The sequence below is a fragment of the Nocardiopsis sp. MT53 genome, assembly GCF_019598965.1.
GTDB lineage: Bacteria > Actinomycetota > Actinomycetes > Streptosporangiales > Streptosporangiaceae > Nocardiopsis > Nocardiopsis changdeensis.
Window position 1 is genome coordinate 2,623,750 of the sequence record NZ_CP080599.1, and the last position, 55,427, is coordinate 2,679,176.

Genomic DNA, 55,427 nt, shown 5'->3' on the forward strand with positions numbered 1-55,427 from the left:
CGTCGGGGTAGCCGTTGTCGGTATCGGGCGCTGCCGCGCGGGCCTCTTGCGCCTCTTCGGTCCCCTGCGCCCCTTCGGCCTCCTCGGGGTAACCGTCGTCAGCGTCGGGCGTCGCCGCGCGGGGCTCCTGCACCTCCTGCGCCTCTTCGGCCTCCTGTGCCCCTTCGCTTTCCGGGACAGCGGCCCCTCCGGCCCCCTCCGGGTGGCCTTCGCCGTCCGCGGACTCCGGCGCCTCCCCGCCTAGCGGGGCCTGGCGCGCGGCCAGCGCGGCCGCGAACTCCTCGGCGGTCGCCGTCCGCAGCGCGGGGTCCGGGTCCAGCGCCCGGCGCAGGACCGCCCGCAGCCACTCCGGGACGTCCTCCCGCCGTATGTCCCCGACGGCGGCGGCGGACAGGATCCGGTCCCGGTACTCCGACAGGGGCTCCTCCCCGTCCGCGTCAGGGTCGAACGGGGGCCGCCCGTCCAGGAGCGTCCACAGGGTCGAGGCCAGCCGGAACACGTCGGACGCCGGCGAGGGCGCCTCCCCGCGCAGCTCCTCGGGCGGCGTGTGGTGCAGGTCCCGGCGCGTGTAGTACACCGGCGGGAACGGGTGGTCCAGGGGCAGCGCCGAGCCGAAGTCCACGAGGGCGGGACCCGGTTCGCCGTGCAGGATGTGGTCCGGGCGCACCGCGTGGTGCAGGAACCCGGCGGCGTGCATCGCGGCCAGCGCCCCCGCCACGGCCTCGCCCGCGGCCACGACCTCGTCCACGGAGAGCTGCTCGCCGCGCGCCAGCGCCTGGCCGTAGTCGCCCTCCGGGCGCAGCTCCGTCACCGCGTAGGGGCGGCCCTCGTCGGTGACGCCGGAGAACAGCAGCGGCTGCACGCCTTCGGTGGCGGAGAACTCCTCCCACAGGCCCACCTCGTCCGGCCGCCCGGTGTCGGGCGACGGGCGCAGCAGCTTCACCGCGAAGGGCGGCTCGCCCGACTCGGGCTCGGCCTGCCAGAGCAGCGAGGCGTCGCCGAGGCGGATGGTGGTCAGGGAGCGCATCCCGGGAACCGGGGGTGGCGGCACACGGCGGCGGCCCTGACCGAGCATGGGGTCCCTCCTGGACGGCGGCGGTCCCCTCCGACCGGCGGCGCGCGGAGGGGGATGCGGGTCGGGACCCGGGCGGCCCGGGGCGACGCCTGCGCGGGCCGACCGCTGCGCGGGCGGGGAGGGGAGGTGGTTCCGGGGCGGGGCACGGTGCCCGGCAACGCTGCGGTGAGCCTAGTACACACCCGCTGAGCGGGGAAGCGCGGACCGGTCACCGGCCCCGCACCGGTCAGGCGCTCTTGCCCTTCCGGTTGAACAGCCGGCCTTCCCGCTGGCTCCTCTGCGCCGCGCGGGCGGACGAGAGCAGGCTGGTCGACTGGGTGCTCTTGCTCGCCTGACTCACCGCCTCACCCAGACTGGTCGGCTTCTGCGAGTCCTGGTTCCTCTTGAGTTCCTGCTTGATCGCTTTCCACTTTCCGGCCATGCTTCGCTCACCTTCGTTCTTGTGGGCGCCCGGAACGTCCTCCGGGCGGTTCCGGCCCAACGGGTGCAGGGTGGCCGAGCGTTTCGACGCCACCGGCGTGCTGCGGGGCACGGTGGCATGTGCGAAGCTCGGATGCTAGCACCGGGGAAGGGTGCGGAAAAGGCCGGAAAAGCCTGTGGATTCAGACATCCGGATCTGGTTTCCGTGCGCTGGGCCCGTTCCCTTCCCCCTGGAGCGCACGGTGCCCGCCTGACGTCCGGGCCACGGCACGGAGGACCATCAGGAAGGAAGTGCGGGATGGCACAAGGTAAGAGCAGCGGCGGGAACGCCGGCGGTGGGGCGGGCGACCTGGGGGACAACCCCACGACCGCCTTCGAGCCGAGGACCGGCAAGAAGCTCTCCATAGCGGAGGCGGTCGAGCAGAGGGCCAAGGGGCATGAGGCGTCCACCCGCTTCGGGCTGGACCCGGCCGCGCGGGCGGTGGCGAGGAGATCGGACGGCGGCGCGAAGAAGGGCCGTGGGGCTTCCTGAAGGCGGTCTCCGCCCCTTGACCGGTGGTGCCCCCGGACCCGGCCGCGCGGACGGCGACGAGGGGACCGGGCGGCGGCGCGGAGAAGGGCCGCAAGCCCTCCTGCAAGAGGCCTCCGCCCCCTGACCGGCGCGCCCCTGCCCCTGACCGGCGTCCCCCGGGCCCCGACCCGGATCCCGCCTCGGTGACCGATTTCGGTCACCGAGGCGGGATCCGTTCGTTCCGTCCGCACTCGTCACGGTCCGGGTCGGACCCGGTGGTTAAGATGCGGTGGTCACATGTCCCCCCGGTACCCCTGAGCCTCCTGGTGCCCGTGTGGGACGTGTCCCCACTCTCCCTTCACCCGTGGATCCCATGCGCTCTGCACAGAACGTCGCCTCGCTCCCCGCGACCGCGACCGACCTGACCCCCGCCGACCCCGAGCGGATCGGCCCCTACCGGCCCCTCAAGAGGCTGGGCGCCGGCGGCATGGGGGTGGTCTACGCGGCCCACGACGCCTCGGGCGGCCTGGTCGCGGTCAAGCTCATCCATCCCGAGTACTCCGCCGACCCCGACTTCCGCGCCAGGTTCGCCCGCGAGGTCGAGCTGCTGCACCGGGTCGGCGGCGCCTGCGCGGTGCCGCTGCTGGCCGCCGACACCGCGGCCGAACGCCCCTGGCTGGTCACCCCCCTGGTGCGGGGCCTGACCCTCGGCGACTACGTGCGCGAACACGGCCCCCTGCCGGAGCGGCTGCTGCTGGGCTTGGCGGCGGGTGTCGCCGAGGCCCTGGTGCGCATCCACGCGGTGGGCATCGCCCACCGCGACCTCAAGCCCGCCAATGTCGTGCTCTCCCCGGAGGGCCCGCGCGTGCTGGACTTCGGGGTGGCCCGTGCCGTGGACCAGACGGCGCTCACCCGGACCGGGTCCATCGTGGGCTCGCCGGGGTGGATCAGCCCGGACCACTACCGGGGCAGGCCCGCCAGCACCGCCGACGACGTCTTCGCCTGGGGTGCGCTGATGGCCTTCGCCGCCACCGGGCGGCAACCGTTCGGGACCGGCGACCCCGCGGTGGTGGCCCACCGGGTGATCAGCGGCGAGCCCGACATGGACGGGTTCACCGGGCCGCTGGCCGACCTCGCCCGCTGGGCCCTGGCCAAGGAGGCGGGGCGGCGGCCCGACGCGATGCGCCTGGTGGAGGCGGTGTTCGCCCTCAGCGGTCCGGGCCGGGGCCGGCCCCCGGCGGGGACGCCCGAGGCGGTGGACGGCGCGATGGCCACCGTCGTCGACGAGAACTGGCAGGGGGTGCCGGCCGCCCCGGAGCAGGTGTTCGCCATCGCCCCGAGGCCGGGCGGCGGGCGCGCCAAGCGCGGGCTCGCGGTCGCCGGTGCGGTGGTGGGCGCCCTGCTGCTGCTCGCCGGCGCGACCTTCGGCGGGGTGGTGCTGGCCCGGAGTTGGGACACGCAGGTCGTCGCCGACGACGTCCCGGCCGAGGAGGCGGGCACGGGCGGCGACCGCCGTCCGGGGGCCGGGAACGAGCCGAAGCCCTCCGAGTCCCCGTCCGGGGAGCCGTCCGAGTCCCCGTCCGAGGAGGCCGGAGCAGGGGACGGCGGCGGGGAAGAGGAGGAGGGTGGCGGCACCTCCGCCACGTCCACCGGGCTGGTCGGCGCCGGGGTGGCGGCCGCGGGCGCGCGCCCCTCCGGGGAGCACGTCGTCGCGTTCCAGCCGGACGGCGGGGCGGCCGTGTACGCCCGGCTCGACGGCGCCGACGTGGTGTGCGCCTGGAGCTTCTGCCAGAGCCAGGGTGGGAGCGTCGGCAACGGCAGCGCGGGGTCGGTGCCCTCCAGCCCGTCCGCGCTCACCGGCTACGCCAACCAGGGCGGCCGGACCGTCAGGGCCGAGGTCACCTACACGACGGCGGCCGACGGCACCGTCACCATCACACGCCTGGTCGAGCAGCACCGGACCAGCGGCACCGGGACCCCACCGTGGTGACCCGGGCGAACGAGCGAGGAACGATGAAGAAGATCACCGGCCGCGTCGCGGCCGTGCTGGGGCTGGCCCTGGTCGTCACCGTCGCCGGTCCGGCCCCGGTCGGCGCGGTCGCCTACGGCGGCCAGTGCGGCAGCGGGTACGGCAAGGTCAACGAGGCGGCGATCCCGGGCGGGACGGTGTTCCTCACCTACAACGGGTCCAACGGCAAGAACTGCGTGGTGGTGGTCCGCTCCTCCCCGGGCTCCCGGGTCGCCATGGACGCGGCGCTCAAGCAGAGCGGCGGCACCTCCTGGCAGACCGACCCGGGCGACTTCACCGAGTACGCGGGCCCGGTGTACCTCTCGGCCGCGGGCCAGTGCGTGGACTGGGGCGGCCGGATCGGCGACGACTGGATCGTCCGCAACGGCACCAACTGCGGCTGACCGCCGGGACGGGCGTGGGCTCACCGGGCTCCGATCCGGGCCCGGGCCCGGAGTCGGGCTGGGTGCCCTTGGGGCCGGGGGCTCCCCGGCGCCGGGCGCGGGCGGCAGCGGCGGCACCGTATGCGAACGCCGGCCGGACCGGCCTCGCGGTGACACGAAGTCCTTCCCGTGGCCCTGCCCTGGCTTCCGCGCGCGGGCCACGGAACGGAAGGCACGGAACGGAAGCCCCGAAAGACCCGGAAGAGCAGCCCCGTGTTCGGGAGAGGGAACGTGAAGCGATGGAGATGACCCACGTCCGCAACGCCACGGCCGTACTCCGGGTGGGCGGGAAGACCGTCCTGGTCGACCCGATGCTGGGCGCCCGGGGGTCCAGGGACGGGGTGCCCAACAGCAAGGGCGGCACCGAGCGCAACCCGCTCGTGGACCTGGTCGTGCCCCTGGCCGACCTGCTGTCCCCGGACGTCGTGGTGGTCACCCACACCCATTCCGACCATTGGGACGCCGCGGCCGCCGCACTGCTGCCGCGCGGCGTCCCCGTCCTGGTCCAGCACGCCGCGGACGCAGGGGCCGTCGCGAAGGAGGGCTTCACCGACGTGCGGGTCCTCGACGAGCCGGTCACGGTCGACGGCACCGTCTTCACCCGCACCGGCGGCAGGCACGGTTCGGAGGAGGCCATGGAGGCCATCGGGGAGGAACTCGGCCAGGTCATGGGCGTCGTGGTGAGCCACCCGGGGGAGCCGGTGGTGTACTTCGCGGGGGACACGGTCCTCACCGACGACGTTCCCGCGGCCCTGGAGCGGCACGACCCCGACATCGTGGTGCTCAACACCGGGGAGGGGTGGATCGGCTCCGTCGGCCCGCTCATCATGGGCGCCCGGGACGTGGTGGAGGTCCACCGGCTGGCCCCGCGGGCGCGGATCGTGGCCGTGCACCTGGAGGCGCTGAACCACTGCCCGGTCACCCGGGCCGAGGTGCGGTCCCTGGTGGCCGCACACGGGATCGCCGACAGGGTCCTGGTGCCCGAGGACGGGGAGGTCCTGGCCTTCTGACCGCGTTCGCGCGGTGCCACGGGTTTCGGCCCGGAGTGCGGGGGCACGGCGGAGGTCATGCCTCCCGAACCCCTCGAACCCCCCGGACGAGAGTTCCGCACGCGCGACCGGCTGCTCGCGATCGTGCCCGTGCTGGTGGCGGCCGCCTTGGCGGTCGCCCTGGCGGTGTGGGTGAACACACCGGACACGGGCGCCCATCCCGACTACTCCGGCCGGGCGGAGGCGGAGGTGGTGCGGGTCCGGACGGAGGCCGGGTCCGGGCAGCCGGGGATGGGCGGACCGAAGGTCACCGTGGAGGTCGTCTACACGGTCGACGGTGCGCGGTACACCTCCGCGGTGGCCGGCGTGCTCCAGCCGGAGCCCGAGGCGGGGGAGCGGGTCACGGTCGCCTACGACCCCGCCGAGCCGGGGCGGGCGGTGTCCCCGGACCTGGCCGGGGACCCGGAGGGCGGGAGGCTGCGGCTGGCCCTCACCGGGTACTTCGGGCTCATGGTGTTCATGGGTCTGGCCTTCCTGGGGCGCTTCGCCTGGCGGAACCCGGACCTGTGGAGGCCGGGGTCTGCGGAGGGCGGGAAGAGCGGGCCGGGCGGGAAAGGCGGGAAGGGCGGGCCGGGCCGGAAGGGCCGGTGAGCACCGCCGGTCGGGGCGGCCCGGCGGCACCGGGCTCCCCGGCGTGCGGGGAGCCCGAGCGTGGGGTCACCGTGCGAGGGTGAAGGTGGCCCAGGTGTGGGTGCCGAGGTCGCCGAACGGGCAGACCGGCGAGTATCCCCAGGCTGTGGACAACTCCTCGACCATGAGGAGGCCGCGCTGGCCCTCGGCCCGGTCCCACTCGTCGGACGTGCGCGCCCGGGGGATGACGGGGACGCCGCCGCCGAGCCCGTCGTCGGTGAAGCCCAGGGTCAGCGAGCGGTCGTCCGCGGACCACAGGGTCCGGATCACTCCGCCGTCCCGGCCGGAGGCGGTGTACTTGACGCAGTTGGCGAAGAGCTCGCTGCCGCACAGGACGAGCGTGTCGGCCGTGTCGGGGTCGAACCCGGACAGGTCGGCCCGCAGGTCGCGGCGGACCTGGGAGAGCCGGGCGAGGTCGCCGGGGTAGAGGCGGTGGGTCCACAGCCGTGCCGGGGTCATGCGCCCACCCCCGCGGTGCTCCTGCGGTCCTGCCGGGGCGGAAGGGTTTGATGAGCCTGACGGGCCTGCTGGGTCTGCCGGGCCTGCCAGCGCCGTACCGCGTCGGCGAGGTCGTCGAACGTGACCGGGGGCGGGGTGGGGGCGAGCAGGTCGCCCTCCCCGATCCTGGGGGCGGGGATGCGGGGTGCGGTCCACCGCTCCAGCCGGGCGGTTGCTTCGGCCTGGGCGCGGGAGTGGGCGCGGGAGCGGGCACGGGCCTGTTCGTGGGCGGTGTAGTAGGGCCTGACGAGGGGGAGGTCGTCGGCGGGGAAGGTCTCGCGCGGCTCGGCCAGGCGCGGTGCGGCGGACGACCGGGGGCGGACGGCGGGGCCGGGGTTCGCGGCGTAGCGGCGGACCCGGGAGGAGCGGCGCCGGTGGTGGCGGCCGTAGGGAGAGGTGAACAGCGCTCGCAGGAGCCCGAGGGCAGCCCGGAAGAGCGCGGCACTAAACTGGCTCACGCTGGCAATCCTTGGTGTTGAGGAAGTGAATTGCTGGCCACGACCCCGGGCGCTGGACAAGCGTCGCGGGGTCACGAGTTTTTCGGTTGTGGGGCCAGAATAGGGCAACCTGAGGGCTGCGTGCACATTTTTCGGACGGATTGCCGAAGAAGTTGTGCGCTTTGGTGTTGGTGCAGGTCAGGGGGTTGTGGGTGGAGCGGGAAGGGCTTTTTTGGGGATAGGCGAAATAAGTCCGGTTTGATCTTTATGTGCGTGGTCGTGGTGAAGTCCCGGGTGGTTTCGCGAAGGCGTGCGCATGGCAAAGGCCCCGGACGGCCGTCCGGGGCCTTGTGCGGGGTGGCTACTTCTGGGCAGCCAGGGCTGCGACCCACTCGGAGGGTCCGAAGGTGAGGTCTCCGGCGTCCCGGTGCTTGGTGTCGCGCATCCCGGCTGCGCCGCCCCCGTAGCGGCATTCGACGCAGTCGGAACCGTTGGGGCTGTACGCCGACTTCTTCCAGGTCTCGTTCATCGGTGTACCTCTCGGGAGGCTTCGGGCTTTCCACGAGTGCGGCGTGGAAAGGCGGGGCGACCATCTGCCCGGCGCGCGGAGGTGGTCACCTCTCAGCGGCGAGGGCCGCGAGCCATTCGGATGGGCCGAAGGAGAGCTGCCCGGCTTCGCGGTTCCGGGTGTCGCGGACGTCGGCGCCCGCTGCATGTTCCCGTGTCTCCACGCAGTTCGAAGACGAGCCGCTGTAACTCGACTTGTGCCACTCGGGCGAAGACTTCATCGCCACTCCAAGGAGAGGGGGCGGGGGCCACCTGAAGTATTCCCTTGGAGGCAGCCATCCACGCTTGGCAAAGGCCCCGGACGCTGGTCACCCGGGGCCTTGCATGAGCGCGGTTACTTCTCAGCGGCGAGGGTCGCGACCCATTCGGAGGAGGGGAAGGTGAGGTGTCCGGCGTCCCGGTTCCGGGTGTCGCGGATGTCAGCACCCGCTACATGTTCCCTTGTCTCCACACATTCGTTGTTACCGCTGCTGTACGAGGACTTGTGCCACTCGGCCGAGAAGGTCATTGCCGCTCCAGAGGGTGGGAAATGCGGGCTGTCCGGGGCATCCCCTCCTGGGCGGCCATCCACGGATGACGAAGGCCCCGTGTCGGTGCCCGGGGGGCTTGTGCGGGGGTGGTCACCTCTCGGCTGCCAGGGCTGAGAGCCACTCCGAGGAAGGGAAGGTGAGGTGGCCTGCTTCGCGGTTCCGGGTGTCGCGGACATCGATGCGTTCGGAGGACTCGCGGATCTCCACGCAGTTCGCGGAGGCTCCGCTGTAACTCGACTTGTGCCACTCAGGCGAAGACTTCATCGCCGCTCCAAGGGGGGTGTGGGGCCACCTGGAGTATTCCCTTGCAGGCGGCCATTCACGCTTGGCAAAGGCCCCGGGCGGTCGCCCGGGGCCTTGTATGAGCGTGGTTACTTCTCAGCGGCGAGGGCCGCGAGCCACTCGGAGGGGCCGAAGGAGAGCTGTCCGGCTTCGCGGTTCTTGGTGTCGCGTGCCTCAACTGCCTCCGCGGTCCACCTGCACTCGACGCAGTTCCCACTGTTCGGGCTGTACGGCGACTTCTTCCAGATCTCGTTCATCGGTGTACCTCTCAAGAGGCCTCGGACTTTCGACGAGTACGGCAGGGAAAGGTGTGGCGACCGTCTACCTGACACGCTGTGGTGCTTCGGTGAGGGCGGTTTCTGGTGTGCGGGGGTGGTTACTTCTCAGCGGCGAGGGCCGCGAGCCACTCCGAGGAGGGGAAGGTGAGGTGTCCGGCGGCTCGGTTCTGGGTGTCGCGGACATCCGCACCGCAGGTGTGCTCCCGGGCCTCCACGCAGTTCGATCCCGTAGAGCTGTAGCTGCTCTTGTGCCAGTTGGTCGAGGACTTCATCGACGCTCCAGAGGGAGGGGGTATGCGGGTCGCCTGGAGTATCCCCCCACAAGTGGCCGTCCACGCATGGCGAAGGCCCCGAGTGGTTGCCCGGGGCCTTGCGTGGGGGTGGTTACTTTTCAGCGGCGAGGGCCGCGAGCCACTCCGAGGAGGGGAAGGTGAGGTGTCCGGCTTCGCGATTCTTCGTGTCCCGTAGAGCCACCATGTCCGACTGCATCCGGCACTCCGCGCAGTTGGGGGAGTCACCCGAATAAGTCGATTTGAACCAAGAGTCGTTCACAGTAGTTCCTTCAATGCTGCGGTGGTCTCCCGGGAGGGGAGAGCGGCGGCGAGTGCCGAGGAGACCATGCCGAGCAGCGCCGAATGATCACTCCGCTCAGCGATCACCGTACCGCGTGACCAGTCCCCGACGACCGCCACGTCATCACCGGCCAGATGGAAGACCGTTGTGGCGCTACCTGGTACGAGCAGGATGGAGCCGCGGGGCACCAGGTGCACGATCACTCGACCCGTCTCGATCCAGTCAAGCAGGGCTTTTGCTTGTTCGACTTGAATCTCTTGGGGGAGTGCGTCCAACACAAAGAGAGGAAAGACGGCCGTCACCCGAAGCTTCGGCAGTTGGTGCAGTCGTTCGCATCGAAGTGCAGTAAGTCTCGTTACCTCCTCTTCGGTCATCCAGGGGCGTGCGGCGCGGAACAGTAACGACGCTAGCGAGGGGCACTGGAGGTAGCCGGGAACCATGCCTGGGGAGATGACCGTGGCAGCGCGTGCCTCCGGCTCGATGCGAGACAACGACCTCGCCCAAACCGGGATGCTGAAGCCGTCCTTCGCCTCCTGGTGCCTGGCCAGCAGGGTGCCATCGCATCCCAGGATGCGGTCGAGTGCCTCGGCGTTCTCCCGCTTGGGCAGCGAGCCCGAGTTTTCCCACCTATTCAGGGAGGAAAGCGACAAATTAGCTGATCTCGCGAGCTGGGTCTGTGTCAATCCCGCCGCTTCCCGAGCAGCGGTCAAAGCCTCTGCGAATATGCCGGGGGTCATGCAGGAAAGATACCGGCAGGGATGCCGGGAGCATCTGGGATTCTTGGAATTCGCTGTGAGACCAGGTTGGGAGACCCGACGCTGGATTCATGATCGGAACCCACAGGCCCGTCGTAGGGCACTTGGACTCGGACAACGAAGTGGCAGTGCTGGCGCTGCGTTCGGCGCTGCGCCGCCGGGGGATCGCCTCGACGGACGGCGGCCTCCCCCTCTCCGTTCGCGCGGACTACGACGGCAGGCGGGTCACCGTCCGCCTGACAGATCAGCAGTGGTGGCGGCCGATGCCCGGTGAACCGGGCATCACCATCCCCCTCGCCCGCCAGGGCGCCGAGGAAGACCTTGCCCACCAGCTCGCCCGCGAACTCCTGGGGCGGCTGTGAACGCCGACGAACCCCTTACCTGGGCCGAGTTCATCCGCCTCACCCGCCCCCGCACACCGCCGATTCCGCGCCCGCGCCCGGCGGAACAGCCCCCGCTGCCCCGGCGCCGACGCTCCTCTGCACCCGAAGACCCCGGAAGGAAGCCCGTCATGCCCGCCCACACCGACACCCGCCCCGCCCGGTGCGGCCGGCCCGCCACTCGCCTCCAGCGGGAACGGGCCGACGAACTCTTCGACCTGCTCTCCTCGCTCCTCCGCGACGCCGCCGACCCCGATGCCGACACCGCCGCGCTGCTCCGCGCGGCCGACCGGGCCTTCGAGGCCCTGCACCGCCACCTCAGCCGCGGCGGCGCCCTCCCCCAGCCCTGGCGCGACGCCCGCCACTGAACCGAACCTGTCCCCGACGTGCAGGAGAAGAAGAAATAGAGCTATTCCTTTACATCAAGAACTTCTGGGAATAATCTCGAAGGGCCGCACTCCCTTCCTCCCCCTAGGAGATCCGTTGGAGTTCACCAAGATCAGCGGTGGTTGCGAGGACGACCAGTGCCCCGCTGTGTACACGACCGACCGGAAGAGCTACATCGTGCAGGGATACACGATCAGTGACCCGGACGTCCTGGAAAAGCTGGGTCTCCCACCGGGAGAAAGCGCCGTCGAGATCCCCCACGCTCTCCTGGAGGGTATTCGTGGCGAAGCTCGATGACGGCCGGTTCGACGCCCTGTTCACGACTTCCGTCAAGAGCGTGTTCCGGCTGGAGACACTGCCCGTCTACAACCCGGTGTCGGAGGGGGAGAAGTTCCGTGCCTACATGGCGGGCGACCCCTGTCCCCGAGTGGGGGTGGTCACCCCTTACATGCAGAGGGTCATGGACCACGTCGCACAGGGGATCCGCCGCTACCGCGTGCATGTGGTCCGCAGTCCGCTGACGGACTACCTGAGGTACGAGATGGAGTGGGGGTACTCGTTCAACGCCCAGGCCGGCGAGGAGATCTTCATCCTCGACACAGCCGAGCACGGTCGTCCCGAGGGCCTTCTGGACGAGGATTTCTGGTTCTTCGACGAGACGCGCACGGTGCGGATGATCTACCGGGAGGACGGTGAGTACCAGGGAAGCGAGCTCGTGGAGAACCCCGGGCCGACTCACTACCGCACCCAACGGGACCTCGCGTTGGCGGAGGCCGTACCCTTCGACCAGTATTGGAGTGCCCATCCGCAGTACCACCGGGATTGATGGCCGTACCTGAGTCGTTCCACCAGGACCGCGCCGAGCTGGCCGATCGCCTTCGCCGACTTCGCGCGGTCTCCGGCATGTCCGGGACGCGGGTCGCCGAACTTCTGGACTGGAGCCAGTCCAAGGTCTCCAAGATCGAGACCGGCCGGGTCACTCCTTCCGGCGACGATGTGCGGTCGCTGCTGGACCTCTACCGTCCGCAGAAAGACGAACGTGTCGAAACGGAGGAACTGGCGCGGGCCTTGAACGACCGTTACAGGTCCCTGCGGATGCTGCGCAAACGCGGCCTGCATCGAACCCAGGAGGACATCGGCCGGAGAACCCGGCAGGCCCAGACCGTCCGTTCGTTCCAGCCCACGATGGTCCCCGGTCTGCTTCAGACCCCTGAGTACGCGCGCGCCGTCTTCAGCCAGCCCCTTTCGAGCGGCGGGACCGACGTGGCGGAGGCGGTGCGTGCCCGCATGGAGCGTCAGACCATCCTGTTCGATCCACGGCACTCGTTCCATTTCGTGATCACCGAGGCCGCCCTGCGCTGGCGTCTGGGCAGCGCAGCGACCATGCGGGCGCAGATGGACCGACTGGCCAACCTCTCCACGGCGGAGAACCTCCGCATCGGTTTCCTGCCCTGGAACGTTCCCGTCGCCCAAGTGCCGAAGAACGGGTTCGTCATCCTCGATGAGGAGGAAGTCTCGGTGGAGAGCTTCACGACCCACCGGAACATCACCGAGCCCCGCGACGTCCGCTTCCACCTGGACGTCTTCCGGCTGTTCGCCGACGCCGCCGTTTACGACGACGAGGCCCGGACCTTCTTGGCGGAGCTGGCGCGCGAGCACTCCTGAACGGTCTTCCACCGAGTGACCTCACCGAACCGCCACACTAGTATTCCTTGAAGCTTCCGCTTTCCAAGAATAGTCTTCTTCTGTGCGGGGCGAGATCTTCGCCCCGCCCCTCGCCCCCACGGAAGGACGACCCAGTGGAACAGAAGACCGTCTACGAGCCCCCGACCGTCACCGATCTCGGTGACGCCCGCGAACTCATCCTCGGCACCGGCGCACACGACACCGCCGACATGAACACCGCCCGGTACAACTGACCGGCACGATGACGACGGCGTCGAGCGTGGAGCACGCGCTGACCGCCCCCGCCGCCCGGCACCCCGCGGTGCCGGTTCGGCGCGTCGGTGACGAACACCGTGGGGCGGTCCTGTTCGGTGAGTGTCTCGCCGACCCCGCAGAGGTGGAGAGGGCGTTCTCCGCCACCGGAGCCGTTTCGCCCGCCCGGGCCCTGGAAGTGCTGCGAGCGTTCCCCGGTCGCTACGGGGTCGTCTGCCATGACATGGAGGAGACGGCGGTGACCGGTGACCTCGCAGGGGTTCTCCGGATCTGGTTCGGCGCGGGCGCCCCGGCCCGCTTCGCCCTGACCCCGACGGCCCTCTTCGGCCCGGGCCTTCCCCGGGTCGATCCGGGCGGCCTCGCCGCACGGCTGTTCATCCCCGATGCCGTGGGTACCCTGCCGGGTGGCGATCCGTTCCAGGGGATCACCGAACTCCCCCAGGACCACATGCTGGTCGTGCGGGACGGTACGGCGCGGATGGAGCGACTCCGGTCCCCCTTCCGGCCAGAGGCGGGTGGCGATCCCGTGGAGGCCTCCCGAACCCTGGCCGACGCGCTGACCCGCGCCGTGACCGCCCGGCTTCCCCGCTCCGGGCGGATCAGTGCCGACCTCAGCGGGGGTATGGACTCCTCCTTCACAGCCCTCCTCGCGGCCCGGCACCACCGTGAGGGTGTGCAGGCGATCACCTATACGGACCGGTTCGCCGACAACGCCGATGATCTCGCCCACGCCTCCCGGCTGGCGGGCACCGATCCGAGCCTGCGCCACCGGGTCGTCCACGGCGGCCCGGACACCCTGCCGTTCTCACTGTTGGATCGTGCCCCGTTCACGGACCTGCCCGGCACGGACGTCGTTCTGCACGCGCGTACCGCGCGCCGTTTGTCCCCTGCCCTCGGAACGGAGGTCCATTTCGCCGGGGACGGCGGGGACGCGGTCATCGGCGCCCCATTGACCTATCTGGCCGCGCTCGCGCACACGCGGGAATTCCTTCGAGAGTGCCGGGGCTGGGCGGCACTTCGTCAGCGCCCGGCCCATCGGGTCCTCCGGGCGGCGTGGGCGGTCTCCCGTCAGTCCTACGCGGATGCCCTCCTGAACGCCGCAGAGCGTTTGTCACGCCCTGCCGCAGCGGACCGGCCCGATGCGCCACCGCTCTGGGAGGCGGCGCTCACCTGGACGGCGGTGAGCCCCCTGGCGGCTTGGGGTACGCCCTGGGCCCGCCGTGAAGCAGCGGAGCGTCTGCGCCAGGCGGCCGCATCGGTACAGGAGGAGGACGACGGCACCGACGCCCACGCACTGCGCGCTGTGCGCTGGCATGCGGCCATCAGCCGGCCGTTCCTCCAGGTGGCCCATGCGCACGGGGTCCGGGTGGCGCTGCCCTTCTTCGACCACCAGGTGCTCGCCGCATGCCTGTCCGTCCCTGCCCGGCACCGAGTCTCAACGGCGCAGGTCAAACCCCTGCTGGCCCAAGCGTGGAGGACGACGTTCCCCACCGTGCGGTTCGAGAGGAGCACCAAGGGCGACTACGGAGCGTGCGAGTACCACGGGGTGCGCCGCAACGCCGACCGGCTGCGGTCGCTGTTCAGGGAATCCCGGTTGGGAGACCTGGGGGTGATCCGTCCCGACCTCGTGCTGGCGGTGCTGGACGCGGCGGTCGAGGGGCGGCGGGTGGCGATGGGCGCGCTGGCCGACGCGGTGGCTGCCGAGGTGTGGCTGCGTGGTCTCGACCGCTGCACGGTACCGGCCGAGCGGGAGGAACAGGCATGACGACTCGGTGGAGTGTCGCACCCGGCGTCCACTTCACGGGGACGGAGGACGGGGCGGTGCTGCTGGACTTGGCCTCGGGGAGGTTCCTGGCGCTGAATCCGACGGCCGCAGCCATGTGGAGAGGGCTCGCGACGGGTTCCTCCGCTGAAGAGGTGGCGGCGGAATTGGCGGCGACGCTGGGTGTGGATGAGGAGTGGCTGCTCGGCGATGTGCTGCGCCTGGTGGTCGATCTGCAGGAAAGGGGAGTGCTCGTGGATGTGGAGACGACCGGATGAGCATGCATATGGCACTGCCGCAGCCGCCCCCGGTCCGCTGCGGCCCCTTGAGGTCGGTGGCCGGCTTCATCGGTTTCACCATCGCGGTCACTCTTTCGGCCCTGCCGATCGGGCATACGGTGCGGGTCGTCGGATGGCTGCACCGCCTCGTACGCCGCCCCGCACGTTCGGAGGAGGCACTGGTCGCGGTCGTGGCCGCACGCCGCGCCGGAGCGTGGTTTCCGGGTCGGGCGGCCTGCCTGGAGAACTCGTTGGCGGCGGTGTTCACCGCGGCTCTCCTGGGATGCCGGGTCGACTGGTGCGTTGGGGCGCGGATGATGCCCTACGCCGCCCACGCCTGGATCGAGGCGGCCGGGCGGCCGGTGGGAGAGCCCGCGGCGCCGGATCGGCCCCATCTGTTGATCATGCGCGTGTGACCGCACGGGCAGAACACACAAGGAGAAGAACATGGAGTACGGATCAGCCGTGCGGTCGGCGTCGGCGGCCGTGGACGAGGACCTGTACACCCGCGGGCCGGACGGCGGACTGGTCACCCAGTCCACGGCGGCCTCCGCGATCGCGGAGGCGCTGGAGCGGTCGGACGTGCGTCCGGGGATGCGGGTGCTGGAGATCGGCACCGGGTCGGGGTTCTCCGGGGCGCTGCTGTCCGAGCTGGTGGGGGCGGCGGGCGAGGTCGTGTCGGTGGAGGTGATGGCGGACCTCGGCGCGCGGGCCGCGGACCTGCACCGGGCCCAGGGCCGGAACAACGTCGTGACGGTCGTGGGCGACGGGCTGCTCGGGGCTCCCGGGCACGGCCGGTTCGACCGGGTCGTGGCGTGGGCACGGCCGGAGCTGCTCCCCGAGGCGTGGGTGGCGCAGGCCGTGCCGGGCGCGGTGCTGGTGCTGCCGGTGGACGTGACGGAGCGGGCCAAGACCGGGATGATGCTCCGGGCCCGGGTGGACGGGGACGGGACTCCACAGGGGGAGGCGTTCTTCGAAGGCGGCTACGTGGAGCTGCACGCCGAGGTGCTCGACCAGTGGTGGGTGCCGCCCCGGGGCGTGGACGCACTGGTGCGGCACGAGGGGGCGGCGTGGTGGCTGTCCGCCGGATGGGCGTCCGGTGACCGGGAGGCGGCCGAGCGGGTGCTGCGGAAGCTGGCGGCGGAGGGCGCACGGACACCCCTGTTGGCGGAGGACGAGGGACCGCGCGGCATCGCGCCGTACCTGTACGCGACCCGGGCGGAGGAACTGTGCACGGTGGGCGCGGAGGGCCTGGGCTGGGGGATCGGGTACGCCGACCGGCAGGGGGCCGCGGTGTTCACCCCGGGCGCGGGCGAGGTGCTGCACACCGGTGACGGGTCGGCGCTGCTCCGGCTCCGGCAGTGGGTCGCGGACTGGCGCGAGGCCGGCCGGCCGGGTCACCCGGACCTGGTCCCGGTGCTCAGCCGGGTCGAGGGCGGCCGGCGGGTGCGGGCGAGGCTGTAGGCCGCCGTACGGCGGGGACGCCCCTCGGCGGCCGGTCCGGCCGCCGGGCCTCGTTCACCCCTCCGTGGACGGCCGGGGCCCGGCGGCGCGGCGCAGCCGGTTGGCGATCGCGAACCCCAGCCCCTCCTCGGGCGGCAGGGAGGCCACGATGACGTCGCACCCGCTTCCGTCGAGTTCGCGCAGGAACCCGTAGAGGCCGCGCGCGTACTCGTCCATGGAACCGGGGACGGCGACGACGGCGTGCGCCCCGGCGGGGGCCTCCCCGGCCCCGGGGGGCAGCAGGATCCCGACCCCGTTCCCCTGCTCCCTCAGCCGCTCGGCCTCCCCCGCCACCTCGTCCGGCGCGACCAGGACGACCCGCGCGCGCGGCGCGTAGTGCGAGGGGTGCTGGCCCGGCACCCGCACCGGGCTCGCCGAGGGCGCCGCGACCGGGCGCCCCAGCGCCTCTTCGAGGGCCTCCCTGGTGACACCCCCCGGCCGCAGGATGCTCGGCGTCCCGCCCGTGACGTCGACGATGGTCGACTCGACGCCCACCTGGCAGGGGCCCCCGTCCAGCACGAAGCCGACGTCGGATCCCAGCTCCTCGCGGACGTGCCCTGCCGTCGTGGGGCTGACCGAGCCGAAGCGGTTCGCGGACGGAGCCGTGACACCCCCGCCGAAGGCGTCGAGCAGCGCGAGCGCGGCGGGGTGGTCGGGCACGCGGACGGCCACCGTCTCCAGCCCGCCGGTCACCTCCAGGGGCACGCGCGGGCCCCGCCTCAGGATCAGCGTGAGCGGTCCCGGCCAGAAGCGCTCGGCCAGCACACGGGCCGTGTCCGGGACCTCCCGGACCCAGTCGCCGAGCCGCGCGGCGGAACCGATGTGGAGGATGAGCGGGTGCGACGGAGGGCGCCCCTTCACCTTGAAGGTGCTCGTGACGGCGTCCGGGTCCTCGGCGTTCGCGCCGAGACCGTAGACGGTCTCGGTGGGCAGCGCCACCAGTCCGCCGGCGCGCAGCACGCGAGCCGCCTCCTCGATGTCGGCGGTGCTCCACGTGGTCACCGTTGTACCTCCCCTTGTTCCGTGGCGGCCCCGGCTCTTCCGCGGACGGCCGCGCGGCGTGCGCCTGCGGGCTCGGGTCCGGGGGACGGGGCGGGGCGGCGGTGCCGGGACCGACGCTCCGCTTCAGGGTACAAGCAGGTGGAACCCGTTCCCGGCCGTTCCGGAGGCCGGCCGGTCCGGAGGGGAGCCGGCCGGGGCGATGGTGCCCGGCGGCGCCCGCAGGCACCTCGTTTCCCCTTCCCCGGCCGGAATGCGGAAGAGTACGGGGTGCCACCCCCCGGCTCCGAGGAGAGAACCATGACCCCCACCCAGATCGTCCGCACCGTGGCCGCCGCCCTGATCGCCGGCGGAGCGGCCCTCGGGCTGATCCCCGGCGGCCGGTGCGGGGCGGGCTGGTGGTCGCCCCTGTACGGCGACGGGACCTCCTACGGGTGGTTCGGCTACTCGTCCCTGGACGGCTCGGGCATGCCCGCCGTCCTGCCGCACGAGATGTGCGAGGCGGCCACGGCCCCGGTCGCCTCGTGGGCGATCGCGCTGGTCGTGATGGGGGCGGCCCTGCTGGCCGGGGTGTGGTTCACCACCTCGTACACGCCCAGGCAGCGCCCCCGGCAGTGACCCCGGGGCGGCTCACGCCTTCCCCCACTCCCGCCACCGGCGGGCCCACCAGTACAGGCTCCAGGCGGCCGCCCCCGCCCCCGCGCCCGGCACGGCCCCCAGGAGGACGACCCGCACGAGGTCGTAGCCACTGGCGAGCGCGTCGCCCGCCGCCAGGCGGGACACCGCGCCGCCCACCAGGGCGCAGGCGGCGATCGCCGCGAGCGGGACCCACCGGGCCCGGACGGCCGGCCGGTCCCGGAGGACCCACCACGCGACCGCCGCCAGCCCCAGCACCGAGCTGGCGTACATCAGCACGTTGTAGAGCTTGTGCGGCTCCACCACGGGCGTCTGGAGCACCGGGAGGAGCTGGACCCCCGCGCCGCCCGGGTGCGTGAACGCGTCCCACACCATGTGCGTGAGCGCGCCCACCGCGATCGCCGCCGCGCCCCGGGCCGCGCCCCGAGCGCTCGGGGCGGGCGGCGGCCCCGCCTCGCGCCCGACCAGCGCGGCCAGGGGCGCCCGCAGCGCGTACGTCCAGCAGGCCCACACCGCCCCGCCCAGGAGCACGACCAGCGGCAGCCCCAGCGGGAAGTGGGTCGTGGACGCCCCCACCGGCACCGGCAGGTAGTACGGGAGGTCGGGCACCATGGCGCCGACGACCAGCGCGGCGGTCGGCAGCCGGGTGCGGGCGAAGGGCAGGACGGCCGCCACGTGGGCCGGGGTGAAGGGCATCAGCGGCCCCCGGCCGACGCCCGCGGACGGGTTCTGTTCCAGGCCATCGCCGCACGCTCCTCCGACTCCTCCGGTCCCGGGCCGGGCACCGTTCGTTCCAGCGGTATAACGCCGGGCCCGCCCCGCCGGTTCACACGGGGCGGCGCCGCCCTCCGGTCATCGAATGCCCGGGCAACGGTCACGTCTGCGTCCGCACGTGCCCTGGGCCACACCCCGGCGCCCCGTCACCGAATCCCGTTCTCTACCATCCGGAGTATGGACGTCCAAGAGAGCGGCGCCGCCGGATCCGGCGCCCCCGACCTCGCCGAGGGTTTCCCGGTCGCCACCCCTGACCGGTGGCGGGAGCTGGTCGCCGGAGTACTGCGCAAGAGCGGCGTGCCCGAGGAGCGCCTCGCCGACCGCCCCGAGGCCGTGCTGGCCACCCGCACCTACGACGGCTTCGACATCGAGCCCCTGGCCACCTCCGAGCCGCCCGCCGCCGACCCCGGCCACCCCGGGCTGGCCCCCTTCACCCGCGGCTACCGGCCGGCGGCCGCCGGCGGCTGGGACGTGCGCGCCCGCTACCTGGAGTCCGACCCCGAGGTGCTGCGCCGCCGCGCCCACACCGACCTGATGAACGGCGTCTCCTCCCTGTGGATCGCCGTCGGCGACGGCCACCTGCCCGCCGACCGCCTGGGCGGCGCCCTGGCCGACGTCTACCTCGACCTCGCCCCCGTGGTCCTGGAGCCCGGCGCCGCCTACCGGGAGGCCGCCGACGCCCTGCTGCGCGTCCACGCCGACGCCGAGGTCCCCGACGCCCGGATCATCTCCCACCTGGGCATCGACCCCCTCACCGCGGCCGCCCGCGCCGGGGCCCGCCCCGACGTCATGGACGCCGCCCGGTTCGCGGCCGACCGCGCCCGGGACCGCCCGGGCCTGGGCCTGGTGACCGCCGACGCCACCCTCGTGCACAACGCGGGCGGCTCCGACGGCCAGAGCCTGGGCTGGGCCGTCGCCTCCGGGACCGCGCTGCTGCGCGCCCTGGCCGCCGCCGGGATGGACGTCGCCGACGCCGCCGGGCGCATCGAGTTCCGGATCGCGGTCAACGCCGACCAGTTCGCGGGCATCGCCGGGCTCCGCGCCCTCCGCGCCATGTGGAACCGGGTGCTGGAGGTCGGCGGCGTCCCCGCCCACCGCCGCGCCATGCGCGTCCACGCGGTCACCTCCGAGGCGATGCTGACCCGCCGCGACCCGCACGTGAACATGCTGCGCACCACCGTGGCCTGCTTCGCCGCCGGGGTCGGCGGGGCCGACGCCGTCACCGTCCTGCCCTACGACGCCGCGGTGGGCCTGTCCGACGACTTCGCCCGCCGGGTCGCCCGCAACACCCAGGCCCTCCTCATCGAGGAGTCGAACCTGGCCCGGGTGGCCGACCCCGCCGGCGGCTCCTTCCACGTGGAGGCGCTCACCCGCGACCTCTACCTGGCCGGATGGGCGTTCCTCCAGGAGATCGAGGCCTGCGGCGGCGCCGCCGAGGTCGTCGAGGACGGCTGGCTGCGCGAACGCGTCGACGGTGTCTGGGAGCGCCGCCGCGCCGACCTGGCGCACCGCCGCGCCCCGCTGACCGGGGTGAGCGAGTTCCCGAACCTCGCCGAGGAGCCGCTGGAGCGCGAACCCCTCCCCGAACACGAATCCTGGTTCCCGCTGCGCCGCTACGCGGGCGACTTCGAGGAGCTGCGCGACCGCGCGGACGCCGCCCCCGACCGGCCCACCGCCTTCCTGGCCACCCTGGGCCCGGTCGCCGCGCACACCGCCCGGGCCTCCTTCGCCGCCAACCTGCTGGCCGCGGGCGGGATCGCCGCCCACCAGCCCGGCCCCCTGGAGTCCGCCGACGACGCCGCGCGCGCCTTCGCGGAGTCCGGCCTGCGGGTGGCCGTGCTGTGCTCCTCCGAGAAGCTCTACGCCGAGCACGCCCCGTCCGTGGTCGCGGCACTGCGGGACGCGGGCGCCGAACGCGTCCTGCTGGCGGGCGCCCCGCGCGAACTCGGGGTGGACGCCTTCCTGCACCAGGGGGGCGACGCCGTCGCCCTCCTCACCGAACTCGTCGACCTGACGGCCCCGAAGGGGGAGGAAGCATGATCCCCGACCTGTCCACCGTGGCCCCCGGCGAGCCGGAGCCCTCCGGCGACGGCGCCGCCTGGGCCGCCGCCGTCGAGGCCGCCACCGGCAAGGCCCCCGACGCCCTGGAGTGGGAGACCCCCGAGGGCATCGCCGTCAAGCCGCTCTACACCCCGGCGGACCGCGCGGGCCTGGACTTCGTCGACGGCCTCCCCGGCATCCCGCCGTACCTGCGCGGCCCCTACCCGACCATGTACGTCAACCAGCCGTGGACCATCCGCCAGTACGCTGGCTTCTCCACGGCGGAGGAGTCCAACGCCTTCTACCGCCGCAACCTCGCGGCCGGGCAGAAGGGCCTGTCGGTCGCCTTCGACCTGGCCACCCACCGCGGCTACGACTCCGACCATCCGCGCGTGGCGGGCGACGTGGGCATGGCGGGCGTGGCCATCGACTCCATCTACGACATGCGCCAGCTGTTCGACGGCATCCCGCTGGACCGGATGAGCGTGTCCATGACCATGAACGGCGCGGTCCTGCCGGTCCTGGCGCTGTACATCGTCGCCGCCGAGGAGCAGGGCGTCCCGCCGGAGAAGCTGTCCGGGACCATCCAGAACGACATCCTCAAGGAGTTCATGGTCCGGAACACCTACATCTACCCGCCGCAGCCGTCGATGCGGATCATCTCCGACATCTTCGCCTACACCTCGCAGCGGATGCCGCGGTTCAACTCCATCTCCATCTCCGGCTACCACATGCAGGAGGCGGGGGCCACCGCCGACCTGGAGCTGGCGTACACGCTGGCCGACGGCGTGGAGTACATCCGCGCCGGGCAGCGCTCCGGCCTGGACGTGGACGTGTTCGCGCCGCGGCTGTCGTTCTTCTGGGCGATCGGCATGAACTTCTTCATGGAGGTCGCCAAGCTGCGCGCCGCCCGCCTGCTGTGGGCGCGGCTGGTCAGGGACCTGGGCGCGGTCCGGGACAAGTCGCTGAGCCTGCGCACCCACTCCCAGACCTCGGGCTGGTCGCTGACCGCCCAGGACGTGTTCAACAACGTGGCCCGCACCTGCGTGGAGGCGATGGCCGCCACCCAGGGCCACACCCAGTCGCTGCACACCAACGCCCTGGACGAGGCGCTGGCGCTGCCCACCGACTTCTCGGCGCGTATCGCCCGCAACACCCAGCTCCTCCTCCAGCAGGAGTCCGGCACCACCCGGTCGGTCGACCCGTGGGGCGGCAGCTACTACGTGGAGCGGCTCACGCAGGAGCTGGCGGCCAAGGCCTGGGGCCACATCACGGAGGTCGAGAAGGCGGGCGGCATGGCCGCGGCCATCGACGCGGGGCTGCCCAAGATGCGCATCGAGGAGGCGGCCGCCCGCACCCAGGCGCGCATCGACTCCGGGCGCCAGCCCGTCATCGGCGTCAACAAGTACCGGCCCGACAGCGAGCAGGCCATCGACGTCCTCAAGGTCGAGAACTCCAGGGTGCGCGCCAGCCAGCTCGACAAGCTGCGCCGCCTGCGCGCCGAACGCGACGAGAACGCGGTGCGCGCCGCCCTGGACGCCCTCACCGCGGCGGCCGGGCGCGAGTCCAGGGCCGACGCCGACCTCACCGGCAACCTGCTGGCGGCGGCCGTGGACGCGGCCCGCGCCAAGGCCACCGTCGGCGAGATCTCCGACGCGATGGAGAAGGTGTTCGGCCGCCACTCCGGTCAGATCCGTACCATCCAGGGTGTGTACCGGAACGAGGCGGCGGGCAGCGCGGACGCGGCGGATCTCATGGAGCGGGTGACCCGCCGGGTGGAGGAGTTCACCGAGGACGAGGGGCGCCGCCCCCGCATCCTGGTGGCGAAGATGGGCCAGGACGGCCACGACCGCGGCCAGAAGGTCATCGCGACGGCGTTCGCCGACCTGGGCTTCGACGTGGACGTGGGCCCGCTGTTCCAGACCCCGGAGGAGGTCGCCGTCCAGGCGGTCGAGGCCGACGTGCACGTGGTGGGGGTGTCGTCGCTGGCGGCGGGGCACCTCACGCTGGTGCCCGCGCTGCGGGAGGAGCTGGCGAAACTGGACCGCGAGGACATCATGATCGTGGTCGGCGGGGTCGTCCCCCCACAGGACTTCGACGCCCTGCGCGAGGCCGGGGCCGCGGCGATCTTCCCGCCGGGCACGGTCATCGCCGAGGCGGCCGTCGACCTGCTCGACCGGCTGGAGGCCCGGCTGGAGCAGGAGTGAGCGGCGCTCCTGGAGCAGGGCGCGCCGGCGGGGCCGCCCGGGCCGGCCGGAGTCGCGGGCGGCGTCCGGGGTACGACGGTCGGACGGGGACGCGGAACCGATGACAGACGAGGAGGCGGGCGTGCGGCGGACACGACCGCGCAGGCCGGTGGACGTGGCCGCGCTGGCCGAGGGGGTGCTGGCCGGGCACCGGCCCACCCTGGCGCGGGCGATCACCCTGGTGGAGTCGCGCCGCCCCGACCACGCCCGGGACGCCCAGGACCTGCTGGTGCGCCTGCTCCCGCACACCGGCGGCGCCCACCGGGTGGGCATCACCGGCGTGCCGGGGGTGGGCAAGTCCACGTTCATCGACGCGCTGGGCACCCGGCTGACGGGGGAGGGCCACCGGGTCGCGGTGCTGGCCGTGGACCCCTCCTCCACCCGCTCGGGCGGCAGCATCCTGGGCGACAAGACCCGGATGGCGCGCCTGGCGGTGGACCCGAACGCGTTCATCCGCCCCTCGCCGACCGCCGGGACCCTGGGCGGGGTGGCGCGGGCGACCCGGGAGACCATGCTGCTCATGGAGGCGGCCGGGTTCGACGTGGTACTGGTGGAGACCGTGGGGGTGGGCCAGTCCGAGGTGGCGGTCGCCGCGATGGTCGACTGCTTCCTGTTCCTCACCCTGGCCCGCACCGGCGACCAGCTCCAGGGCATCAAGAAGGGCGTGCTGGAGCTGGTGGACGTGGTCGCGGTCAACAAGGCCGACGGCCCGCACGCCGAGGACGCCCGCAAGGCGGCCCGGGAGCTGTCGCGGGCGCTGCGGCTGCTGCAGCCGGTCCACCCGCGGTGGCGGCCGCCGGTGCTCACGTGCAGCGGGCTCACCGGCGAGGGCCTGGGCGAGGTGTGGGACACCGTCCGCGAGCACCGCAAGGTGCTGGAGGACGACGGGGCGCTGGCCGAGCGGCGCAGCGGACAGCGGGTCAGCTGGATGTGGGACCGGGTCCGCGACCGCCTGATGGACGCGTTCCTGCGGCACCCGGAGGTGGCGGCGCGCATCCCGGAGCTGGAGCGGGAGGTGCGGTCGGGGGAGACCACGGCCACGCTCGCGGCCGACGGGCTCCTCTCGCTGTTCACCGAGAGTGATGCCGGAGGGGCGGCGGAACCGCCGGCGGAGCCCGGGGCGGGGGCCGCCGGGCGGTCCGCGGAGCCGGGCTCCGGGAGCTCCGGGAGTAATGGGTCTCATATCGTGAAATGACCTAGAGTCAACGGGCGATTTCGGGCAGGCCGCGGAGGGTTCGTGCCCCCGAGGCGAAAATTTCTTCCGAGATGCCATTCCCGAACGCCCGCGCGGCTTATACCGTGTGTGTCCAACGACTTACCGGACACGCGGACGCGCACGTTGCTTCCCTCCCCGGTCGGCCGGCCCTGTGGGAGTGGGGGCGGACCCGGTGGGCGCGGCCCGCGCGCCTGCGTATGGTTAAGCGAAGGGACCCCTCGCCTTCTCAACGTGGGGTCGGGAGGAGTGAACGTGCACAGGCTCGGACTGAGCACAAGGGTGGAAAGCCGCAGCGTCATCGTCGCGGTCGAGGGCGAGCTCGACATCGCGACCACCAACGACCTCCAGGAGCACGTCCGGTCCGCGATCGAAGACCACGGCCCGTGGCTGATCCTGGACATGTCGGGGCTCGACTTCATGGACTCGAGCGGCCTCAACGTCATCATCAACGCCTACCGCACCGTCCGCGAGCGGGACGGGGCGCTGGCGCTGGCGGCCCTCAACGAACGCGTCACCAAGGTCGTCCGCCTGGTCGGCCTGCACCGCCAGGTCCCCGTCCACCAGACGGTGGCCACCGCCGTCGCCGCCATGGAGGCGCTGGAGAAGCGCCAGGCCGGCTGACCCCGCACCGACAGCCGCACACCGACGGACCCGCACGGCCGGACGCCCCACGACGTCCGGTCGTGACGTCTGCCCGGCGTCCGTTCGGCAGGTCGCCGGTACGCGCCGCCCCGGCGGCGGTTGGCCGACCTCCCCGCGGGCACAAGGACCGGCAGGACACCACCGCGGAAGAGGGAGGTGGCGGAATGCCGGTTGTTCTGCCCCTGGAACGGATCGGCGCCGGTGACGGCGACCTGGCGGGCGGCAAGGCCGTGGGACTGGCCGGGGCGATCGCCGCCGGTGTGCGGGTCCCCGCGGGCCTCTGTGTCACCACCGAGGCCCACCGCGACGGCACCGTCCCCGCCGACGAGGTCGCCGCCGCCTACGAGGCCCTGGGCGGGGGACCGGTGGCGGTGCGCTCCAGCGCCACCGCCGAGGACCTGCCCGACGCCTCCTTCGCCGGGCAGCAGGACACCTACCTCGACGTCGAGGGGGCCGACGACCTGGTCACCGCCGTCCGCCGCTGCTGGGACTCCCTGTGGACGGACCGGGCGGTCGCCTACCGCCGCGACCGGGACATCGACGACGCGTCCGTCCACATGGCGGTGGTCGTCCAGCGCATGGTCCGGCCCCGGGCCGCCGGGGTGCTCTTCACCGCGAACCCGGTCACCGGCACCCGCGGCGAGACCGTCGTGGACGCCGTGCCCGGCCTGGGCACCGGCGTCGTGGACGGCAGCGCCGAGCCCGACCACTACACGGTCCGCCCCGACGGCGGCGTCACCGCCCCGGCCGACGGCTGCCTGTCGGTGGCCGAGGTGGAGGAGCTGCACGCGCTGGGACTGCGGCTCCAGGAGCACTTCGGGGCGCCGCAGGACGTGGAGTGGGCGATCGACGCCGACGGCGTCCTGTGGACCCTCCAGTCCAGGGCGGTCACCACGCTGTTCCCCCGGCCGCCGGAGCACCCGGACGGCCCGCGCGTGTACTTCGAGGGCGGCCACATGCAGGGCCTGCTGCGCCCCTGCACGCCCATGGGCATGTCCGGGCTCAAGGTCGCCGCCGCCGACTGGTTCCGGACGGTGGGGGTGCGGATCGACCCGTACGCGCGGACCGGCTTCCTCACCGAGATCGGCGGGCGCTTCTACCTCGACCTGACGCCCTTCGTCCGCAACCGGTGGATCCGCGGGACCCTGCCGGAGGCCGTGGAGCTGTACGGGCCGCGGGCCAGGGAGGCGGTCCGGTCCCTGCTGGACGACCCCCGGTTCGCCCCGCGCCGGATGCGGCTGCCCGGAGCGGGCGCGCTGCTCGGCGCGGTCCGCACCGCGGCCGGGGTGCTCCCGATGGCCGGCGGGCTCGCGGCCGGTACGGTCGCGGCGCTGCGGGACCCCGCCGCGGCCCGGGAGCGGATCCTGCGGGCGGGCGAGGAGGCGCGCCGGGCCGCGTCCCGCGGCCCCGGGCCCGAGGCCACCGCGCACGAGCGCCTGGAGTACGCCGAGCACGTCCAGGCACCCGTGCTGGCCGAGTTCATGACACCGATGCTGGGGCCGCTGTACGTCGGCATCCTCGCCGGGCGCATCCCCGAGGGGCTGCTGCGGGGCATCGCGACCCCGGCGGAGGTGGCCGCCGTCCTGCGGGGCATGCCCCACAACGTCACCACCACCATGGACCTGGAGCTGTGGGGTGTCGCGCGGGCCGCGGCCGCGCACCGGGAGGTCTTCGCCGACACCCCGCCGGAGCGGCTGGCGGAGCTGTACGCGTCCGGGGACCTGCCCGACATCGGCCTGGGCGCCTTCCTGGAGCGGTACGGCCACCGGGCGGCGGCCGAGGTCGACCTCGGCGTCCCCCGCTGGTCGGAGGACCCGGCGCCGCTGTTCGCCGCGATCGCCGGGTACCTGCGGGTGGACGACCGGGACCAGGCCCCGGACCGGAGGTTCGAGCGCGCGGCCGCGGAGGCCGAGCGCACGCGGGCCGGACTCGTGGCCCGTGCGCGCGCGAGCCGCCCGGTGCGCGCCCGGGTCGCCGACCTCCTCTTCGACCGGGCCCGCGCGCTCGGCGGGATGCGCGAGTACCCCAAGTTCGTGTGGCTGTACGCCATCGCGGCGAGCCGCCGGGAACTGCTCGCCGTGGGGGAGGAGCTCGTCGGGCAGGGGCGCCTGGAGCGCCCCGACGACATCATGTTCGTCGACTTCCGGGAGGCGCGGGACCTGCTGGACGGCGAGGACCTGCGCGGTGTGATCGCCGAGCGGAGGGGGTTCCACCGCCGCGAGCAGCGGCGCCGCCGGGTGCCGCCGGTCCTGCTGTCGGACGGCACCGACGTGGAGGTGACGCTGCCGCCCGATGCGGGGGCGGACGGGCCGGGGGTCCTGACCGGGGTGGCGGCCTCGCCGGGCGAGGCCACCGGGCGCGCCCGGGTGGTCCACGACCCGGCGGGCGCGTCGATCGAGCCGGGGGACATCCTCGTCGCCCCGACCACCGACCCCGGGTGGACGCCGCTGTTCATGACGGCGGGCGGTGTGGTCGTGGAGACCGGCTCGACGGTCGCGCACGGGCCGACCGTCGCCCGGGAGTACGGCATCCCCTGCGTGATCTGCGTCCCTGGGGTGACGGAGAAGGTGCCCGACGGAGCGGTGATCACCATCGACGGCTCCGCGGGGGTCATCCGTTTGGAGGGGGACCGGGAGGCCGCCGACACCTGACCCCGCGGGGGCGCGTACGCGTGCGGCGCGGCCGGGGACCGGCCGCGCCGCGGTGCGCTCACGGGGGGCTCAGTCGCCTCCTCCTCCTCCTCCTCCTCCGCCGCCCCCGCCGTCACCGCCGCCTCCGCCGGAGTCGCCGCCGCCCCAGCCGCCGCCACCGGAGTCGCCCCCGAACAGGCCGCCCCAGAAGCCGCCGCCGGAGGAGCCCGAGGAGCCGTGGGAGGGCGCGGCACCGGGGTCGCCCGGCTGGCCGTGCGCGGGCGGGGCCCCGGGGCCGTCGGAGCGGTGCCCGTGGTCGCCCGCGTAGTGGGCCGGAGCGGCGGTGTCGGCGCCCGTCGGGACGTACCCGTCACCGCCGTGGCCGCCGCGGGCGGGGACCGGGCGCGCCGGGGTCCGGGCGCGCCACAGCGCCAGGACCAGGCAGAGCAGGGCGCCGGTCGTCAGCAGGCCGATCAGCACCCCCTGGACCAGGCCGATCAGGGGCAGGACCGCCAGCGGGTCGGTGACGGCGTGCGGGAACACCGCCCACACCACCTGGAAGAGGGCGGTGAACAGGCCGGTGCAGAGGAACAGCACGGCCGAGGTGCGGACCAGGCCGGGAGCGGCCGCGTTCCGGGCGCGGATCAGGGCGACGGCCGCGATCGCGAACAGCGGCAGGGAGAAGATCAGCGTGTTGGTCAGGATGCCGACGATGACGCCGGGGTCGCTCAAGGGCACGGTCGCCTCCTAACGGCGGGGGTACGGGTGGGGGGCGGGGTGCGCGGGGGCCTTCGTCACGGCGAGGACGAGGGTGAGGGCCCCGCCGGCGAACACCAGCGGGGGCACCGCGCCCAGCAGGCCCAGCACGGGGGCGTGGGCGAGCGGGAACGTCGGGGCGAAGAGGGTGAGGACCTGGTAGCCCCCCGTCAGGAGCCCGCCCACCGCGACCAGGACGCCGCCGACCATGGCGGTCGTCCGGCGGTCCGGGGCCAGGCGGGGTGCTGCGGCCATCGCCGCGACGCCCAGGGCGATCTCGACGAGTACGAACAGCAGCGAGGGCAGCAGGGACACCAGGGGTGTCAGGTCGGGTGCCGAGATCATCGGGGTCCTTCCGTGGAGGGGGCGGCGTTCGGCTGCCACCGGCCCGGGGCGGCGGGGGGAGCGGGGGGCGCGGGCGGACCCTGCGGCCCGTCCTTGAACTTCCGGGCGCTCAGCACCGCGACCAGCAGCAGGGCCAGGCCGCCCGCGCCGAGGGCGCCGCTGCCGAGGAAGACGGTCTCCATGACGCCGGGGCGGACGGGCAGGAAGCCGGGGTCGAAGAAGGGGTCGGGCGAGAGGAAGAACCTCAGGTAGATCTGCCAGCCGGTCGTGACCAGCCCGGACAGGATCAGCAGCACCCCGCCCGCGGCGGCGGCCCCCTTGCCGGAGGGGGCGCCGAAGGAGCGGATCAGGGCGATGGCGCCGACCACGACGGGCGGCAGACAGGCGAAGAGGAAGGTGGCGATGAGGCCGATCATGTCCGTGTCGTCTCCGGGTCTCGTGGGCGGTCAGCGGGGGGTGTGCGGGGGGCGCGGTCCGTCCTGGCCGGGGCCGCCCGGTCGGGGCCCGGGACCCTGCGGCCCGCCCTGCGGAGGGCCGGTCCGCGGTCCCGCGTGGGGTGCGGGCGCGCCCTGCGGCCCGCCCTGGTACGGCCCGGCCTGGTGCGCGCCCTGCGGGACCCCGTAGGGCGCGTGCTGCGCCGGGACGGCGCGGGGGCGCGGACGGCGCTTGGTCGCGGCGATGGCCACCAGCAGCAGGCCGGTCGCCCGGAGGAGGTCGGAGAGCCCCTCGAGCACGTCGAGGACGATGTTCGCGGTCCGCCCGCCGTTCAGGGCGCTCGCGGCCTCGTGGATCGAGCCGCCCCCGAGGATGAGCACCAGGGTGAGGCCCGAGCCCACCAGCAGCAGGCCGCCGCCGACGACGGTGAGCGCCCGCCGCCCGTAGGGGGCGGTGAACCCGATGACCAGGGCCGCGAGGCTCAGGAGCAGCGAGACCACGGGGAAGACGAGGAAGAGTGGATTGAAGCCCACGGTTCTCCTTCGGGAAGCGGGGTCCGGGGGACGGTCGCGAGGACGGGGCGGTTTCCCCGTGACCTGGTAGACGCCGGATCCGCCACCCCGGTTTCGCATGTCGGGGGGTCTCTACTCTGGTGCCCGGAACGGGCATTGCGCCAGGGTGGTGTCGTGCGTAACATCTCATCGAATCGCTTCGACAACGGACGGGACGGCACCGTGCGGATCTCCGATGTGGCCCGGCACGCCGGTGTGTCGCCCAGCACGGTCTCCTATGTCCTCAGCGGGAAGCGCTCGATCTCCGAGACCACCCGCCGCCGGGTGCTCGACAGCATCGACGCCCTGGGCTACCGCCCGCACGCGGGCGCCCGGTCCCTGGCCAGCCGCCGCAGCAACGTCCTGGCGCTGGTCGTCCCCCTGCGCGAGGACGTGCACGTCCCCGTCGCGATGCGGTTCGCGGTCTCGGTGGTCACCGCCGCCCGCGCCCACGACCACGACGTCCTCCTGCTCACCCAGGGGGAGGGCCCGGCGGGCCTGCACCGGGTGGCGGGCAGCGCCATGGTGGACGGGATCGTCGTCATGGACGTGGAGACCGACGACGCCCGCGTCCCCGTGCTGCGCTCCCTGGACCTGCCCTCGGTCCTCATCGGCGTCCCCGCCGACACCGAGGGCCTGACCTGCGTCGACCTGGACTTCGCGGCGGCGGGCGCCGCCTGCGTGCACCACCTGGCCGACCTGGGGCACCGCGACATCGCCTTCGTCGGCCAGCCCGCCTCGGTGTACGAGCGCCGCACCGGGTTCGCCGAGCGCACCCTCACCGGGTTCGAGGCCGCCGCCCTCGAACGCGGCGTCCGGGCCACCTCCCACCCCTGCGACCCGGCGGGCGCCCGGGAGCTGGTGGCCGGACTGGTCCGGGACCGGCCCGGGCTCACCGGCCTCATCGTCCACAACGAGGCCTCGCTCGCCCCGCTGCTGGACGCTTTCGCCGACCACGGCCGGGTGCCGCCGGAGATCTCCGTGGTCGCCCTGGGGTCGCTGCCGCCGGGGGCGCCGGACCTGACCCGGGTGGAGCTGCCCGCCGAGGAGCTGGGCGCCCGCGCGGTGTCCCTGCTCATGGACCTGATCGACGACCCCGGACGGGCCGAGGTCACCCTGCTGGAGCCGCGGGTCGTCCCGGGCCGGAGCACGGCACCGCCGACGGGCTGACCCCGCCGGGCGCGGGCCGTCCGGCGTTCCGCCGCACGTGTCGTCGAAGCGCTTCGACTGACACGTGCACGAACACACACCGATCGTGACCGCGCCGACCGTGCGGTCCCACCCCCCGACCGGAAGGACGAGACATGTTCAACGAGATCGAGGACGGCGTCGAGTGGCGGGGCGGCCACCAGGTCGTCCGGGTCCGGGCCTGGGGCGCCGACGGCCTGCGCGTCCAGGCCGGGCTGTCCGTCCTGCGGGAGGACCTGCCCGGCGCGCTGGACGCGCCCCCGCCCACCGGTGACGCCCCCCGGCCGACCCTGGACGGCGACCGGGCGCTGCTGGTCAACGGCGCGATCGCCGCCGAGATCGACGCCTCCGGCATGCTCCGCTTCCTGCGGGTGGAGGACGGGGTGCCCGGCGAGGAGCTGCTCGCCGAGGAGCGCGCCCACTTCTGGTGGCCGGGCCCGCGCGTGTACTCCTCCACCGGCAACGGCTACTACCGGATCGAGCAGCGGTTCCGTGCCTACGACGGGGAGCGCCTGTACGGGCTGGGCCAGCACACCCACGGCCTGTTCGACCACAAAGGCGCGGTGGTGGACCTGGTGCAGCGCAACGCGGAGGTGACCGTCCCCTTCGTCGTCTCCTCCCGCGGCTACGGGCTGCTGTGGAACAGCCCGGCGGTGGGCCGGGTGGAGTTCGCCGCCAACGGCACCCGGTGGGCGGCCGACAGCGCCCGCCAGATCGACTACTGGATCACGGCCGGGCCCGAGCCGGCGGCGGTCCTGGAGCGCTACGCCGACGCCACCGGCCACACCCCGATGCTCCCGGAGTTCGCCTCCGGGTTCTGGCAGTGCAAGCTGCGCTACCGCACCCAGGAGGAGCTGCTGGAGGTCGCCCGGGGGTACCGCGACCGGGGGCTCCCGCTGTCGGTCATCGTCGCGGACTTCTTCCACTGGACCCACCTGGGCGACTGGAGGTTCGACCCGGCCGAGTGGCCCGACCCCGCGGCGATGGTCGAGGAGCTGCGGGAGATGGGGGTGGAGCTGATGGTGTCGGTGTGGCCGTCGGTGAGCCCGCTCAGCGAGAACTACAAGCCGATGCTGGCGGCCGGTCACCTGGTGGCCACCGAGCAGGGGCCGCCGGTGCACGCCGACTGGGCCGACAAGGGCGTGGACGCCCACGTGCAGGTGTCGTTCTACGACCCCACCAAGCCGGAGGCCCGCGCCTACCTGTGGGAGCGGATCCGCGAGAACTACCACTCCCTCGGCATCCGGGTGTGGTGGCTGGACGCCTGTGAACCCGAGCTCAAGCCCGGCCACCCCGGCAACCTGCGCTACCACGCGGGCCCGGGCGCCGAGGTCGGCAACATCTACCCCCGCGAGCACGCCCGCGCCTTCCACGAGGGGATGCTCGCCGCGGGCGAGGAGGAGGTGATCACCCTGTGCCGCTCGGCCTGGGCGGGCTCCCAGCGGTACGGGGCGGCCCTGTGGTCGGGGGACATCGCCCCGACCTTCGCGTCCCTGCGGGCCCAGGTCCGCGCCGGGCTGAACGTGGCGATGTCGGGGATCCCCTGGTGGACCACGGACGTCGGCGGGTTCCACGGCGGCGACCAGGACGACCCGGAGTACCGGGAGCTGCTGGTGCGCTGGTTCCAGTACGGGGTGTTCTGCCCGCTGCTGCGGCTGCACGGGTACCGCGAGCCCTTCTCGCACGCCCTGTACCCGGAGATGACGGGCGGCCCCAACGAGGTGTGGTCCTACGGGGAGGAGGTGTACGGGCGGCTGCGGGAGCTGCTGTTCCTGCGCGAGCGGCTGCGCCCCTACGTCATGGAGCAGATGCGCGTCGCCCACGAGCGCGGGCTGCCGCCGATGCGCCCGCTCTTCGTCGACCACCCCGGCGACCCGCGCGCCTGGGAGGTCGGCGACGCCTTCCTGTTCGGCCCGGACCTGCTGGTCGCCCCGGTCACCGAGTACGGGGCCCGCTCGCGGCGCGTGTACCTGCCGCAGGGCACCGACTGGACGGATCCCTGGACGGGGGAGACGCACCCGGGCGGCGCGGAGATCGTCCTGGACGCCCCGCTGGACCGGGCCCCGGTCCTGGTCCGGAAGGGGGCCAAGGTGCCGATCACCGGGTGACCGCCGTCACGTCCGCGCAGGAATTTCCGGCGGGGGTCCCTCGTTGCACCCCGTGTGGGACGGTGCGGTAGAAAGTGTCCCCCGGGCTCAACCGAAGCCTTCACGGAATACCGCGCCCTCGGGCGGCCTCGGAGCCGTGTTGTGCACTCCGCCGTGAGGCGACCGCCGCACCGTCCCGCACAGACGGGGGACGGCCCCGCCGGGCACACGCCCGGCGGGGCCGTCGTCGTTTCCGGGCCGGTCCGCCGGCCCCGGCTCAGCGCACGCCCAGCAGGTGCTCCAGGGCGAGCTGGTCCAGCCGCTCGAAGTGGTAGCCGCGCCCGCCGGCCGCGTCCGCGTCGAACTCCTCGGCCAGCAGTTCCGCCAGGCTCTCGCCCTCGCCCAGCGTGGGCACCGCCAGCTCCGGCACCCGCGACTCCTCCAGGGCCCGGCGGACCTCGGGGTCGGCGCGGAACGCGGCGGCCTTCTCCTTGAGGATCAGGTAGTTGCGCATGCACGCCTCGGCGGACACCCACACGCCGCTCATGTCCTCGGTGCGCGGCGGCTTGAAGTCGAAGTGCCGCGGCCCGGTGTACCCGGCGCCCTCCAGCAGGTCGACCAGGAAGAACGCCTCCTTGACGTCGCCCGCGCCGAACCGCAGGTCCTGGTCGTACTTGACCCCGCGCTGGCCGTTGAGGTCGATGTGGAACAGCTTGCCCGCCCACAGCGCCTGGGCGACCCCGTGCGCGAAGTTCAGCCCGGCCATCTGCTCGTGCCCGACCTCCGGGTTGACCCCCACCATCTCGGGGTGCTCCAGCGAGTTGATGAACGCCAGGGCGTGGCCCACGGTGGGCAGCAGCACGTCGCCGCGCGGCTCGTTGGGCTTGGGCTCGATGGCGAACCGCAGGTCGTAGCCCTGCTCGCGCACGTACCCGCAGAGGATGTCGAACGCCTCGCGCAGCCGGTCCAGCGCGGCGGCGTCGTCCTTGCCCGCCTCGGTCTCGGCGCCGTCCTGGCCGCCCCAGCACACGTACGTGGTGGCGCCCAGGGACGCCGCCAGGTCGATGTTGCGCACGACCTTGCGGATGGCGTGGCGGCGCACGTCGCGGCTGTTGGAGGTGAACCCGCCGTCGCGGAACACCGGGTGGGTGAACAGGTTGGTGGTGACCATGGGCACGGCCAGGCCGGTCTCGTCCAGGGCCCCCCGGAACCGCTTGAGGACCGCCTCGCGCTCGGCGGGTCCGCTGCCGGGCGGGATCAGGTCGTCGTCGTGGAACGTGATGCCGTAGGCGCCCAGCTCCGCGAGCCGGTGCACGGCCTCGACGGGGTCGAGCTCGGGCCGCACGGCGTCGCCGAAGGTGTTGACGCCGCGCCAGCCCACGGTCCACAGCCCGAAGGTGAACCGGTCCTCGGGCGTCGGTCGGTACGCGGTCATGGGAAGCCTCCTGGGGTCGGGGACCTCAGTTTGTCTAGGGTCACAACTAATTGTCAACGGGGTGCCCGCGCAGCACCGCCACACCCCCTCCGGGCAGGTGCATGCCCTCGGCGGACGCCTTGGACACCAGGTCCACCGCGCCGGCGCCCAGCCCCAGCCGGGCCGGGTCGATCCGCACCGACCGGTGCCCGTGGTTGGTGAGGAACACCCACGCCCCCTCCGGCCCCACCCGGCGCACCACGTCCAGCCCCTCCTCGGGGAAGGAGCCCTGCCCGGCGGCCTCGGTGATCACCCGGCCCAGCCCCCGGTCGTTGAGGTGCGCGGACACGTACCAGGCCTCGCCCGCCCCGTACCGGCGCCGCGTCACCGCGGGCAGCCCGTCCAGCGCCCCGCCCGCGTAGGGCGCGACCGTCTCGGCGCCCTCCAGGTGCACGTGCTCGCTCCACAGGGTCACCTCCTCGCGGACCATCCCCACGTCCACCCCGGCCTTCTCGCCCTCGGCCATCGGGTGGAACTCCTCCACCCGCACGCCCAGCAGGTCGCGCAGCATGCCGGGGTGGCCGCCGGTGCGCACCGTCCCGGTGGGGTCGGCGATGCCGCTCAGGTACGTGACCACCAGCGTTCCGCCGTACTCGGTGTAGCGGGCCAGCCGCTCGGCTGCCTGCTCGGACAGCAGGTACAGGGACGGCACCACCAGCAGCGGCACCCGGGGCAGGTCCCGGTCCGGGCGCACGAAGTCCACCGTGCGCCCCGACCGCCACAGCACCCGGTGCACCTGGCGTACCGCCTCCAGGTAGTCGACCCGGTCCGACGGCAGGGTGGTGGCCCGCATCGCCCACCAGCTCTCCGGGTCCCAGGTGACCGCCGCGTCGGCGACCACGTCCGCCCCGGCGGTCTCGGAGATGCGCCCCAGCACGTCGCCCAGCTCGCACACCTCCCGGAAGATCCGCGAGTCCGGGCCGGCGTGCGGCACCATGCCCGAGTACCACTGCTCGGCGCCGCCCCGGGAGGCCCGCCACTGGAAGAACATCGCCCCCCGCGACCCCCGCGCGACGTGCGCCAGGCTGTGCCGGGCGATCTCCCCGGGCGCCTTGGGGCGGATGAGCCCCTTCTCGTAGACCACCCCGGCCGCCTGCTCCATCAGCAGCCACGGCCGGCCGCCCCCGGGGACCCGGTCGGCCCAGGAGCGGGCCAGGTCCCCGGCGAACGCGGTCTGCTCGTCCCCGCCCTCCCCGGCCCGGTCCGGGTAGTCGTCCACCGACACCAGGTCGACGTGCTCGGCCCACCGCCACGGGTCCACCGGCACCCAGTCGCCGAACGCCAGGTTGGTGGTGACCGGCACGTCCGGGGAGGCGGCCCGCAGCACGTCGCGCTGGTCCAGGAAGTGGTCGAGCATCTCGTCGGACAGGAACCGCCGGAAGTCCAGCACGTGCGCCGGGTTGGCCAGGTACTGCGTGGCGCGGGGCGGCAGCACCTCGTCCCAGGAGCCGTACCGCTGGCCCCAGAACTCGGTGGTCCACGCCCGGTTCAGCGCGTCCAGGGTGTCGTGGCGGCGGCGCAGCCAGTCCCGGAACGCGCGGGCGCCGTGCTCGGAGTAGGTCCACGTCCCGTACTCGTTGTGCACGTGCCACATGGCCAGCGCCGGGTGGTGGGCGTAGCGCTCGGCCAGCGCCCGCACGATCCGCACCGAGGCCCGCCGGTAGTCGGGGGAGCACACGTCGTAGGTGTCGCGGCTGCCGTGGGTGAGCCGGACCCCGTCGGCGTTCACGGGCAGGGCGTCGGGGTGGGCCAGCGAGAACCACGGCGGCGGCGACGCGGTGGGGGTGGCCAGCGCCACCTGGACGCCCGCCCCGTGCAGCCGGTCCAGGACCCGGTCCAGCCAAGCGAAGTCGTACTCGCCCTCGCGCGGCTCCAGCCGCGACCAGGCGAACACCCCGACGGTGACCAGGTTGACGCCCGCGCGCCGCATGAGGTCGACGTCCTCGGCGGCCGTCTCCTCCGGCCACTGCTCGGGGTTGTGGTCTCCGCCGAACCACAGCCTCCGGTGGGACAGGACGTGCGGCGGGGTCTGGGCGGCCATGTGGGGGACTCCTTAGGTTGGGCGGACGAACGAAGTATGGCGAGAACCCCCCGCCCTTGGCACCCCCCACCTCCCGGGAGCGACATGTCCCACCCCCGTACGGCCCCCCGCCGCGGCGTCCGAACCCGCCACCCCGCCTCCTCCTGGGAGGACGCCCTGGTCACCGGGGGCGGGCGGGTCGGCGCGCTGGTCCACTCCACCGCCGGCCTGGTCCGCCTCACCCTGGGCCACGAACGCCTCTTCCTGCCGTCCGCCGACGCCCTGCCCGCCCCGGAGACCGCGCGTGTCCTGCCGGAGCTGCGCGCCCTGCTCCTGGCGGGCCGCTCCCGGGAGGCCGCCGAGCGGATCGCCGGGTTCGCGGCCGCCGAGGACCCCGGGTACGCCGAGACCCGGTGGATCGACCCGCTGGTCCCCGCGGCCGTGCTCTCGTTCGCCCCCCGCTCCCCGGCTCCGGGCGACCCGCTGCGGGAGTGCGACTTCGCCACCGGCGTGGTCGCCGAGACCCTGCCGGACGGGACCCGGCACCGGGCGGTGGCCTCCCGGGCGGACGCGGTGGTCGCCGTGGAGCTGACCCGGGCCGCGGGGCTGGACGGGACGCTGCGCCTGGACCCGCCGCAGGGCCCGCCGCCGGTGCGGATGGCCGTGGAGCCCGCCGCGGCCCCGGGCCTGCTGCGGCTGGCCGTCCGCTTCCCGGACCGCCCGGCCGGGGCGCCGGCCGCCGCGCCCGCCGGGTACACGGTCGAGTGCGCGCTCACCGCGGCCGGCGGTACGGTCCGGCCGGTCCCCGGCGGCCTGGAGCTGCGCGGGGTCCGGCGCCTGGAGGCCGTCGTCCGGATCACCGTCGACCCGCCCGGGGACACCCCGGCGGCCCCGCCCGCCCCGCCCGGGGACACCGGGTTCGACCGGGTCCTGGCCCGGCACGCGCCGCTGCACGGCCGCCTCATGGACCGGTTCCGCATCGGGCTGGACGGCCCGCCCGCCGAGGGGACCGCCCCGGCGCACCTGGCCCGGCTGGTGGACGCCGGGCGGTACGCGATCGTGTCGAGCTGCGGCGACCTGCCGCCCACCCTCCAGGGGGTGTGGAGCGGCACCTACGACCCGCCCTGGCGGTCCGGCTACACCTTCAACGGCAACCTGTTCTCCGCGGTGGCCGCCCTGCACGCCACCGGCACCCCCGAGCTGATGACCCCGGTGTTCGACCTGCTGGAGGGCATGCTCGGCGACCTGCGCGAGAACGCCCGCCGCCTGTACGGCTGCCGGGGGATCCTGGTGCCCGCGCACGCCTCCACCTCCGGCCGCCACCAGCACTTCGGCCCGGTGTGGTGCCTGACCTGCTGGACCGCCGGGGCCGCCTGGGCGGGGCGGCTGTACTGGGACCACTACGCCCACACCCGCGACCGGGCCTTCCTGCGCGACCGGGCACTGCCCTTCCTCACCGAGGCGGCCCTGTTCCACGAGGACTTCCTCACCGCCGACGGGTTCGTGCCGTCGTACTCGCCGGAGAACACCCCCGCCGGAGCGGGCGGCCAGGCCTGCGTCAACGCCACCATGGACGTCGCCGCCGTCCGCGACCTGTGCCGCAACCTCATGCGCGCGCACCGGGTCCTGGGCCTGCCCGGCGGGCGGCGGTGGGCCGCCCTGGCCGCCCGCCTGCCCGCGTACCGGGTCGCGCCCGGCGGGGAGCTCGCCGAGTGGGCGGGCCCGGCCGGGCCGCTGGAGCAGGCCGAGGAGCACGCCCACCGGCACGCCTCCCACCTGTACCCGCTCTGGTACGAGCCGGACCCGGCCCTCGCCGCGCCCCGCCTGCGGGCGGCCGCCGCGGCGGCGGTGCGCGCCCGCCTGGACTGGTGGCGGGGCGAGGAGTCCGACGAGATGGCGTTCGGGCTGGTCCAGCTCGGCCTGGCGGCGGCCCGGCTGGGGGAGGCGGAGCAGGCGCACGCGGCCCTGGGGATGCTGGCCTCCCGCTACTGGCGGCCCACCCTGACCCCGACCCACAACCGGGGGGAGCTGTTCAACGTGGACATCGGCGGCGGCCTCCCCGCGGTCGTCGCCGCGATGCTGCTCGGCTCCACCGAGGGCCGCGCCGACCTGCTGCCCGCGCTGCCGGGGACGTGGACCGCGGGCCGGGTGGAGGGGCTGCGCGGCCGGGGCGGGCTCGTCGTCGACGTCCTGGAGTGGGAGCGGGGGCGGGCGCACGCCCGGCTGCGGTCGGCGGAGCCCCGGAGCCTGGTGGTCGCGTTCCCGGACGGGACCCGGAGCCGGGTGGACTGCGGTCCCCGGCAGGCCATTTCGCTGCGATTTCAGACTTTCCTCCATGCCCGCAGTCGAAGCGCTTCGAAAAGTTGCCCCGACCCCTCTTGCCGGGCACCCGAAGGGTATTCACACTGATCGGGAATTGGCGTCCTCCCGGGGCCCGGAATCCCCGGGAGGGCGTGACCCCCCGATTTCAGGAGCCCCGCATGCCCACCCGCCCCCCGAGACCGCCGCACCGGAGGCCCCTCGCCCTCCTGGCCGCCCTGGCCGTGGCCCTACCGCTCGCCGCCGTCGGCGCGGCCGCACCCGCCCCGGCCCTCGCACAGGCCGACTACGAGTGGGACAACGTCCAGATCGCCGGGGGCGGGTTCGTCCCCGGCATCGTGTTCAACGAGTCCGAGCCCGGCCTGGCCTACGCCCGCACCGACATCGGCGGCGCCTACCGCCTGGACCCCGACACCGAGCGCTGGGTCCCCCTGCTCGACTGGGTCGACTGGGACCGGTGGGGGTGGACCGGCGTCGTGTCCATCGCCACCGACCCCGTCGACCCGGACCGCGTCTACGCCGCCGTGGGCACCTACACCAACGACTGGGACCCGAACAACGGCGCGATCCTGCGCTCCGACGACCGGGGGGAGACCTGGGAGGCGACCGAGCTGCCCTTCAAGCTCGGCGGCAACATGCCCGGCCGCGGCCTGGGCGAGCGCCTGGCCGTGGACCCCAACGACAACTCGGTCGTGTACTTCGGCGCCCGGGGCGGCCACGGCCTGTGGCGCAGCACCGACCACGGCGAGACCTGGTCCGAGGTCACCGCCTTCCCCAACCCCGGCGACTACGTGCAGGACCCCGACGACCCCAACGGGCTGCTGGACGACGTCATCGGCGTCACCTGGGTGGCCTTCGACCCCGACACCGGCTCGCCCGGCTCCCCGACGCAGGAGGTCTACGCCGGCGTCGCCGACCTCGACGACCCCCTCTACCGCAGCACCGACGGCGGCCAGACCTGGGAGCCCGTCCCCGGGGCGCCCACCGGGTTCCTGCCCGCGCACGGCGTCCTGGACCACGAGAACGACCGGCTGTACCTGGCCACCACCAGCACCCCCGGGCCCTACGACGGCGACGCCGGGGAGGTGTGGCGGCTCGACACCGGCACCGGCGAGTGGACGGACATCAGTCCGGTGCCCGAGGCGAGCGAGGACTCCTACTTCGGGTACGGCGGGCTGACCGTCGACCGGCAGGACCCGGACACCCTCATGGTCGCCACCCAGATCTCCTGGTGGCCCGACATCCAGATCTTCCGCAGCACCGACGCGGGGGAGACCTGGACGCGGGCCTGGGACTGGGGCGCCTACCCCGAGCGCACCACCCGCTACGAGATGGACATCTCCACCGCGCCCTGGCTGGACTGGGGCGGGCAGGGCACCCCGCCCGAGACCCAGCCCAAGCTGGGCTGGATGACCCAGGCGATGGCCATCGACCCGTTCGACTCGGACCGGTTCCTGTACGGCACCGGCGCCACCGTGTACGGCTCCGACGAGCTGACGAACTGGGACACGGACACGCCCTTCACCATCGAGGTGAAGGCGCACGGCATCGAGGAGACCGCGGTCAACGACCTGGTCAGCCCGCCGGGCGACGGGGCGCCGCTGCACTCGGCCCTGCTCGACCTGGGCGGGTTCACCCACGAGGACCCCGGCACCGTCCCGGACCGGATGTTCCAGCAGCCCTCGTGGGACCACGGCTCCTCGCTCGACTTCGCCGAGCTGTCGCCCGACACGCTGGTGCGCACCGGCGGCGCCGACGGGGTCGGCTCCATCGGGATCTCCACCAGCGGGGGCGACTCCTGGTGGGCGGGCCAGGCGCCGGGCGGGGTCACCGGCGGCGGCACCGTCGCGGTCAACGCCGACGGCTCCCGGATCGTCTGGAGCCCGGAGGGGACCGGCGTCCACGCGTCCACGACCCTGGGATCGTCCTGGAGCCCGTCCTCCGGCGTCCCGGCGGGCGCCCGGGTGGAGGCGGACCGGGTGGACCCGGACGTGTTCTACGCGGTCTCCGGCGGCACCTTCTACACCAGCACCGACGGCGGGGCCACGTTCGAGGCCCGGTTCGACGGGCTGCCCGCCGAGGGGAACATCCGCTTCGGCGCGGTGCCCGGGCACACCGGCGACGTGTGGGTCGCCGGCGGCACCGGCGACCACTACGGGATGTGGCGCACCACCGACGCGGGGGAGATCTTCGCGGCGGTCGCGGGGGTCGACGAGGGCGACTCGGTGGGCTTCGGCGCGCCCGCGCCCGGCGCCGACTACCCGGCGGTGTACACCAGCTCCAGGATCGACGGCGTGCGCGGGATCTTCCGGTCCGACGACGCCGGGGAGACCTGGGTGCGCATCAACGACGACCGCCACCAGTGGGCCTGGACCGGCGCGGCGATCACCGGCGACCCCGACGTGTACGGGCGCGTCTACATCGGCACCAACGGCCGCGGGATCGTCTACGGGGACCCCGCCGGCGGCGGCCCGGACCCGCAGCCGAGTGAGGAGCCCACGGAGGAGCCCACCGGAGAGCCCACGGGGCAGCCGACCGAGCCCGGCACCGCCGACTGCACGTGGCACTACTCGGTCGACAACACCTGGCCGGGGGGTTTCCAGGCCCGGGTCACCGTGACCAACACGGGCTCGGAGGAGGTGGACGGCTGGGACCTGGCCTGGGACTTCACCGCGGGCGAGGAGATCACCAGCCTGTGGAACGCCACCCACCGCCAGGACGGCGCGTCCGTGGTCGTCTCCGACTCCGGCTGGAACGCCCGGATCCCGGCCGGGGAGTCCGTGACGGTCGGGTTCAACGGGTTCGCCGACGGCGAACCCGGCACCCCCGAGGCCCTGAGCCTCAACGGCTCCCCCTGCGACTGAGGCCGGCGGCGGGCCCGGTCGGCCGGTGGGGGCCGACCGGACCCGCCCCGTCGGGGTTCTGGAGCCCCGCGTCGGCGGGGCCGCGGCCCCGGGCCGTCCGCCGAGGGCCTTCCGCCCCTCGACGGACGGCCCGGAGCCCGGCGGAGACCCGGAGACCACACCCCGACCCGGGACCGCCCGCGGTGTCAATGACGACGGAGCAGCCGCGCGAATGATCAACAGATGTACATCAGGTACATTGGTGGTATGGGCGAACCAGTGACCGCGACCATGTCCGAGGTGAGACGGCATCTCGCCGACACGATCGACCGCGCGCGCCACGATCACACACCGACCTTCATCACCCAGCGGGGCAGGACCACGGCCGTCCTCATCGACGCCGACGAGTACAGGCGGCTGCTCGCCATCGAGGAGGCCGCCGAGGCCGAATGGCTCAACCGTCTGGCGGACGAAGCCGAGCGGGAAGGGCGCGAGCCCTCCGTTTCGCTGGAGGAGATGGCCCGTGACCTCGCCCGGAGGGAGGAGTGAACCGGCATGTCACACGCTTCACCGCAGCCGCTCAACGCCAGATGCGGCGGATACCCCGCAGCGAAGCGGTAAGGATCCTGCACCGGCTGGCCGAGTTGCAGAACGCTCTCGACGAAGGCGACACAGGTGCCTTCGACATCAAGCCTCTGAGCGGGCACCAGGGCCGATGGCGTCTGCGGGTCGGCGACTACCGGGTCGTCTACGCCATCGACAAGGACGATGACGGACAGCCGATCATCTGGGTGTGGGTCCTCGGGGTCGGCGACCGGCGGGACATCTACGACCGGAACAGGTGACCGGACCCGGTGGACCGGGTCCGATCACGGCGTTCCGGCACCTCAGCCCTTGACGGCGCCGATGATGACCCCCTTGGTGAAGTGCTTCTGCACCAGCGGGTAGATCACCGTCACCGGCACCAGCGCGACCACCACGATCGCCATCTGCACCGCCAGGTTGGGCGCCGAGGCGGTGCCCTGCACGGCGTCGCCGATCAGCGAGCTGGAGTTCAGCTGCTGCCCCTGCTGCACGTACTGGCGCAGGATCAGCTGCAACGGCCACTTGGCGTTGTCGTTGAGGTACAGGATCGCGTTGAAGAACGCGTTCCAGTACCCCACCGCGTAGAACAGGCCCACCACCGCCGTGACCCCCTTGGACATCGGCAGCACCAGGCGGGTGAGGATCGTCCACTCCCCGGCCCCGTCCATCCGGGCGCTGTCGGCGATCTCCCGGGGCAGGTTCATGAAGAACGCCCGCATCACCACCAGGTTGAACGCGTTCACCGCTGTGGGCAGGATCAGGGAGGCGTAGGAGTCGATCATCCCGAGATCGCTGACCAGCAGGTACAGCGGGATCATCCCGGGCGCGAACAGGAACGTCAGCAGCACCGCGAACAGCAGCGGCCGGTGCAGCAGGGACCCCGGCCGGGACAGCCCGTAGGCGGCCAGGACCGTCGCCGCCAGGCTCACCAGGGTGCCCACCGCGGTCACGCCCAGGCTCACCAGCACCGCCCGGGTGACCACGCCCCCCGAGAACAGGTCGGCGTACGCCTGGAACGAGATCCCACTGGGAACCAGCACCAGGCCGCCCGCGGCGGTGACCGCGGAGGCGGGCGACAGGCTGGTGAGGACCACGACGTAGATCGGCAGCAGGATGACGACCGCGACGGCCGCCAGGACCGTGTTCTTCGCGGCGCGGGCGGGCAGGGACGGCCGTTCCGCCCAGACCGGGCGGCTCTCGAACAGTGTGCTCATGCGCGCTTGTACACCCCGTGTTCGCCCATCAGGTGGGCCATCTTGTTGGCGACCAGGATCAGTACGAGTCCGACGACCCCCTTGAGCAGCCCCGCCGCGGCACCCGCGCTGAAGTTCCCCGTGACGAGCGTCTGATGGTAGACGAACGTGTCCATGACCTCCGACACCCCCGACCCGAAGGCGTCCCGTTGCAGGTAGAACTGCTCGAAGCCGACGTTGAGGATGTCGCCGAGCTTGAGGATGAGCAGCAGCACGATGACCGGCCGCAGCCCGGGCAGCGTGATGTGCCACATCCGCCGCCACCGGTTCGCCCCGTCCACGGCCGCCGACTCGTAGAGGTTCTGGTCGATGGCGGCCAGCGCGGCGAGGAAGATGATCGTGCCCCAGCCGGCGTCCTTCCAGACCATCTGGGAGGTCACGACCAGCAGGAACGCGTCGGGGTCGGTCATCATGTCCAGCGGTGCGTACCCGGCGCCCCGCAGGGCCTGGGAGATGAGCCCGGCCCCGCCCAGGATCTGCTGGAACAGGGTCACCACCAGCACCCACGAGAAGAAGTGCGGCATGTACACGATGCTCTGGAGCACCAGCCGCAGTCGGCGGGTGAGCACGCTGTCGAGCAGGATCGCGAGCGCGATCGGCACCGGGAAGAAGAACACCAGCTGGACGGCGGCGATGACCAGCGTGTTGCCCACCGCGTTCCAGAACCGGGGGTCGGTGAACAGCCGCTCGAACTGGTAGAAGCCCACCCAGGGGCTGCCCAGGACCCCGTCCCACGGGTTGTACTGCTGGAACGCGATGATGTTCCCGAAGGTGGGGACGTAGTGGAACACCGCGAGCAGGCCGATCGCGGGCAGCGTCATCAGCAGCAGGGCGCGGTCGCGCCGCCACCGGGCCCGCAGGGACGGCCCCCGCCCCGGGCGGGCCGCCCGCCGCCGGGCGGGCGGCGCGGGGTCCCGGTCCGGGGCGGGGGCGACCGCGGTCGACCGCTCAGTCACGGCCGTGCTCCTGGAGGACGCCGAGGTAGAACTCCCGTCCCTCGTCCCCGCCGTCGCGTCGCCAGTCCGCGACGGCCTGGTCGAGCGCGCTCAGGTCCTCCCGGCCGCGGATGATGTCCTCCACCCGGTCGGTGAGCGGGGTCTCGGCCCCGGCGAACCGCTCGGGCCGCTGGATGCGGATGCCCGCGAACGGGTCGTCCTCGGAGAACTGCGCCGCGTGGTTGTACCAGTCGGTCTTCCACTGCACGAAGTCCGGGTACTGGCTCTCGGTGATCGCCGGGGGCCGGCCGCTGATGAAGTAGTAGCCGTCGTTGACCTCGCCCGCGCCCAGGTCGGTGAGCTGCGGTGCGCCGTCGTCGTCCAGCTCGTGGTGGGTCCCCTCGGCGCCGTAGCGGTAGTCCATGTACTCGCGGGTGCCGAACGGCGCCGCGCAGAAGTTCATGACGCCCAGCAGCTCCTCGATCTGCTCGGGCTCCATGCCCTTGCGGACGAAGACCGACTGCGCGGAGGGGTCGGACCGGTGCATGACCGGGTCGTTGCCGTTGGCGCCGAAGACCGGCATGAGGTCCAGGCGGAAGTCCGGGGAGTCGCCGAGCATCTGGCCGTACGCCTCGTGCCAGGCGCCGATGCCGTCCTGGTTGAACACGATCCGGCCGGAGTTGAGCAGCTCCTTGGAGTTGTCGCCCAGGGCGACGATGTCGGGGTGGACCAGCCCGGCGTCGAAGATCCTGCGCATGAACTCGATGCTCGCCCGCCACTCGTCGGTCTCGAACATGTGCGTCAGCTCGCCGTTCGCGTAGCGCCACTGCTTGGGCGCCCCGAAGACCTGCCGCATGCTGAGGTTGAAGTCGCCGAACGCCCACCGGCCGTTGTCGGGGTCGTTGATCTCCTCGCCGATGGCGAAGAGGTCGTCCGGGCTGGTGGGCGGCTCCAGGCCGTACTCCTCCAGCAGGTCGCGCCGGTACAGCACCCAGTTGCCGAACGGCTCGGCGGGCCAGGGCACGCCCTGGAGGCGCTCGTTGAACACGTTCCAGCGCCAGGCGTCGCCGTCCAGGTTGGCCAGCAGCGGGTAGGCGGCGGCCGCGTCGCCCGCCAGGTACGGGGTCAGGTCCTCGAACAGCTCGCCGACGGCCCGGTTGAACTGCGGCATCAGGTTGATGACCCAGTCCGGGAACATGGTGAGGTCGGCGACGTCGCGCCCGGCGACCACCGCGTTCATCTTGTCGATGACGGTGTTGCCGTCCTGGAAGTTGAACTCGATGGTGGTGCCCAGGCGGCCGTTGACGTGGTCGAAGAAGGAGTTGTTCCCCAGGCCGGGCGGCAGGGGGCTCCACAGCGGGGTCATCGCGGTGTAGCTCCCGCCCCGGCCGGGGGGCTCGGGGACGGCCTGGACGAACTCGGTGGGGTAGGACGTGAAGCCGTCGGGGGCGCCGTGCATCCCCTCGATGTCGGGGACGACCCCCTCGAAGGGGATGTGGGTGGGGATGAGGGAGTCGAGGGAGCCGGCCTCGGCCGCGGAGCCGCTGCCCGCCCCGCCGCCCCCGGAGGAGCAGGAGGTGAGGACGGCGGGGGACAGCGCGGCGAGCGCGCCTGCGCCGGCGAGCCCGAGGAAGCGGCGGCGGGACGGGGGAGGGGGGCGGAGGGGCATAGCGTCGTTCCTTCGTGCGGTCGGAGCCGCATGGTCCGGGGGGTAGGAAACGAGCGGCCATTTTGCTATGAATTGTTCGGCCGTTGGAAAAAGCAAGTTAGTCCACTGTGATCTGCTGCACAAGGGTTCTGCGGCGAACGAAGTCGAAGCGTTTCGATTTCGGTGGACATTGGCACCCACGAGGGACGGAAGCCCCATGAGCGACCCGGTCACAGACCCCGTGCACACCGACCCGTCCCGGACGGACGGGGAGCGCCTGGCGGCCCTGGTCGCCGCGCTCACCACCGAGGAGCGGATCGGGCTGCTGCACCAGTACCAGGCACCCGTCCCCCGGCTGGGGCTGGCCGGGTTCCGCACCGGGACCGAGGCCCTGCACGGCCTCGCCTGGCTGGGCACCGCCACCGTGTTCCCCCAGGCCCTGGGACTGGCCGCGACCTGGGACCCGGAGCTGGTGCGCCGGGTCGGCGAGGCCGTCGCCGACGAGGTCCTGGCCGCCCGCGACCGCGGCGCCGGGCGCAACGTCTGGGCGCCGGTGGTCAACCCGCTGCGCGACCCCCGCTGGGGCCGCAACGAGGAGGGGTGGTCGGAGGACCCCTGGCTCACCGGGCTGCTGGCCACCGCCTACGCCCGGGGGCTGGCCGGGGACGGACCCCGGCTGCGCACCGCGCCCACCCTCAAGCACTTCCTCGGCTACAACAACGAGACCGACCGCTGCACCACCTCCAGCGGCCTGCCGCCGCGGGTGCTGCACGAGTACGAGCTGCCCGCCCACCTGCCCGCCCTGCGCGCGGGCGCGGCCGTCGCGGTGATGCCCTCCTACAACCTGGTCAACGGCAGGCCCGCCCACCTGAGCCCGCTGATCGGGGACGTGCTGCGCGCGGCCGCCCCCGACGACCTGCTCGTGGTCAGCGACGCCATGGCCCCCGGCAACCTGTTCGGCCTCCAGGGCTTCCACCCCGACGGCCCCACCGCCTACGCCCACGCCGTACGGGCCGGGCTGGACTCCTTCACCCAGGACGACGACCGCCCCGAGGCCACCCTGGACCACCTGCGGGAGGCGCTGCGGCGCGGGCTGCTCACCGACGCGGACCTGGAACGGGCGGTCCGCCACGTGCTCTCGGTGCGGCTGCGCCTGGGCGAGTTCGACCCCGGCCCCGCCCCCGAGGGCTCCCTGGACACCCCCGCCCACCGGGCCCTGGCCCGGGAGGCGGCCACCCGCTCCCTGGTCCTGCTCCGCAACGAGGGCGGGGTGCTGCCCCTGCGGGACGTGCGCCGGGTCGCGGTCCTGGGCCCGCTCGCCGACACCGTCCTGACGGACTGGTACAGCGGGACCCCGCCCTACACGGTCACCGCGAGGGAGGGCCTCGCCGAGCGCGTCGAGGTCGTCCACCACGACGGCGCCGACCGGATCCGGCTGACCTCGCTGGTGACGGCGGTCGCCGAACCCCGGTCCGGGGAACCGCTGCGCCTGGACGGGGGAGAGGGCGACGTGTTCGCCCTGCTGGACTGGGGCGGCGGGGCGTTCACCCTGCGCTCGGAGCGCACCGGCCTGCACCTGGACGAGGGCCCCGACGGGACCCTGGCCTGCACCGCCCCCGGGCCGGGCGGCTGGGAGGTGCGCCAGACCCTGCGCCTGGAGGCGGCCAACCCGGCCGGCGGCCCCGAGGGCCCCTACCACCTGGTCCAGGTCCACACGGGGCGGCGGGTCGGCGTCCGCGCGGACGGGGTCCTGGCCCTGGTGGAGGAACCCGACGGCTGCCCGTTCTGGATCGACCGGGTGTCCTCCGGAGCGCTGGAGGCTGCCCGGGCCGCGGCCGCCGCCGACGTCGCCGTGGTGGTCGTCGGCGACCACCCCATGGTCAACGGGCGCGAGACGGAGGACCGCGCCGACCTGGAGCTCCCCGCCGCCCAGCGGCACCTGGTCCGCATGGTGCGCTCGGCCAACCCCGCCTCGGTGCTGGTGATCAGCAGCGGCTGCCCCTTCGCGGTCACCTGGGCCGCCGAGAACGTCCCCGCGGTCCTGTGGTCGGCGCACGGCGGGCAGGAGTACGGCCGCGCCCTGGCCGACGTCCTGTTCGGCGACGCCGAACCGTCCGGGCGGCTCACCCAGACCTGGTACCGGTCCGCCGACGACCTGCCCGGCCTCCTCGACTACGACGTCATCGGGTCCGGGGCCACCTACCTGTACTTCGAGGGCGACCCCCTGTACCCGTTCGGCCACGGGCTGGGGTACGCCGAACCCGTCTACGGGGAGCCGGAGGCGGTCGTCGACGGCGGCCGGGTGACCGTGCGGGTGCCGGTGGCCAACCCGGGCGACCGGCCGCTGGAGGAGGTCGTCCAGGTCTACACACGCCAGCTCGCCTCCCGGGTGCGGGTCCCGGTGCGGGCGCTGCGGGGCTTCGCCCGGCTGCGGCTGGGACCGGGGGAGGAGGCCGTCGCCGAGATCGGGTTCGACGCCGCCGACCTGGCCCGCTGGGACACCGTCCGCGAGCGCTTCACCGTGGAGGACGCCCCCCGCGAGGTCCTGGTGGGGCGCTCGGCCGCCGACATCCGGGGGACCGCGCCCCTGGACGTCCCGGGTGAGCCGCCCGCGGTCCGCCGCGGCACCTGGTCGGCGGCCGGGTACGAGGAGCAGCGCGGCACCGCCCTGTGCCCGCTCACCCCCGAACGCGGCGATGCCGTGCGCTTCACGGAGCCCGGTGCCCGCCTGCTGTTCCGCGACACGGACCTCACCGGGGCGAGCGGCATCCGGGTGCTCGCCAACGCCGACCGGGACACCGAGCTGCGGGTGCACCTGGACGGCCCGGACACCGGGCCCGCGGCGGTGCTGCGCGTCCCGGCGGGCACGGGCCCCCACGACTTCGCCGAGGCCGTGGCCGTCCTCGCGCCGGGCACCGCCGGGGTCCGCGACCTGTACCTGGTCTGCGAGGTCCCCGGGGCCGCCGTGGCTACCGTCACCCTGGACTGACGCGCGGCGCCCCGCCGGGGCGCCGCGCGGACACCCGTGGGCGTCAGCCGGTGACGTACACCTTCTCGATCCACGGGGGAGGGTCCGGCGGGGCGTCGCCGATCAGCGCCGCGACCACCCGGGCCGCCGAGGGCTCGGACGGCCACGGCGTGTACCCGTCGGTGAGCACGATGACCACCTGCGGGCGCTGCGGGGCGCGCAGCGCCGCCTCGATGCCCACCCGCATGTCGGTCCCGCCGCCGCCGAGCAGCTCCACCTGGTCGGCGGAGGTCACCCGGCGGACCACCTGCACGTCGGCGTCGCAGGACAGCACCGCCACCCGCTCCTTGCCGACGCCCACCTCCTTGAGCACGCCGGAGACCTCGGCCAGGGCCGCCGCCAGGTCGTCCTCGGACATGGAGCCGGAGGTGTCCACCACCACCGCCACCCGCGGCATCGGGCGGCGCAGGCTCGGCAGGATCACCCCGCGCATCGCCCCGCTGCGCCGCGAGGGCCGCGCGTAGGTGTAGTCCACCGCGCCCCCGGCCCAGGCCAGGGCCTCGCGCACCGCGCCTGCCAGCACCCGGCGCCAGTCCACGGTGGGCTGGAGGATCTCCTCCGCCCACCGCTTCCAGCCCCCGGGCAGGGACCCCCGGGTGCGCTGGTGGGAGCGCATCGCCTCGGCGGTGGACCGGCGCAGCGCCCCCGCCTCCACGTCGCCGACCCCGCCCGCGGGTCCGGGCTCCTCCCAGGGGCGCCCCACGCCGTGCGCGCCCGACCCGCAGTCGTGGCTCCTGACGTCTTCGGGCAGCAGCCGCAGGTACGCCTCGAACATCAGCCCCTCGGGCATCCCGAACCGCTGGGGGCTCATCGTCCCCTCGGGCAGCGGCAGCCCGTCGGCGAGGATGTCGTCGTTGATCTCGCAGTCCTGGGCGATGTTGACCCGCATGTGGTCGCGCTGCTCCGCGGCGGGCAGCCGGTCGCTGCGCCCGTGGTGGTCGCGCAGCAGGTGGGACACCTCGTGGACCCACACGCCCGCCAGCTCCGGGACGGGGGTGCGCGCCACGAACTCCGGCGACACGTAGCAACGCCACCGGCGGTCCACCCCCATCGTGGGAACCTGCCGGGTCTCCACGACGGTCAGCGAGTACAGTGCCGCCGCCAGGTAGGGGCGGTCCTGGGCGGCCCGGTACCGGGCCGCCAGCAGTTTGGTCCGGTCCAGCCGGACCACGTCCTCCCCGGTCTCCACCGGGTCAGCTCCCCGGCAGGGCGCCGGACAGCCGCAGCAGGTCCACGAACGCGTCGATGTCCTCGGGCACCGGCCAGGCCGGGTCGCGCATCATCGCCAGGTCGGTGGCAGCGCGGGCGGCCACGTCGGGCACCCCCGCCTCCACGGCCTTGGCCAGCACCTGCCAGCCCGCCTCCCAGCGGCGCCGGGTCGGCTCGCTGCGCACCGCCGACACCACCGCGGTCAGGAACGCCAGCTGGCGGTCGCCCCGCTCGGGGAGCGCGAACGCCTTGGGGTCGGCGAGCACCCGGTTCGGGTCGGGCAGGTCGAGCTGCTCCATGTACGACAGCAGCTCCAGGCCCGCCCCGTCGCCGATGGCGCCGACCACCGCCTCCGAGAGCGCCTGCCGGGAGGCGCCGGCGGCGCCCCCGGTGGCCAGCAGCCGCAGCACCATCTCCCAGGTGCGCGGCGAGGGCCAGGCGCCGCCCCGCCCCTCCGCGCTCTCGGGGAGGCTGTGCGCCAGGCCCGGACGGGCGGTGAGGAAGCCGGACACCACACCGCGGGCCTGGGCGATCGCCGTGGACACCCGGTCCGGGGCGACCAGCGGCATCGACGCGGCGGGCCACACCCCGGTCATGCCGCGGGCCACGGTGCGGGGGTCGTGGGTCCAGCGCAGGTGCACGAACCGGTTGGCCAGCGGCGGGGCCAGGTGCCAGCCGTCGGCGGCGCTGGAGGGCGGGTTGGCCGCGGCCACGATCCGCACCGCCGGGGGCAGCTCCAGGCTCCCGACCCGGCGTTCGAGGACCACCCGCAGCAGGGCGGCCTGCACGGCGGGCGGAGCCGAGGACAGCTCGTCGAAGAACAGCAGCCCGGTGCCCCGCGCGGCCAGCCGCACCGCCCACGCCGGGGGCGCCATGGGCACCCCGTCGCGGGCCGGGTCGTCGCCGACCACGGGCAGGCCGGAGAAGTCGGAGGGCTCGTGGACGCTGGCGATCACGGTCTCCAGCGGCAGCCCCAGCTCCAGGGCGAGGCGCTCCAGCCCGGCGGACTTGCCGATGCCGGGCTCCCCCCACAGCAGGACGGGCAGGTTGGCGGTGACCGCCAGGGCCAGTGCCTCCAGCTGGGGGTTCTCGGCGGGCTCGGACCGCCGGTCGAGGAGCTGCCGGGTGAGGTCGTCGGCGGCCGCGAGCGGCGCCGGTGTGTCGGTGATGGTCACGTCTTCTTCCGATGGTCGTCGGGGGCTCGGAGTTCGCACCGCGGTTCCTCCCGCGCTCGTGCGTGGATCCTCCCAAAGGGGGGTGACGGAACGGGCCCGGGGCCGGGGTGGCCCCGGTCACTCCGCGGCCGACAGCTCCGCGAGCAGTTCCTCCCACGGCCCGGCGTCGGGGTACAGGCCCCATCCCGTGTGCCGGCGGACGATGGACGCCAGCGACTCCGGGGCGTGCCTCCCCACGCCGAGCCCGTCGGTGCGGGCCCCGGCGGCGATCAGCGCCCGGACCAGAGCGGTGTCGCCGCCGTGCCTGACCGCCGAGTACAGCGGGGTGACCCCCGGCCCGGCCTCGGCGTCCACGTCGAGCCCGGCGGCGAGCAGCCGGGGGAGCAGCACCGCGTGGTCCGTGTGGGCGAGGTGGTGCAGCAGGGTCAGCCCGGCCCCGTCGCGGATCCGGGGGTCCCCGCCCGCCGCCAGGTAGCGCAGGACGGTGTCGGTGCCGCCGTTCCGGACGCGGGCGAAGAACTCCGTCCGGTGGTCGCGCAGCCGCCAGGGCAGCCCCCTCCCGCCGGTGCGCCAGATCCCGGCCACCCGGAAGCACCCGTGGCTCCGGCCGCCGAGCGCTCGCAGCGCCGACTCCCGGGCGTACTCCGCGTCGGTGTGCGGTCCGGCGAGCCGCCCGTCGCGCAGGGAGACGAGGTGCCACGCGCCGCCGCATCGCACCCGGACCGGCTCCGGCGGCTCCCAGGGCGGCGGCCCCACCGGGCCGTCGGCGGGCGGCAGGGCCGGGGCCAGCGCCGCCCGGACCACGGGGTGCAGGTGGTCCGGCGGCAGGCCGATCCGGACCGCGTGGAGGTCGTCGGGCACCCGCCGGGCTCCTGCGCCCGGGTGCGGGCCGGACCCTCCCCGGCCCGGGGAGGCCGCCCACTCGGAGCGGGCGGCGGGGTCGCCCCCGGGGCCGGGGTCCTCGGAGGGGAGCAGGTGGGGGCCGCGCACGGAGCCGTCGGGGTTCAGGAACGGGGCGCGCTCGGCGCTCCCGCCCCACCGTTCGCGGGTCTCGTGGACGTACCGGGCGTCCCACAGGTACCGCTTCCCCTCCCACGGCTCCACGTACCGGCGGATGCCGCGCCCGTAGGCGCCCCGGTCACCGGTGAGGGGCCCGTCGGCGACCTCCAGCACGAGCCGGTGACCGGGCGCGCCCAGGGGAGCGGGGGACAGGACGGCCAGCCGCAGCCCGGGCCCGGGACGGGACAGCGTCACGGCGGCGGAGGCCCGCAGCTCCGGCCGGTCCCGGACCGGGGCGCGGGGGAAGTGCCAGCGGACCAGGTCCGGGACGAGGTGGCGCAGGTCGTCCAGGAGGGCGTCGGCAACCTGCGCGCCGTGCTCGCCGCGGACCCGGTCGGGGTCGATCCGGACGTCGACCCCGGCGGCCTCGCAGGCGCCGCGCCAGTCCCCGGCCAGACGGCGCTCGGTGGCGCGCTCGATCATCTCCCGCGTCACCGAGAAGCGGCGGTGCCGCGCCAGGTGGTTCGCGCGGTCGGACCGGCTCACGGGTCCCTCCTCGGCCGGGGGAGTCCTCTTCCGGGGGCGGCCGGCCCCTCCGGCCCGCGCAGCTCCTCCAGCAGTTCCCACCAGCGTTCCGGGTCGGCGGGCACGCGGTGGCCCGACACCGACTCCAGCTCCGATCGCAGGTCCAGGGGACGGGAGCGGTCGTAGGCGATGGCCCGGGTGCGGGCCCCGGCGGCGATCAGCGCCCGGACCAGGGACGGGTCCCCGCCGTAGCGGAGCGCCCGGTGGACCGGGGTCGAGCGCAGCCCGTTCTCCGCGTCCACGTCGAGCCCGGCCTCCAGCAGACGCGGCAGCAGCACCGTGTGATCGAGGTGGTACAGCTCGTGGAGCAGGGTGTTGAGCTCGCCGTCGCGGACGCGAGGGTCGCCGCCGGTGTCCAGGTAGTCGACCAGGGCGCCGGTGTCGCCGTGCCGGATCCGCTCGAAGAGCTCGGCCCGCCGGGCGTGCAGACCCTTGGGCAGCCACCCCCGTCCGGTACGCCAGGACTCGGCGGCGCGGAAGCAGGGGCTGACGGTGCCGCCCAGGGCCGACAGCGCCCGCTCCCGGGCCTGCTCCTCCCCGGTGTGCGGGGTGACCAGGCGCCCGTCCCGCAGGGAGAGGGTGTGCCACTCCTTTCCACAGCGCGCCCGGACCGGTGCGACGGGTTCCCACGGGGGCGGACCGACGGGTCCGTCGGCGGGCGGCCGGGCCGGGGCGAGCGCCTCCCTGAGGAGGGGGTGCAGGTGGTCGGGGGACAGCCCGTCCCGGACCGCGTCGACGTCCTCCGGCCGGGCCCAGCAAGCCCTGGGCAGGGACAGTGCCGGATCCGGCTCCGCGCCCCCGTACGGGGTCATGGCCACCCGGACCCGGTGTCCGTCGTACCGGACGGTGATCCTGAGGTGGTACGAGTCGGGGAACCCGGCGGCCGCCCCGTACCCGAGGGCGGCCAGGCCGCCGAGCTCCGCCCGCCACCGTCCCGCGGACACGGGTACCCGCTCCAGGACCCGGACCGTCCCCTCATCGGCGGCCTCGACCCCGGCGGCGCGCAGCGCCTCGGCGACCCGTCCGGTCTGGTGGAGGTGGTCGATCCATTCGGTGCGGGCGGCGGGGTCGCCGGGGCCGGGGTCGGCGGTGGGGAGCTCGGCCACGGTGCAGGGGGTGCCGTCGGGGTTCAGGAAGGGGGCGCGGTCGGGGCCGCCGCCCCAGCGCTCGCGGGTCTCGTGCACGTGCCGGACGTCCCACAGGTACCGCGACGAGGACCACAGCTGCGGTTCGTACAGCCGGGTCCGCCCGGGGGACGTGTCGAGGGTCAGTTCCTCGTGGGCCGTCAGCCCCAGCACGAGGCGCTGCGACCAGGGACCCCCCTCGTACCGGCTCGTGCGCCGCCGGGGGGAGCGGACCGTCAGCCACGGGCCCCGGTCGCCCCCGGGGCGGGACAGCACCGGGAACAGGTGCTCCTCCACCCCGGTCCGGTCGTCGGCCTGCCGGGGGTGGTGCCAGCGGACCAGGTCGGGCACGAGGTGGCGCAGGTCGTCCAGGAGGGCGTCGGCGAACTCCGCGCCGTGCTCTCGGCGCGCCTGCTCCGGGTCGAGGCGCACGTCGATGCCCGCGGCCTCGCAGGCGCCGCGCCAGTCTCCGGCCAGGCGGCGCTCGGTGGCGCGCCCGATCATCTCCCGCGGCACCGCGAAGCGGCGGATCCGCATCAGCGCGCCCGCCCGCTCCGGGCGGTGCGACGCGGAGGACGGGCGGCGGGGGACGGTCACAGCAGTTCCCTCAGCGCTTGGGCCCTGGCCGGGTGGGTCGAGGCCGCCCGCTCCTCGACGAGGTCGTCCAGGTCCCGCAGGCCGGGGCCGTCGTCCTCTTCGGGCGCGATGCCCTCGGTGCGCGCGCCCGCGTCCAGGAGCGCCCGCAGCAGCGAGAGCACTCCGCCGGAGCACACGGCCGTGCCCAGCGGGGTGAACCCCTCGTCGTTCACGGCGTCGAGGTCGAGTCCCGCGTCGAGCAGCGCCCGCAGCAGGGGAACCCCGTCCCCGGGGCCGTCCGCGCCCGACGGTCCGGGCACGGGGGCCCTATGGTCCAGCAGGTGCAGGAGGTGCAGCAGGGTGTCCCCCTGCCCGCCGCGGATCCGGGGGTCCCCGCCCGAGGCGAGGTAGGCCACGACGGCGTCGGTGTCGCCGCTGCGGATCCGCCTGAACAGGTCCACCCGCATCAGGCGCAGCGCCTTGGGCAGCCGCCCGTACCCGGTCTCCCACGCCCGCAGGACCGGGAGGCAGCCCGGCACCGGCCCGCCCAGCGCGCCCAGCACGGTCTCCCGGGCCAGGTCCTCGTCCCGGTGCGGAACGTTGAGGCGGCCGCCGGAGAGCTCGACGGTGTGCCACTCCCCGCCGCAGCGGACCCGGAACGGTTCCAGCGGTGCCCACGGGGGCGGGCCGACGGGTCCGTCGGCGGGCGGCCGGGCCGGGGCGAGCGCCTCCCTGAGGAGGGGGTGCAGGTGGTCGGGGGACAGCCCGTCCCGGAGGACGTCCAGGTCCGGGGGCCTCTTCCACA

The 55,427-nt window shown here is 74.1% G+C and carries 56 protein-coding genes (2 of these 56 only partly in view); 28 read left to right on the forward strand and 28 right to left on the reverse strand.

The genetic code is table 11. The features are described from left to right. Both K1J57_RS11625 and K1J57_RS11630 read right to left on the reverse strand, forming a co-directional pair. A protein-coding gene (locus K1J57_RS11625) for a serine/threonine protein kinase (RefSeq protein WP_220564453.1) crosses the window boundary here: on the reverse strand, window positions 1–1,075 show its 5' end (the start). The gene continues 1,421 nt to the left of window position 1, outside the view; only the first 1,075 of its 2,496 coding nucleotides appear in the window; the start codon lies at window positions 1,073–1,075; its stop codon lies beyond the left edge, outside the window. Between the two features lie 226 nt (window positions 1,076–1,301). Next, on the reverse strand, window positions 1,302–1,607 hold the full coding sequence (locus K1J57_RS11630) for a hypothetical protein (RefSeq protein WP_220564454.1): 306 nt from the start codon (window positions 1,605–1,607) through the stop codon (window positions 1,302–1,304). A 186-nt stretch (window positions 1,608–1,793) separates the two neighbouring features. On the opposite strand from K1J57_RS11630, the gene K1J57_RS11635 reads away from it, so the two are divergent. The 5 genes from K1J57_RS11635 (at window position 1,794) to K1J57_RS11655 (ending at window position 6,097) form a co-directional block, all read left to right on the forward strand. Beyond that, window positions 1,794–2,027 (forward strand): hypothetical protein, encoded by a 234-nt coding sequence (locus K1J57_RS11635; RefSeq protein ID WP_220564455.1) that lies wholly within the window; start codon window positions 1,794–1,796, stop codon window positions 2,025–2,027. Between the two features lie 352 nt (window positions 2,028–2,379). After that, window positions 2,380–3,996 (forward strand): serine/threonine-protein kinase, encoded by a 1,617-nt coding sequence (locus K1J57_RS11640; protein WP_220564456.1) that lies wholly within the window; start codon window positions 2,380–2,382, stop codon window positions 3,994–3,996. A gap of 23 nt (window positions 3,997–4,019) precedes the next feature. Then, on the forward strand, window positions 4,020–4,418 hold the full coding sequence (locus tag K1J57_RS11645) for a spore-associated protein A (protein WP_220564457.1): 399 nt from the start codon (window positions 4,020–4,022) through the stop codon (window positions 4,416–4,418). 278 nt (window positions 4,419–4,696) lie between these two features. Then, the gene (locus K1J57_RS11650; protein ID WP_220564458.1) at window positions 4,697–5,467 is read left to right on the forward strand and encodes an MBL fold metallo-hydrolase; all 771 of its coding nucleotides are present in this window, start codon (window positions 4,697–4,699) and stop codon (window positions 5,465–5,467) included. Window positions 5,468–5,524: 57 nt separating this feature from the next. Next, window positions 5,525–6,097, forward strand: a complete 573-nt coding sequence (locus K1J57_RS11655; protein ID WP_220564459.1) for a DUF3592 domain-containing protein — start codon at window positions 5,525–5,527, stop codon at window positions 6,095–6,097. Between the two features lie 66 nt (window positions 6,098–6,163). Here the strand turns inward: K1J57_RS11655 and K1J57_RS11660 are convergent, their stop codons facing one another. From K1J57_RS11660 to K1J57_RS11705, 10 genes are all read right to left on the reverse strand, one after another. Next, the gene (locus K1J57_RS11660; RefSeq protein WP_220564460.1) at window positions 6,164–6,595 is read right to left on the reverse strand and encodes an ATP-binding protein; all 432 of its coding nucleotides are present in this window, start codon (window positions 6,593–6,595) and stop codon (window positions 6,164–6,166) included. Continuing rightward, window positions 6,592–7,092 (reverse strand): hypothetical protein, encoded by a 501-nt coding sequence (locus K1J57_RS11665; protein WP_220564461.1) that lies wholly within the window; start codon window positions 7,090–7,092, stop codon window positions 6,592–6,594. Before K1J57_RS11665 ends, K1J57_RS11660 begins: the two co-directional genes overlap by 4 nt. A gap of 340 nt (window positions 7,093–7,432) precedes the next feature. After that, window positions 7,433–7,600: a DUF397 domain-containing protein gene (locus K1J57_RS11670; RefSeq protein WP_220564462.1), complete on the reverse strand. Its 168-nt coding sequence runs from the start codon at window positions 7,598–7,600 to the stop codon at window positions 7,433–7,435. 85 nt (window positions 7,601–7,685) lie between these two features. Then, window positions 7,686–7,859 (reverse strand): DUF397 domain-containing protein, encoded by a 174-nt coding sequence (locus K1J57_RS11675; RefSeq protein ID WP_220564463.1) that lies wholly within the window; start codon window positions 7,857–7,859, stop codon window positions 7,686–7,688. Window positions 7,860–7,972: 113 nt separating this feature from the next. Next, window positions 7,973–8,146 carry a DUF397 domain-containing protein gene (locus tag K1J57_RS11680; protein ID WP_220564464.1) on the reverse strand — a complete coding sequence of 58 codons (174 nt, stop codon included), beginning with the start codon at window positions 8,144–8,146 and terminating at the stop codon, window positions 7,973–7,975. 112 nt (window positions 8,147–8,258) lie between these two features. Continuing rightward, window positions 8,259–8,432 carry a DUF397 domain-containing protein gene (locus K1J57_RS11685; RefSeq protein ID WP_220564465.1) on the reverse strand — a complete coding sequence of 58 codons (174 nt, stop codon included), beginning with the start codon at window positions 8,430–8,432 and terminating at the stop codon, window positions 8,259–8,261. A gap of 107 nt (window positions 8,433–8,539) precedes the next feature. Beyond that, window positions 8,540–8,707, reverse strand: coding sequence for a DUF397 domain-containing protein (locus K1J57_RS11690; protein WP_220564466.1), 168 nt, complete (start codon window positions 8,705–8,707; stop codon window positions 8,540–8,542). A 119-nt stretch (window positions 8,708–8,826) separates the two neighbouring features. Continuing rightward, window positions 8,827–9,000, reverse strand: coding sequence for a DUF397 domain-containing protein (locus K1J57_RS11695; protein ID WP_220564467.1), 174 nt, complete (start codon window positions 8,998–9,000; stop codon window positions 8,827–8,829). Window positions 9,001–9,112: 112 nt separating this feature from the next. Continuing rightward, window positions 9,113–9,217, reverse strand: a complete 105-nt coding sequence (locus tag K1J57_RS33455) for a DUF397 domain-containing protein (protein WP_255647159.1) — start codon at window positions 9,215–9,217, stop codon at window positions 9,113–9,115. A 59-nt stretch (window positions 9,218–9,276) separates the two neighbouring features. Then, the gene (locus K1J57_RS11705) at window positions 9,277–10,038 is read right to left on the reverse strand and encodes a Scr1 family TA system antitoxin-like transcriptional regulator (RefSeq protein WP_220564469.1); all 762 of its coding nucleotides are present in this window, start codon (window positions 10,036–10,038) and stop codon (window positions 9,277–9,279) included. An 89-nt stretch (window positions 10,039–10,127) separates the two neighbouring features. Between K1J57_RS11705 and K1J57_RS11710 the strand changes: the two genes are divergently transcribed. The 10 genes from K1J57_RS11710 (at window position 10,128) to K1J57_RS11755 (ending at window position 16,265) form a co-directional block, all read left to right on the forward strand. Further along, window positions 10,128–10,418, forward strand: a complete 291-nt coding sequence (locus K1J57_RS11710) for a hypothetical protein (RefSeq protein WP_255646980.1) — start codon at window positions 10,128–10,130, stop codon at window positions 10,416–10,418. Window positions 10,419–10,567: 149 nt separating this feature from the next. After that, window positions 10,568–10,804, forward strand: a complete 237-nt coding sequence (locus K1J57_RS11715) for a hypothetical protein (protein WP_220564470.1) — start codon at window positions 10,568–10,570, stop codon at window positions 10,802–10,804. 115 nt (window positions 10,805–10,919) lie between these two features. Next, window positions 10,920–11,120, forward strand: a complete 201-nt coding sequence (locus K1J57_RS11720; protein WP_220564471.1) for a hypothetical protein — start codon at window positions 10,920–10,922, stop codon at window positions 11,118–11,120. Further along, window positions 11,104–11,649, forward strand: a complete 546-nt coding sequence (locus tag K1J57_RS11725; RefSeq protein ID WP_220564472.1) for a DUF6879 family protein — start codon at window positions 11,104–11,106, stop codon at window positions 11,647–11,649. Before K1J57_RS11720 ends, K1J57_RS11725 begins: the two co-directional genes overlap by 17 nt. Further along, window positions 11,649–12,488, forward strand: coding sequence for a helix-turn-helix transcriptional regulator (locus tag K1J57_RS11730; protein WP_220564473.1), 840 nt, complete (start codon window positions 11,649–11,651; stop codon window positions 12,486–12,488). Before K1J57_RS11725 ends, K1J57_RS11730 begins: the two co-directional genes overlap by 1 nt. A gap of 134 nt (window positions 12,489–12,622) precedes the next feature. After that, complete coding sequence (locus K1J57_RS11735; RefSeq protein ID WP_220564474.1) at window positions 12,623–12,742, forward strand: lasso RiPP family leader peptide-containing protein; 120 nt, start codon at window positions 12,623–12,625, stop codon at window positions 12,740–12,742. A gap of 26 nt (window positions 12,743–12,768) precedes the next feature. Then, entirely contained in the window at window positions 12,769–14,526 is a 1,758-nt protein-coding gene (locus K1J57_RS11740) for an asparagine synthase-related protein (protein ID WP_220564475.1), read from the forward strand. Between the two features lie 56 nt (window positions 14,527–14,582). Next, the gene (locus tag K1J57_RS11745) at window positions 14,583–14,801 is read left to right on the forward strand and encodes a PqqD family protein (RefSeq protein ID WP_220564476.1); all 219 of its coding nucleotides are present in this window, start codon (window positions 14,583–14,585) and stop codon (window positions 14,799–14,801) included. 8 nt (window positions 14,802–14,809) lie between these two features. After that, window positions 14,810–15,217 (forward strand): lasso peptide biosynthesis B2 protein, encoded by a 408-nt coding sequence (locus tag K1J57_RS11750; protein ID WP_220564477.1) that lies wholly within the window; start codon window positions 14,810–14,812, stop codon window positions 15,215–15,217. Window positions 15,218–15,248: 31 nt separating this feature from the next. Then, entirely contained in the window at window positions 15,249–16,265 is a 1,017-nt protein-coding gene (locus tag K1J57_RS11755) for a protein-L-isoaspartate O-methyltransferase (protein WP_220564478.1), read from the forward strand. 54 nt (window positions 16,266–16,319) lie between these two features. On the opposite strand, the gene K1J57_RS11760 is transcribed toward K1J57_RS11755, so the two are convergent. Further along, window positions 16,320–17,306, reverse strand: a complete 987-nt coding sequence (locus tag K1J57_RS11760) for an L-threonylcarbamoyladenylate synthase (RefSeq protein WP_220564479.1) — start codon at window positions 17,304–17,306, stop codon at window positions 16,320–16,322. A gap of 297 nt (window positions 17,307–17,603) precedes the next feature. Between K1J57_RS11760 and K1J57_RS11765 the strand changes: the two genes are divergently transcribed. Next, window positions 17,604–17,921 (forward strand): hypothetical protein, encoded by a 318-nt coding sequence (locus K1J57_RS11765; protein ID WP_220564480.1) that lies wholly within the window; start codon window positions 17,604–17,606, stop codon window positions 17,919–17,921. A gap of 12 nt (window positions 17,922–17,933) precedes the next feature. On the opposite strand, the gene K1J57_RS11770 is transcribed toward K1J57_RS11765, so the two are convergent. Then, window positions 17,934–18,635, reverse strand: coding sequence for a DUF4184 family protein (locus tag K1J57_RS11770; RefSeq protein ID WP_220564481.1), 702 nt, complete (start codon window positions 18,633–18,635; stop codon window positions 17,934–17,936). 255 nt (window positions 18,636–18,890) lie between these two features. Here K1J57_RS11770 and K1J57_RS11775 point away from each other — a divergent pair, with 255 nt between their 5' ends. The 5 genes from K1J57_RS11775 (at window position 18,891) to K1J57_RS11795 (ending at window position 27,508) form a co-directional block, all read left to right on the forward strand. Further along, window positions 18,891–20,753, forward strand: coding sequence for a methylmalonyl-CoA mutase family protein (locus K1J57_RS11775; protein ID WP_220564482.1), 1,863 nt, complete (start codon window positions 18,891–18,893; stop codon window positions 20,751–20,753). Continuing rightward, window positions 20,750–22,960: a methylmalonyl-CoA mutase gene (gene scpA / locus K1J57_RS11780; RefSeq protein WP_220564483.1), complete on the forward strand. Its 2,211-nt coding sequence runs from the start codon at window positions 20,750–20,752 to the stop codon at window positions 22,958–22,960. Before K1J57_RS11775 ends, scpA begins: the two co-directional genes overlap by 4 nt. 100 nt (window positions 22,961–23,060) lie before the next feature. Further along, window positions 23,061–24,194 carry a methylmalonyl Co-A mutase-associated GTPase MeaB gene (gene meaB / locus K1J57_RS11785; protein ID WP_220564484.1) on the forward strand — a complete coding sequence of 378 codons (1,134 nt, stop codon included), beginning with the start codon at window positions 23,061–23,063 and terminating at the stop codon, window positions 24,192–24,194. Window positions 24,195–24,467: 273 nt separating this feature from the next. After that, complete coding sequence (locus tag K1J57_RS11790; protein WP_220564485.1) at window positions 24,468–24,836, forward strand: STAS domain-containing protein; 369 nt, start codon at window positions 24,468–24,470, stop codon at window positions 24,834–24,836. A gap of 185 nt (window positions 24,837–25,021) precedes the next feature. Then, window positions 25,022–27,508: a PEP/pyruvate-binding domain-containing protein gene (locus K1J57_RS11795; RefSeq protein WP_220564486.1), complete on the forward strand. Its 2,487-nt coding sequence runs from the start codon at window positions 25,022–25,024 to the stop codon at window positions 27,506–27,508. A 69-nt stretch (window positions 27,509–27,577) separates the two neighbouring features. On the opposite strand, the gene K1J57_RS11800 is transcribed toward K1J57_RS11795, so the two are convergent. From K1J57_RS11800 to K1J57_RS11815, 4 genes are read right to left on the reverse strand one after another with little or no spacing between them, the layout of a single operon-like run. Then, complete coding sequence (locus K1J57_RS11800) at window positions 27,578–28,225, reverse strand: hypothetical protein (protein ID WP_220564487.1); 648 nt, start codon at window positions 28,223–28,225, stop codon at window positions 27,578–27,580. 9 nt (window positions 28,226–28,234) lie between these two features. Further along, on the reverse strand, window positions 28,235–28,588 hold the full coding sequence (locus tag K1J57_RS11805) for a hypothetical protein (protein WP_220564488.1): 354 nt from the start codon (window positions 28,586–28,588) through the stop codon (window positions 28,235–28,237). Next, window positions 28,585–29,004, reverse strand: a complete 420-nt coding sequence (locus K1J57_RS11810) for a hypothetical protein (protein WP_220564489.1) — start codon at window positions 29,002–29,004, stop codon at window positions 28,585–28,587. Before K1J57_RS11810 ends, K1J57_RS11805 begins: the two co-directional genes overlap by 4 nt. Window positions 29,005–29,034: 30 nt before the next feature. Then, window positions 29,035–29,556 carry a hypothetical protein gene (locus tag K1J57_RS11815; RefSeq protein WP_220564490.1) on the reverse strand — a complete coding sequence of 174 codons (522 nt, stop codon included), beginning with the start codon at window positions 29,554–29,556 and terminating at the stop codon, window positions 29,035–29,037. Window positions 29,557–29,757: 201 nt separating this feature from the next. Between K1J57_RS11815 and K1J57_RS11820 the strand changes: the two genes are divergently transcribed. Continuing rightward, window positions 29,758–30,744 carry a LacI family DNA-binding transcriptional regulator gene (locus K1J57_RS11820; protein WP_220565470.1) on the forward strand — a complete coding sequence of 329 codons (987 nt, stop codon included), beginning with the start codon at window positions 29,758–29,760 and terminating at the stop codon, window positions 30,742–30,744. 134 nt (window positions 30,745–30,878) lie between these two features. Further along, window positions 30,879–32,870 carry a TIM-barrel domain-containing protein gene (locus tag K1J57_RS11825; protein WP_220564491.1) on the forward strand — a complete coding sequence of 664 codons (1,992 nt, stop codon included), beginning with the start codon at window positions 30,879–30,881 and terminating at the stop codon, window positions 32,868–32,870. 256 nt (window positions 32,871–33,126) lie between these two features. On the opposite strand, the gene xylA is transcribed toward K1J57_RS11825, so the two are convergent. Further along, the gene (gene xylA / locus K1J57_RS11830) at window positions 33,127–34,284 is read right to left on the reverse strand and encodes a xylose isomerase (protein WP_220564492.1); all 1,158 of its coding nucleotides are present in this window, start codon (window positions 34,282–34,284) and stop codon (window positions 33,127–33,129) included. Window positions 34,285–34,330: 46 nt separating this feature from the next. Beyond that, a complete protein-coding gene (locus K1J57_RS11835) occupies window positions 34,331–36,364 on the reverse strand; it encodes a beta-galactosidase (RefSeq protein ID WP_220564493.1) in 2,034 nt (677 codons plus the stop codon). 84 nt (window positions 36,365–36,448) lie between these two features. On the opposite strand from K1J57_RS11835, the gene K1J57_RS11840 reads away from it, so the two are divergent. The 4 genes from K1J57_RS11840 (at window position 36,449) to K1J57_RS11855 (ending at window position 42,350) form a co-directional block, all read left to right on the forward strand. Further along, window positions 36,449–38,752: a glycoside hydrolase N-terminal domain-containing protein gene (locus K1J57_RS11840; RefSeq protein ID WP_220564494.1), complete on the forward strand. Its 2,304-nt coding sequence runs from the start codon at window positions 36,449–36,451 to the stop codon at window positions 38,750–38,752. A gap of 71 nt (window positions 38,753–38,823) precedes the next feature. Further along, complete coding sequence (locus K1J57_RS11845; protein ID WP_220564495.1) at window positions 38,824–41,526, forward strand: cellulose binding domain-containing protein; 2,703 nt, start codon at window positions 38,824–38,826, stop codon at window positions 41,524–41,526. Between the two features lie 246 nt (window positions 41,527–41,772). Beyond that, window positions 41,773–42,054 carry a type II toxin-antitoxin system Phd/YefM family antitoxin gene (locus K1J57_RS11850; RefSeq protein WP_255646982.1) on the forward strand — a complete coding sequence of 94 codons (282 nt, stop codon included), beginning with the start codon at window positions 41,773–41,775 and terminating at the stop codon, window positions 42,052–42,054. A gap of 41 nt (window positions 42,055–42,095) precedes the next feature. Continuing rightward, complete coding sequence (locus tag K1J57_RS11855; protein WP_255646984.1) at window positions 42,096–42,350, forward strand: type II toxin-antitoxin system RelE/ParE family toxin; 255 nt, start codon at window positions 42,096–42,098, stop codon at window positions 42,348–42,350. 42 nt (window positions 42,351–42,392) lie between these two features. On the opposite strand, the gene K1J57_RS11860 is transcribed toward K1J57_RS11855, so the two are convergent. Genes K1J57_RS11860 through K1J57_RS11870 form a run of 3 tightly spaced genes read right to left on the reverse strand, consistent with a single transcriptional unit; the run spans window position 42,393 to window position 45,947 of the window. Then, entirely contained in the window at window positions 42,393–43,304 is a 912-nt protein-coding gene (locus K1J57_RS11860; RefSeq protein ID WP_220564498.1) for a carbohydrate ABC transporter permease, read from the reverse strand. After that, complete coding sequence (locus K1J57_RS11865; protein WP_255646985.1) at window positions 43,301–44,299, reverse strand: sugar ABC transporter permease; 999 nt, start codon at window positions 44,297–44,299, stop codon at window positions 43,301–43,303. Before K1J57_RS11865 ends, K1J57_RS11860 begins: the two co-directional genes overlap by 4 nt. Beyond that, the gene (locus K1J57_RS11870; protein WP_220564499.1) at window positions 44,292–45,947 is read right to left on the reverse strand and encodes an extracellular solute-binding protein; all 1,656 of its coding nucleotides are present in this window, start codon (window positions 45,945–45,947) and stop codon (window positions 44,292–44,294) included. The genes K1J57_RS11865 and K1J57_RS11870 overlap by 8 nt, the downstream gene beginning before the upstream one ends. A 196-nt stretch (window positions 45,948–46,143) precedes the next feature. Between K1J57_RS11870 and K1J57_RS11875 the strand changes: the two genes are divergently transcribed. Then, window positions 46,144–48,915 (forward strand): glycoside hydrolase family 3 protein, encoded by a 2,772-nt coding sequence (locus K1J57_RS11875; RefSeq protein ID WP_220564500.1) that lies wholly within the window; start codon window positions 46,144–46,146, stop codon window positions 48,913–48,915. A gap of 43 nt (window positions 48,916–48,958) precedes the next feature. Here K1J57_RS11875 and K1J57_RS11880 read toward each other — a convergent pair whose 3' ends face one another. From K1J57_RS11880 to K1J57_RS11900, 5 genes are all read right to left on the reverse strand, one after another. Continuing rightward, window positions 48,959–50,143: a VWA-like domain-containing protein gene (locus K1J57_RS11880; protein ID WP_255646986.1), complete on the reverse strand. Its 1,185-nt coding sequence runs from the start codon at window positions 50,141–50,143 to the stop codon at window positions 48,959–48,961. Window positions 50,144–50,147: 4 nt separating this feature from the next. Further along, entirely contained in the window at window positions 50,148–51,338 is a 1,191-nt protein-coding gene (locus tag K1J57_RS11885; RefSeq protein ID WP_255646987.1) for an AAA family ATPase, read from the reverse strand. 117 nt (window positions 51,339–51,455) lie between these two features. Beyond that, window positions 51,456–52,883, reverse strand: coding sequence for an ankyrin repeat domain-containing protein (locus K1J57_RS11890; RefSeq protein ID WP_220564501.1), 1,428 nt, complete (start codon window positions 52,881–52,883; stop codon window positions 51,456–51,458). After that, the gene (locus K1J57_RS11895; protein WP_220564502.1) at window positions 52,880–54,643 is read right to left on the reverse strand and encodes an ankyrin repeat domain-containing protein; all 1,764 of its coding nucleotides are present in this window, start codon (window positions 54,641–54,643) and stop codon (window positions 52,880–52,882) included. The genes K1J57_RS11890 and K1J57_RS11895 overlap by 4 nt, the downstream gene beginning before the upstream one ends. Further along, window positions 54,640–55,427 carry the final stretch of a hypothetical protein gene (locus tag K1J57_RS11900; protein WP_220564503.1) on the reverse strand. 931 nt of this gene lie beyond the right edge of the window, so only the last 788 of its 1,719 coding nucleotides appear in the window; its start codon lies beyond the right edge, outside the window; its stop codon occupies window positions 54,640–54,642. Before K1J57_RS11900 ends, K1J57_RS11895 begins: the two co-directional genes overlap by 4 nt.

Excerpts from the sequence above, each read along its gene's own strand:
- K1J57_RS11710 (WP_255646980.1), top strand. The coding sequence starts at position 10,128 with ATGATCGGAACCCACAGGCCCGTCGTAGGGCACTTGGACTCGGACAAC.
- K1J57_RS11705 (WP_220564469.1), bottom strand. The coding sequence starts at position 10,038 with ATGACCCCCGGCATATTCGCAGAGGCTTTGACCGCTGCTCGGGAAGCG.
- K1J57_RS11870 (WP_220564499.1), bottom strand. The coding sequence starts at position 45,947 with ATGCCCCTCCGCCCCCCTCCCCCGTCCCGCCGCCGCTTCCTCGGGCTC.
- K1J57_RS11840 (WP_220564494.1), top strand. The coding sequence starts at position 36,449 with ATGTCCCACCCCCGTACGGCCCCCCGCCGCGGCGTCCGAACCCGCCAC.
- K1J57_RS11755 (WP_220564478.1), top strand. The coding sequence starts at position 15,249 with ATGGAGTACGGATCAGCCGTGCGGTCGGCGTCGGCGGCCGTGGACGAG.
- K1J57_RS11650 (WP_220564458.1), top strand. The coding sequence starts at position 4,697 with ATGGAGATGACCCACGTCCGCAACGCCACGGCCGTACTCCGGGTGGGC.
- K1J57_RS11835 (WP_220564493.1), bottom strand. The coding sequence starts at position 36,364 with ATGGCCGCCCAGACCCCGCCGCACGTCCTGTCCCACCGGAGGCTGTGG.
- K1J57_RS11715 (WP_220564470.1), top strand. The coding sequence starts at position 10,568 with ATGCCCGCCCACACCGACACCCGCCCCGCCCGGTGCGGCCGGCCCGCC.
- K1J57_RS11795 (WP_220564486.1), top strand. The coding sequence starts at position 25,022 with ATGCCGGTTGTTCTGCCCCTGGAACGGATCGGCGCCGGTGACGGCGAC.
- K1J57_RS11675 (WP_220564463.1), bottom strand. The coding sequence starts at position 7,859 with ATGAAGTCTTCGCCCGAGTGGCACAAGTCGAGTTACAGCGGCTCGTCT.
- K1J57_RS11765 (WP_220564480.1), top strand. The coding sequence starts at position 17,604 with ATGACCCCCACCCAGATCGTCCGCACCGTGGCCGCCGCCCTGATCGCC.
- meaB (WP_220564484.1), top strand. The coding sequence starts at position 23,061 with ATGACAGACGAGGAGGCGGGCGTGCGGCGGACACGACCGCGCAGGCCG.
- K1J57_RS33455 (WP_255647159.1), bottom strand. The coding sequence starts at position 9,217 with ATGCAGTCGGACATGGTGGCTCTACGGGACACGAAGAATCGCGAAGCC.
- K1J57_RS11860 (WP_220564498.1), bottom strand. The coding sequence starts at position 43,304 with ATGAGCACACTGTTCGAGAGCCGCCCGGTCTGGGCGGAACGGCCGTCC.
- K1J57_RS11730 (WP_220564473.1), top strand. The coding sequence starts at position 11,649 with ATGGCCGTACCTGAGTCGTTCCACCAGGACCGCGCCGAGCTGGCCGAT.
- K1J57_RS11855 (WP_255646984.1), top strand. The coding sequence starts at position 42,096 with ATGCGGCGGATACCCCGCAGCGAAGCGGTAAGGATCCTGCACCGGCTG.
- K1J57_RS11655 (WP_220564459.1), top strand. The coding sequence starts at position 5,525 with ATGCCTCCCGAACCCCTCGAACCCCCCGGACGAGAGTTCCGCACGCGC.
- K1J57_RS11825 (WP_220564491.1), top strand. The coding sequence starts at position 30,879 with ATGTTCAACGAGATCGAGGACGGCGTCGAGTGGCGGGGCGGCCACCAG.
- K1J57_RS11640 (WP_220564456.1), top strand. The coding sequence starts at position 2,380 with ATGCGCTCTGCACAGAACGTCGCCTCGCTCCCCGCGACCGCGACCGAC.
- K1J57_RS11770 (WP_220564481.1), bottom strand. The coding sequence starts at position 18,635 with ATGCCCTTCACCCCGGCCCACGTGGCGGCCGTCCTGCCCTTCGCCCGC.
- scpA (WP_220564483.1), top strand. The coding sequence starts at position 20,750 with ATGATCCCCGACCTGTCCACCGTGGCCCCCGGCGAGCCGGAGCCCTCC.
- K1J57_RS11695 (WP_220564467.1), bottom strand. The coding sequence starts at position 9,000 with ATGAAGTCCTCGACCAACTGGCACAAGAGCAGCTACAGCTCTACGGGA.
- K1J57_RS11750 (WP_220564477.1), top strand. The coding sequence starts at position 14,810 with ATGGCACTGCCGCAGCCGCCCCCGGTCCGCTGCGGCCCCTTGAGGTCG.
- K1J57_RS11660 (WP_220564460.1), bottom strand. The coding sequence starts at position 6,595 with ATGACCCCGGCACGGCTGTGGACCCACCGCCTCTACCCCGGCGACCTC.
- K1J57_RS11875 (WP_220564500.1), top strand. The coding sequence starts at position 46,144 with ATGAGCGACCCGGTCACAGACCCCGTGCACACCGACCCGTCCCGGACG.
- K1J57_RS11690 (WP_220564466.1), bottom strand. The coding sequence starts at position 8,707 with ATGAACGAGATCTGGAAGAAGTCGCCGTACAGCCCGAACAGTGGGAAC.
- xylA (WP_220564492.1), bottom strand. The coding sequence starts at position 34,284 with ATGACCGCGTACCGACCGACGCCCGAGGACCGGTTCACCTTCGGGCTG.
- K1J57_RS11635 (WP_220564455.1), top strand. The coding sequence starts at position 1,794 with ATGGCACAAGGTAAGAGCAGCGGCGGGAACGCCGGCGGTGGGGCGGGC.
- K1J57_RS11810 (WP_220564489.1), bottom strand. The coding sequence starts at position 29,004 with ATGATCGGCCTCATCGCCACCTTCCTCTTCGCCTGTCTGCCGCCCGTC.
- K1J57_RS11850 (WP_255646982.1), top strand. The coding sequence starts at position 41,773 with ATGGGCGAACCAGTGACCGCGACCATGTCCGAGGTGAGACGGCATCTC.
- K1J57_RS11645 (WP_220564457.1), top strand. The coding sequence starts at position 4,020 with ATGAAGAAGATCACCGGCCGCGTCGCGGCCGTGCTGGGGCTGGCCCTG.
- K1J57_RS11685 (WP_220564465.1), bottom strand. The coding sequence starts at position 8,432 with ATGAAGTCTTCGCCTGAGTGGCACAAGTCGAGTTACAGCGGAGCCTCC.
- K1J57_RS11680 (WP_220564464.1), bottom strand. The coding sequence starts at position 8,146 with ATGACCTTCTCGGCCGAGTGGCACAAGTCCTCGTACAGCAGCGGTAAC.
- K1J57_RS11845 (WP_220564495.1), top strand. The coding sequence starts at position 38,824 with ATGCCCACCCGCCCCCCGAGACCGCCGCACCGGAGGCCCCTCGCCCTC.
- K1J57_RS11805 (WP_220564488.1), bottom strand. The coding sequence starts at position 28,588 with ATGATCTCGGCACCCGACCTGACACCCCTGGTGTCCCTGCTGCCCTCG.
- K1J57_RS11670 (WP_220564462.1), bottom strand. The coding sequence starts at position 7,600 with ATGAACGAGACCTGGAAGAAGTCGGCGTACAGCCCCAACGGTTCCGAC.
- K1J57_RS11775 (WP_220564482.1), top strand. The coding sequence starts at position 18,891 with ATGGACGTCCAAGAGAGCGGCGCCGCCGGATCCGGCGCCCCCGACCTC.